The following is a 57343-nucleotide window of genomic DNA, read 5'->3' as shown; positions in this document are numbered from 1 at the left end:
TCGAGCGCGACCGACATCGCGTCAGGACGAAGAATCGTGTCCTGCTGATCCGGCTCCGTCAACGCCCGCTCCCCCGTTTCCGGGGCTGGCGCGCCCCGGCGCCAACGCTAGCGGGAGCCCGGCTACTCGCCGATGTACGACATGACGTGCTTGATGCGCGTGTAGTCGTCGAAGCCGTACGCGGAGAGATCCTTGCCGTAGCCGGAGTGCTTGAACCCGCCATGCGGCATCTCGGCGACCAGCGGGATGTGGGTGTTGATCCACACGCAGCCGAAATCGAGGTGCTTCGCGAAGCGCATCGCGCGGCCGTGGTCCCGGGTCCAGACGCTCGAGGACAGCCCGTAGACGACGCCGTTCGCCTGGGCGAGCGCGTCCGACTCCTCACGGAACGACTGCACCGTCACCACCGGGCCGAACACCTCGTTCTGGATGATGTCGTCCGTCTGCTCGAGGCGCGTCACGACGGTCGGCTCGTAGAAGTATCCCCGGTCGCCCTGCCGCTTGCCGCCGATCTCGATGTTGGCCCGGTCGGGCAGCGCGTCCACCATCCCGCTCACACGGGTCAGCTGAGTCTCGCTGTTCACCGGTCCGTAAAAGGTCTTCTCGTCGTGCGGGTCACCCGTGAGCACATTGGCGCGCACGTACTTCACCATCTCCGCGACGAACTCGTCGTGGACGCTCTCGTGCACCAGCACCCGGGTGGCGGCCGTGCAGTCCTGACCGGCGTTGAAGTAGCCGGCGATCGCGATGCCCTCGACGGCGCGCTGGATGTCGGCGTCGTCGAACACGATCACAGGGGCCTTGCCGCCGAGCTCCAGGTGCACCCGCTTGAGGTCGGATGCGGCAGCGCGGGCGACCTCCATGCCGGCGCGCACCGAACCGGTGATCGACACCATCTGCGGGATGCTGTGCTCGATCATCCGCGCGCCGGTCGTCTTGTCGCCGGTGATCACGTTGAGCACTCCCGGCGGCAGGAACCCCGCGGCGATCTCGGCGAGCAGCAAGGTGCTCGACGGGGTCGTGTCGCTCGGCTTCAGCACCGTCGTGTTGCCCGCGGCGACCGCGGGCGCGAACTTCCACACCGCCATGTTGAGCGGGTAGTTCCAGGGCGTCACCTGCCCGATGACCCCGATCGGCTCACGCCGGATGACCGAGGTGTGGTCCTTCATGTACTCGGCGGCCGCCTTGCCGTCGAGGTTGCGGGCGGCACCGGCGAAGAACCGGATCTGGTCGACCGAGACGAGGATCTCGTCGTCGATGAGGGAGGCGCGCGGCTTACCGGTGTCTCTGGACTCGAGGTCGGCGAACTCGTCGGCGCGCTTCTCCATCTCGTCGGCGATCCGGAAGAGGGCGAGCTGACGTTCCGACGGCGTGGAGTCGCCCCACACCTCGAACGCGGCCGCCGCTGCCGTGTAGGCGGCGTCGACATCCTCGGACCCGGAGACCGGCGAAGTGGCGTACACCTCCTCCGTCGCGGGGTCGACCACGTCGAAGTGGCGCTCGGCGCGCGCCGGCACGTACTCGCCGTTGATGAAGTTCTTCAGCTCCTGGGTGGACGTCGCAGTCATGCATCCAGACTACCTACGCCCAGACATCCCGCCACTATCGTTTTCCGCATCTCTGGGCGTGGATTGGTGCGGAATCGCTTGTCGGGAGCGCTCCGCGCTGACAGAATCGGAGGATGAACGCCGCCCCGACGAATTCGAGCCCACGCTCGCCGGGGTCCCGTCCGCAGCAGCTCGACGCCGTTTCGAAGGCGATCATCGAGCAGCTCCAGGAGGACGGCCGCCGCTCCTACGCGGAGATCGGCAAGGCGGTCGGACTGAGCGAGGCCGCCGTCCGCCAGCGGGTGCAGAAGCTCACCGAGGCCGGCGTCATGCAGGTCGTGGCGGTCACCGACCCCATGCAGCTCGGCTTCTACCGTCAGGCCATGATCGGCCTCAAGGTCACCGGCGACACCACCGCCGTGGCAGAGGAGCTCGGCCGGATCCCGAGCGTCGACTACGTCGTGCTCACGGCCGGGAGCTTCGACGTGCTCGCCGAGGTCGTCTGCGAGAACGACGACGACCTCATCGAGCTGCTCAACAAGCGCATTCGCGCCATCGAGGGCGTGCTCTCGACCGAGACGTTCGTCTACCTGCGGCTCCACAAGCAGTTCTACAACTGGGGAACACGATGACAACAACGGAACAGTCGGTGACCGATTTTTCGAGCGACGCGCGTGATGCGGCGTTGCAGCAGAAGGCGAGGGATCATCTCTGGATGCATTTCGCTCGTCAGTCGGTGATGGAGGATGGGCACGGTGTGCCGATCATCACGCGGGGTGAGGGTCACCACATTTGGGATTCGCATGGCCGCCGGTATATCGATGGGTTGAGCGGGTTGTTCGTGGTGAACGCGGGCCATGGCAGGAAGCGGCTTGCGGAGGTCGCGGCGAGGCAGGCGGAGGAGTTGGCGTTCTTTCCGCTCTGGTCGTATGCGCATCCGTCGGCGATCGAGCTCGCCGACCGGCTCGCCGATGGCGCGCCGGGGGATCTGAACCGGGTGTTCTTCTCCACCGGCGGTGGTGAGGCGGTGGAGACCGCGTGGAAGCTGGCGAAGTATTACTGGAAGCTGCAGGGCAAGCCCACCAAGCACAAGGTGATCTCGCGGGCGGTGGCGTATCACGGCACTCCGCAGGGGGCGCTGGCGATCACGGGGATCCCGGCGATGAAGGAGATGTTCGAGCCGCTGGTGCCGGGCGGGTTCCGGGTGCCGAACACGAACTTCTACCGCGCACCCGAGCATGGCGAGGACCTGGAGGCGTTCGGGCTGTGGGCGGCGAACCGGATCGAGGAGGCGATCCTGTTCGAGGGCCCGGACACGGTCGCTGCGGTGTTCCTCGAGCCGGTGCAGAACTCCGGGGGATGCTTTCCGCCGCCGCCGGGGTATTTCGCGCGGGTGCGGGAGATCTGCGACCAGTACGACGTGCTGCTGGTCAGCGACGAGGTGATCTGCGCGTTCGGCCGGATCGGGCACATGTTCGCCTGCGACGAGTACGGGTATGTGCCGGACATGATCACCTGCGCGAAGGGGATGACCAGCGGCTACTCCCCGATCGGGGCGACGATCGTCTCGGACCGCATCTATGAGCCGTTCAAGCACGGGCAGACCTCGTTCTACCACGGCTACACCTTCGGCGGGCACCCGGTCTCCGCAGCGGTGGCGCTGGCGAACCTGGACATCTTCGAGGAGGAGCAGCTCAACGAGCGGGTCCGGAAGAACTCGCCGCTGTTCCGCGCCACCCTCGAGCAGCTGCTCGACCTGCCCATCGTCGGCGACGTCCGCGGCGACGGCTACTTCTTCGGCATCGAGCTCGTGAAAGACAAGACCACCAAGGAGACCTTCAACGACGACGAGTCCGAGCGGCTGCTGCGCGGGTTCCTCTCCAAAGCCCTGTTCGACGCCGGCCTCTACTGTCGAGCCGACGACCGCGGCGACCCCGTCGTCCAACTCGCCCCACCACTGACCTGCGGACCAACCGAATTCACCGAGATCGAGCAGATCCTCCGCGGGGTGCTCACCGAAGCGTGGACACACCTCTGAGCAGCCCGCACGCCGCCACCCGGGATGCGGACCGCGCGCCGGCCGCCCCCTACCGGCAGCTGAGCCTCTGGCACGACACCGTGCCGGACGACTTGACCCCGCGCGCCCCGCTCGACGGGAAGACCGCGGTCGACGTCGCGATTCTCGGCGGCGGCCTCACCGGGTTGTGGACGGCCCACTATCTGCTCGAACGCTCCCCCGGCGCACGCATCCTCATCCTGGAGCGCGACATCGCCGGGTTCGGCGCCTCCGGACGCAACGGCGGCTGGTGCAGCGCGCTCTTCCCGAAGTCGACCGCGGCGCTCGCCCGCATGCACGGCCTGGAGCAGGCGCTGGCGATGCGTCGCGCGACGATCGCCACCGTCGACGAGGTCGGGCGGGTCAGCGGAGAGCTCGGCATCGACTGCGACTTCGTGAAGGGCGGCACCCTCGCCTTCGCGCGGTCGCAGGCGCAGCTCACGGCCGCGAGGGCCGACGTCGCAGAGGCCGAGCGGTACGGGGTCGACCCGCTGGAGCTGCATGACGCAGGCTCCGGCCGCCGGCGGCCTCGACGTGTCGAGGAGCTGCCGGAGCTGCACAGATTCGAGCGTCTGAGCGACCGTTCCCACGTCTTCGACCCGAACTGCGCCCGACTGCATCCGGCCAAGCTCGTGCGTGGACTCGCCCGCTCCCTCGAGGAGCGGGGCGTGCGGATCGCGGAGCAGACGGAGGTGCTCGACTGGCGGCCCGGCGCGGTGCGCACCACCCGCGGCATCGTGCGCGCGGAATCCGTCGTGGTGGCGACGGAGGGGTACGGCGCCGCGCTTCCGAAGACGCGTCGGACGGTGCTGCCGCTGTACTCGCTGATGATCGCCACCGAGCCGCTGCCTGCGGAGGTCTGGGACGAGATCGGCATCGAGCACGGGCAGACGTTCACCGACTACCGGCACCTCCTCATCTACGGTCAGCGGACCGCAGACGACCGGATCGCCTTCGGTGGCCGCGGGGCGAGGTACCACTGGGGCAGCGACATCCGTGCCGATTACGACCGCGTGGACCGTGTGTTCCGCCGGCTGTGGAACACACTGGTCGACCTCTTCCCCCCGGTCGCGGATGCGGCGATCACGCACCGGTGGGGCGGCCCGCTCGGCATCCCGCGGGACTGGCACGCGTCGGTCGCCTTCGACCCGGCCACACGCATCGGCCGGGCGGGCGGATACGTCGGCGACGGCCTCAGCACCACGAACCTCGCCGGCCGCACCCTCGCCGATCTGCTCAGCGGCACGGAGAGCGACCTCACGCGCCTCCCCTGGGTGAACCACGCGTCACCACGCTGGGAGCCCGAGCCGCTGCGCTTCATCGGAGCGAACGCCGGACTCGTCGGCATGGCCGCGGCGGATGTCGAGGAGCGGATCACCCGCCGGCCCTCCGTCGCGGCGCGGCTGATCGGGCCGCTCGTCGGCAAGTAGCCGCAGCGGAGCCCCGGGTGCAGCCCGGAGACTGGACGGCGCGACACCCGCGTCCTGTCTGGACGACACCGCCGCACAGGTAGTATCGGCACCGGGCTATTCCGCCCGCAGCGAGAAACAGGGATGCGGGTGAGCGTTCAGAACACGGCGGCGGGCGTCGAGCCCGCCGATGCAGACGACCCGGCAGAGCGCCGGCGCTCCGCGATCGTGCTCGCCGGGCTGCTCATCCTCTCGTTCGCCGTGGTGCTCTTCGGCAACATCATCACGCAGCCGGCCGTCGAGGGCTGGTACGCCACCGCCCGCAAGTCCCCGCTGGTGCTGCCGTTCTGGGCGGCCAGCTCATTCTGGACGATCGTGCACATCCTCACGTCGGTGGCGGCGTGGCTGGTCTGGCGCGAGCGCCACCGGCGCCGCGTCACCGGCGCCCTGTCGCTCTACTTCACCCAACTCGTCCTCAACGCGCTGTGGCGCCCGGTGCTGCTCTCGCTCACCGTGCGGCTCGGGGAGACGGCGATCTGGCTCGCCGCGGTCATCATGTCGCTGCTCATCGTCACGGTGATCACCATGATCCGCGAGTTCTGGCACATCAACCGGGGCGCGGCGCTGATGCTGCTGCCCTACTTGGCGTGGTGCGTATACGCCCTGTCGAACAACATCTTCCTCGGCGTCCTGAACGAGGTCGTTGCCGGCTAGAGCCCCGGAGCGTCCTCCGAGAACAGTTCGTCCAGCTCTGCCAGGTCGTCGGCGCCCGGGCTCCATGAGCCGCCCGCCTCGGCGTTGGTGCTCACCTGCTCCGGTGTCGTCGCCCCGGCGATCACGCTCGGCACCTGCGGGCGGCTGAGCAGCCAGCCGAACGTGGCGGCGAGCATCGGGATGCCGCGCTTCCGGCAGAACGACTCGTAGGCGTCGAGCACATCCCAAGGCGCGCTCTCGAGCAGCTGGCGCCGCTGCCGCATGATGCGGGAGTCGTCCGGGCCGCCCTCCCGGGTGAACTTCCCGGTGAGCAGGCCGTTGTAGAGCGGGAAGTACGGCAGCAGGCCGATCTGGTACCGCTCGATCGCCGGCAGGAGCTCTCGTTCGACGCCATGGCGCCGCAGCATGCTGTACTCGTTCTGCGCCGAGATGAACCGCTCGGTGCCGCGCGCACGCGCGGTGAACTCCGCCTCAGCCACCTGCCATGCGGTGAAGTTGGAGTTGCCGAGATAGCGGATCTTGCCCTCCTTCACCAGCTCGTCGAGCGCCTCGAGGGTCTCGTCGATCGGGGTGACCGCGTCCGGCGTGTGCAGCTGGTAGAGGTCGATCCAGTCGGTGCGCAGTCGCCGCAACGACCCTTCGACGGCGAGGCGGATGTGGCGTCGGGAGCCTCCGGCACCCCACGACGAGAGCGGCGAGGGGATGTCCGCGTGCCCGAACTTCGTCGCGACCACGACCTGGTCGCGCTTGCCCTCGAGTGCATGACCGAGCATCGTCTCGCTCAGCCCGTACTCCTTGCCGTAGACATCCGCCGTGTCGAAGAACGTGATGCCGGCGTCCAGAGCGGCCGAGACGACCGCTTGCGAGCCCTCTCTCGACTCGGTGGCGGTGCCGGAGCGGCCCAGGTTGTTGCAGCCGAGGCCGACGGCGGAGACTCTGAGGCCGGATCGGCCGACGGTGCGGAATTCCATGGTCCTATCCTCCACTGCCCGCCTGGGCGGGTTGGAATCCCCCGCGTCCGATACCCGCCAGTCGACGTCGGCGCCGCGGGCTACAGTCGAGGCATGCTCGCTCCGGCACCCACCGCCCAGTCCCTCCGTCGCATGGACAGCCCCATCGGACGGATCCTCGTCACCGGCGACGGCAGCGCCGTCACCTCCCTCGTCATCGAGCGCCAGGGGGTCCTCCCCCTGGACGACCAGACGGAGCGCGGCGACGACGTGCTCGACACTGCGGTGACGCAGCTCACGGAGTATTTCGAGGGCGGCCGCCGCTCGTTCGACGTGCCCGTCGTCGCCCGCGGCACCGAGTTCCAGCGAGCCGTCTGGCAGTATCTCGGCACGCTGCCGTTCGGTGCAGTGGCGTCCTACGGCGAGATCGGCCGGACCACCGGACGACCCACCGCAGGCCGGGCGGTCGGCGGCGCCGTCGGGGCGAATCCCGTTCCGATTCTGGTTCCGTGCCACCGGGTGCTCGCCTCCAACCGCCGGATCACCGGCTACAGCGGCGGCAACGGCATCCCGACCAAGGTGTGGCTGCTCGACCACGAGGGGATCGAGCACCGCGTATGACGGCGGTCCGGATTTGACCGCGGCACAGGGCCCCGACGGCCGCCTTCGCTGCGCCTGGGCCAACGCCGACGATGAGTACCGCCGGTACCACGACGAGGAGTGGGGCGTTCCGCTGCACGGCGACCGCCCGCTGTTCGAGAAGCTGAGCCTCGAGGGATTTCAGGCGGGGCTGTCGTGGATCACGATCCTCCGCAGGCGGCCGGCGTTCCGGGAGGTGTTCGAAGGCTTCGAGCTCGACCGGGTCGCCGCGTTCGCGGAAGACGACGTGGAGCGGCTGATGCAGGAGACCCGCATCATCCGCAACCGGGCCAAGATCGAGTCGACCATCGCCAACGCGCGCGTGGTCCGCGACCTGGTGGCCGAGCGGCCCGGTGCGCTCGACGAGCTGATCTGGTCGCACGCGCCCGCCCAGCACCGCCGGCCGGAGTCGATGGCCGACATCCCCGCGATCACACCGGAATCGGTGGCGCTGAGCAAGTCGCTCAAGAAGCTGGGCCTCCGCTTCGTCGGGCCCACAACGATGTACGCGCTGATGCAGTCCGCCGGCCTCGTGGACGATCACGTCAGGGGTTGCTGGCGATCGGCCGGTGCCTGAGGAACCCGCCCAGCGGGCGTCTCCGAACTCCTGATAGCGGCGAATCGCACCATCGCGCGGAGAAGTCCACGCACGCGCTCCAGCACTGGAATGATTCGCACATGACCCAGTGGCTCGTACGAGCGGCGGGCGCGATGGCCGTGCCCTTGATCGCGGGTGTTGCTCTGACTGGCTGCTCATCTGCGCCAAGCGTCCTCAGCACGTCGGATGGTGGACTCATCGTTGTCTCCGGACAGCAGGCGGACGCACATCCGGAGGCGCTCGCGAAAGGGCGGTTGGAGTGGGGAACCGGCGAATGCCTGAATGTCACGGTCCCCGACACCGGCGGGATCCTGGTCGTATTCCCTTACGGAACGGTCCTCAGCGCTGATGGTGTCGTCGGCCTTCCGAACGGCACGGTGCTTCGGGTTGGCGACGAGGTCGGCCTGGGCGGCGGCTTCTACTCACCGGAAAGAACGAGCGGCTGGGAGCGAGTCCCGGAAGCCTGCATCACCTCGGAGATCTTCGTTGCCAGCGGAGAGGTGAGCGACTGACGGACTGACGCAGACCGCGTCGCATCGCTACTGCGGCGAACGGCTCCACGCAGGTGGATTCGAGACGCGCCCCAGAGGGCGCTCGTCGACCACCGGCCCTTTCTCAGACGATCAGGTCGAGCGTGCGATCCCCCGAGCGCACGAAGCGGATGCCGGCGCTCGGCGCCCACTCGAGCAGCGATTCGACGCTCCCGTGGCGCACCCCCGCGCGGATCACCGCGCGGGTGAACTCGCCCTTCGCCTTCTTGTTGAAGTGGTTGAGCGCCTTCCGCTGCCCGCCTGCGTCCTCGGTGACGACGCGCACCGTGACGGCATCCGGGCGGTCCGGGAGGGGGCCGAGGGCCACGTAGCCTTCGGACCGGAGATCGATCAGCGGCCCCTCCACCTCCGCGAGCGCGGCGGACACCGGACCCTTCCAGTGGGTCTTGAGCGACAGGCCCGGCAGTCGCGAATCGTGTGACAGCCGGTACGCGGGGATCGGGTCGTCGGCTCTCAGCAGCCCGAACAGCGCCGACGCGATCGCGACGGACCCGGCGGCGAAGGACCGCTCGGCGGGGTCCAGACTCTGCGCGTCCAGGCCGTCGTAGAGCACCCCGGTGTACCGCTCGATCGCCGGCAGCACCGGCGACGAGCCGAGGACGCGATTGCGGTCGACCTCGAAGCGCTGCGACGCGCCGAGCTTCAGACCGAGCGTGGCGGCCTGGAGGTTGCGCGACAACCGCCGGAGCGCCGCCAGGGTCGCGCGGCGGGGCGGGGTCAGCGTCGGGAAGGACAGCGCACCGAGGTCGAGCGAGCGCGCGGGGTCTCCCCCGTCGCGCTTGGTCTCAGACGGGGGAAGGAGCAGCAGCACGGGTGCGGCGAACGAACGGGCGACGCAGAACTCAGACGAGTTCTGCGTTGCCCGCCACGATCGTCACGACGTCCTGCGACACCGAGAGGAAGCCGTCCTCGGCGTTCGCGGTGACGGACCCGCCGTCGGGGGTCGTCACCCGCACCTCGCCCTTGGCGAGGATCGCGAGGATCGGCTCGTGCCCGGGCAGGATGCCGATCTCGCCCTCGGTGGTGCGGGCGATGATCTGCCGTGCCGGCCCGGTCCACACCTCGGCGTCCGCCGAGACGACGCTGACGGAGAGCTCCGCCATGATCAGCCGTTCTCCTTCTGGATCTGCGCCCACTTCTCCTCGACGTCGGAGATCGATCCGACGTTGAAGAACGCCTGCTCGGCCACGTGGTCGAAGTCACCGCGCACGATGGCGTCGAACGACTCGACGGTGTCCTTCAGCGGCACCGTGGAGCCCTCGACACCGGTGAACTTCTTCGCCATGTAGGTGTTCTGCGAGAGGAACTGCTGGATCCGCCGCGCACGGGACACGGTGATCTTGTCCTCTTCGGAGAGCTCGTCGACACCGAGGATGGCGATGATCTCCTGCAGCTCCTTGTTCTTCTGCAGGATCGCCTTCACGCTGGTGGCCACGCGGTAGTGGTCGTCGCCCAGGTAGCGGGGGTCCATGATGCGGCTGGTCGACGACAGCGGGTCGACGGCCGGGTAGAGGCCGCGCGACGCGATCTCGCGGCTGAGCTCCGTCGTGGCGTCGAGGTGCGCGAAGGTCGTCGCCGGTGCCGGGTCGGTGTAGTCGTCGGCGGGCACGTAGATGGCCTGCAGCGAGGTGATCGAGTGGCCACGGGTCGAGGTGATGCGCTCCTGCAGGATGCCCATCTCGTCCGCCAGGTTCGGCTGGTAGCCCACGGCGGACGGCATGCGGCCGAGCAGGGTCGACACCTCGGAGCCCGCCTGCGTGAAGCGGAAGATGTTGTCGACGAAGAGCAGCACGTCCTGCTTCTGCACGTCGCGGAAGTACTCCGCCATGGTCAGCGCAGAGAGGGCGACGCGAAGGCGCGTTCCGGGCGGCTCGTCCATCTGGCCGAAGACGAGGGCCGTCTTGTCGAAGACGCCCGCCTCCTCCATCTCGTGGATGAGGTCGTTGCCCTCACGGGTGCGCTCACCGACACCGGCGAACACCGACACACCACCGTGGTCCTGCGCGACGCGCTGGATCATCTCCTGGATGAGGACCGTCTTGCCGACGCCCGCGCCTCCGAAGAGGCCGATCTTGCCGCCGAGCACGTAGGGGGTGAGCAGGTCGATGACCTTGATGCCGGTCTCGAAGAGCTGCGTCTTGGACTCGAGCTGGTCGAACGCCGGCGGCTTGCGGTGGATCGGCCAGCGCTCGGTGATCTCGATGGTCTCACCGGGCTCCGCGTTCAGCACCTCGCCGATCACGTTGAAGACGCGACCCTTGGTGACGTCGCCGACGGGCACGGAGATGGGGTTGCCGGTGTCGCGCACCTCCTGGCCGCGGACCAGGCCGTCCGTCGGCTTCAGGGCGATGGCGCGGACCAGGTCGTCACCGAGGTGCTGCGCCACCTCGAGCGTGATCTCGGTCGAGGTGTCGCCGATCGTGATGGTGGTCTTCAGCGCGTTGTAGATCTCCGGGATCGAGTCGTGCGGGAACTCGATGTCGACCACCGGACCGGTGACGCGGGCGATGCGACCGAGACCTGCGACGGTGTCGGAGATGCGCTCACTGGAGTGCTGCGCGCTGCGCGTGCGCGTGGCCGGCTTTTGGTCTGCGGGGACTGTGGTGCTCATGATGCCCTCTTTCTGTGGCTCGAGTTACTTGGCCGAGGAGAGGGCGTCTGCGCCGCCCACGATCTCGGAAATCTGCTGGGTGATCTCCGCCTGGCGCGCGTTGTTCGCCAGACGGGTGTAGTTGAGGATCAGCTTGTCGGCATTGTCGCTCGCCGACTTCATCGCCTTCTGTGTGGCCGCGTGCTTCGCCGCCGCCGACTGCAGCATCGCGTTGAAGACCCGGCTCTCGATGTAGACGGGAAGAAGCGCGTCGAGCACGGCGCCGACGTCGGGCTCGAACTCGTACAGCGGGAGCACCTGGGTGTCACCAGGCTCCTCGACGCCCTCGACGACCTCCAGCGGCAGCAGTCGCACGACCTCGGGAGTCTGGGTGAGCATGCTGACGAACCGGTTGTAGACGATGTGGATCTCATCCACGCCGCCCTCGGAGGCAGGCTGGATGAACTTCTGCACCAGGGTGTCGCCGATCTCCTTCGCCACGGCGAAGTCCGGGTTGTCGGTGCCGCCGACCCACTGCTGCTCGAAGGCGCGCTTGCGGAAGCCGAAGTAGCCGACGGACTTGCGCCCGACCAGGTAGAAGACGACTTCCTTCCCCTGGTTGTGCAGGAGGGTGGTGAGCTCCTCGGCCTCGCGGAGCACGTTCGAGTTGAAGGCGCCGGCAAGTCCACGGTCGGACGAGAAGATGACCACCGCGGCGCGCTCGATGCGCTCCGGCTCCGTGGTGAGGATGTGGTCGACGTTGGAGTACGTCGCGACGGCCGAGACCGCGCGCGTCACCGCGCGCGAGTACGGGCTCGATGCGGCGACCCGCTGCTGCGCCTTCTGGATGCGCGACGCGGCGATGAGCTCCATCGCGCGGGTGATCTTCTTGGTCGTCTGGGCAGAGCGGATGCGCTGCCGGTAGACCCGAAGTTGGGCGCCCATTTCTCGTTACCTTCCTTATGACGGTCGCTGAGCTTGTCGCTCGTTCTGAGCTTGTCGAAGTGAAGCGAGCCGGTCCCTGAGCCGGTCGACCCTTCGACAAAGCTCAGGGACCGACCGGCTCAGGGCCGGAAGCACTATCGACGGCTCTTGACGATCCGCTCCTGGTTGACGTCCTCGACGGCGGCCGCCTGGAACTCCTCGCGACCGACCGAGGCGAGCGGCTTGTTCTCGCCGGTGCGGAACTCGAGCTTGAACTTGTCGACCGCGCTGTCGAGGGCCGCGACGGTCTCGTCCGAGAGCACGTTCGTGTCGCGCAGCGTGGTGAGCACATCGGTGTTGCGGTGCAGGTAGTCGAGCAGCTCACGCTCGAAGCGCAGCACGTCCTCCACCGGCACCTCATCCAGCTTGCCGTTGGTGCCGGCCCAGATGGAGACGACCTGCTCCTCCACCGGGTACGGCGAGTACTGCGGCTGCTTCAGCAGCTCCGTGAGGCGCGCGCCTCGAGCCAGCTGGCGGCGGCTCGCGGCGTCGAGGTCCGACGCGAACATCGCGAACGCCTCGAGCGAGCGGTACTGGGCGAGTTCGAGCTTCAGCGTTCCGGAGACCTTCTTGATGCTCTTCACCTGTGCGTCACCGCCGACTCGCGACACCGAGATGCCCACGTCGACCGCGGGACGCTGGTTGGCGTTGAACAGGTCGGACTGGAGGAAGATCTGCCCGTCGGTGATCGAGATCACGTTGGTCGGGATGTACGCAGAGACGTCGTTGGCCTTGGTCTCGATCAGGGGCAGGCCCGTCATCGAACCGGCGCCCAGCTCGTCGGAGAGCTTCGCACAGCGCTCAAGCAGGCGGGAGTGCAGGTAGAACACGTCGCCGGGGTACGCCTCGCGGCCCGGCGGGCGGCGCAGCAGCAGCGACACTGCGCGATAGGCCTCGGCCTGCTTCGAGAGGTCGTCGAAGATGATCAGCACGTGCTTGCCCTGGTACATCCAGTGCTGACCGATGGCGGAGCCGGTGTACGGGGCGAGGAACTTGAAGCCGGCAGCGTCGGACGCGGGGGCAGCGACGATGGTGGTGTACTCCATCGCGCCGGCCTCCTCGAGGGCGCCCTTGATGCCGGCGATGGTCGAGCCCTTCTGGCCGATCGCGACGTAGATGCAGCGCACCTGCTTGGTGACGTCGCCGGACTCCCAGTTGGCCTTCTGGTTGATGACGGTGTCGATCGCGATGGCCGTCTTGCCGGTCTGCCGGTCGCCGATGATGAGCTGCCGCTGGCCACGGCCGATCGGGATCATCGCGTCGATGGCCTTGATGCCGGTCTGCATGGGCTCGTGCACGCTCTTGCGGTCCATGACACCGGCGGCCTGGAGCTCCAGCGCGCGGCGCGCCTCCGGCACGATCTCGCCGAGACCGTCGATCGGGTCGCCGAGCGGGTTGACCACGCGGCCGAGGTAGGCGTCGCCGACCGGCACGGAGAGGACCTCGCCGGTGCGGGTGACCTCCATGCCCTCCTCGATGCCGGTGAACTCACCGAGGATGATGACGCCGACCTCGTTCTCGTCGAGGTTCTGCGCGAGGCCCAGGGTGCCGTCCTCGAACCGGATGAGCTCGTTCGCCATCACGCCGGGGAGGCCCTGCACGTGCGCGATGCCGTCACCGGCGTCGAGAACGCGGCCGACCTCGGTGGTCTTGGCGCCGCCCGGCTCGTACGCACGCACGAACTCCTGGAGCGCGCCCCGGATCTCGTCCGGGCTGATGGTGATCTCTGCCATGTCTGTTCCTTCGTGTCGTTCTTGAGCGCCGCCGTCAGCCGGCGAGCTGAAGTCTGAGGTCGTGCAGTCGGGAGGCGATGCTCCCGTCGACGACATCGTCGCCGACCTGGATGCGAAGGCCCCCGACGAGCTCGGGGTCCAGCACCCAGTGGATGCCGACCGGCCGCCCGTACTGGGTGGTGAGCGTCGTCTGCAGGCGCGCGAGCTGATCGGCGGTGATGGGGGCGGCGGACGTGACGGTCGCGATCTGGAGGCCGGACTCGTCCGCGACGGTCTTGGCTGCGCTCCGCACGAGCTCGTTGATCCGGCGGCCCCGCGGCTGCCGCACGAGCTGGCGCGCGATCGCGAGGGTCTCCTCGCTCGCCTTGCCGCTCAGCAGGGTGTTCACCAGGGCCGCCTTGGCGTCTCCGCTCGCGAGCTTGTTGCTGAGCGCGAGCTCGACCTCGGCGTTCTTGCCGACGACCGACCCGAACGCGAACAGCTCGTTCTCGATGGTGCCTCCGGCGGGCGCCGACGCCGCGATGGCGCGGATACCGAGCTCCTCGATCGCAGCGAGCAGGTCATCAGGGCTCGACCAGTCGTTCGAGACCACGGCCGACAGCACGCTGCGCGCCGGGGCCCCGAGGGTGCCGAACACGCGGCCGACGATCGAGCGCTTGTCGTCCGGGTCCACGGCCGTCTCGGTGAGCGCGGTGCGCAGCGCCGGCGTCTCGCCGATCAGCCGACCCGCCGCGAAGAGCTCCTCGCCCACCCGGAGGTTCAGGGACGGCCGGACCGCTTCCAGAGCGGCGCGGGAGGCGGCAAGCGCCTGCCTGGTCGCGGCTCTCATGGACTAGGCCTTCGCCCTTTCTGACGCCTCGAGGTCCACGAGGAACCGGTCGACGACGGCGTTCGCACGCTTGTCGTCCGAGAGGGTCTCACCGATGATGTTCGACGCAAGGCTGAGCGCCAGCGTGCCGACCTCGGCGCGGAGCGACACGAGCGCCGCCTGACGCTCCGCCTCGATCTGCGTCTGAGCGTTCGCGGCGATCCGCGCCGCCTCGGCGTTCGCGGTCTCCTTCGCCTCGGCGAGAATCTTCGCACCGTCGGCACGGGCCTGCTCGCGGATCGCAGCAGCCTCGGAGCGCGCATCGTTGAGCTGGCGGTTGTACTCGTCGAGCGCCGCCTGGGCCTCGGCCTGGGCGTTCTGCGCCTTCGCGATGCCGCCCTCGATGAGCGCGCTGCGCTCGTCGAGGGTCTTCTGGATCCGCGGCAGCACGAACTTCCAGAAGAACACGGCGATGATCGCGAACGCGAGAGCCGACCAGACGATGTCGTAGAGCGGCGGGAAGAGCGGGTTGATCGGCTCTTCCTCCGCATGCTCTGCGGACACCAACAGGAATGCGTTCAGCATCCTGCCTCCTTAGCGAGTCGAGAGCGGATCAGCCGGGGAACGGAATGAACGCGACTGCGATGCCGATGAACGCCAGCGCCTCCGTGAACGCGATGCCGAGGAACATCAGACCGGTCAGACGGCCCTGCAGCTCCGGCTGGCGGGCGACGGACTCGACCGTCTTGCCGACGACGATGCCCACGCCGATGGCCGGGCCGATCGTGGCGATGCCGAAGGCGACAGGGGCGATGTGACCTGTGAGTTCAGCGAGGTTCACGTGTTTTTCCTTCCGTGATGAAGAACGCGGCGGTTGCCGCGTCCGTTTAGTGCTCTTCAGCCAGCGCGAGCTGGATGTAGACCGCGGTGAGCAGGGTGAAGACGTACGCCTGGAGAACGGCGACGAGGATCTCGAAGAGGGTGAAGGCGAAGCCGAACGCGAAGGTGCCGATGGAGAACAGGCCCCACAGGCCGCCTGCGGTGAAGAGGAAGAACTGCGTCGCCGAGAAGCAGAGCACCAGCAGCATGTGCCCGGCGACCATGTTCATCAGAAGTCGGAGGGCCAGCGTGACCGGACGCAGGATGAAGGTCGAGATGAACTCGATCGGGGTGACGACGAAGTAGAGGTACCAGGGCACACCTGAGGGGAACAGCGAGTTCTTGAGGAACGCGCCGGGGTGCTTGCGCAGTCCCGCGTAGATGAACGCGACATACGAGACGATCGCGAGCGTCAGCGGGAGGCCGATCACGCTCGAGGCCGCGATATTGAGGCCGGGGATGATGCCCGTGATGTTCAGGAAGACGATGAAGAAGAACATCGACGTCAGCAGCGGCAGGAACCGCATACCGTCCTTCTCGCCCAGCGTGTCGATCACGATGTTCTTGCGCACGAACCCGAGGCCCAGCTCCATGAGGCTCTGGCCGCGGCCCGGGACGACGCGCAGCTTCCGCGTGCCGAGCCAGAACAGCAGGATCAGCGCCAGCGTCGCCAGAACGCGGATGAGGATGATCCGATTGACCTCGAACGCGGTGCCCTCGAACAGGAACCCGGGCGGGAAGAAGTCGGTCAGCGACGGCCCGTGGAATCCCTCATCAGCGGAGGCGGACGGTGCCAACAGGGCGAGAGCGTTAGCTAGCAGCGCTTTCTCCAGAATCCGGGCGTGCGTGCACGCGGCGAGGAATTACGGGGGCTTCATCCCTAGCCTAGCAAGAGAACACAGGCGCCCCGCACCAGAGCCTCAGGGAGGCGCGGTCAGGCGACGCCGTCCTCCCCCGGCAGCTTCACATCCATCGGCGTGCGCGTTCGCACGAATGCCAGCACATCGACGGCGAGGCTCCCGAGCACGGCGACGACGATGGTGACGAACATCACGAGCGGATTCAGGAAGTCCTGGCCCGCGAGCAGGATCACGATCCCGAGGAACAGCAGCAGCTTCAGCAGCCAGCCGCCCATCACGATCCCGAAGAAGGCGGGGCTGAACAGCTCGCCTTTCGACACCCGGCTCGCGAGCAGGATGGTGGCGGCGGTGAGCCCGAGGAACAGCGCCGTCATCGCGGCGCCGACGAGGGCGCCCAGCAGGCCGGGCACTCCGTCCACCAGGTATCCCAGGACCGAGCCGACGACCGCGATCCCGGCGGCGAGGAGCCCACCGTAGACGAGCGCGCGCTTCAAGAGTGGGGCTGCGGTCATGCTTCCTTTTCCTTCTTCTTCCGGATCCGCTCCAGGGCGTCCAGGTCGGTGGGCATCGGGATCGCCCCCGTGGACGCCGCATCGAGCGGGTCGAACTTGGCGGCCTCGGAGGCCTCCGGGGGCGCGGACTGCGCTGCCGCTTCCGCCGCCTTCCTGCGGGTGAGCGGCAGCAGCGTGACGACGACGCAGATCGCGAGGCCGATGCCGATGAAGACCAGCGCCCACCCCCAATGGACGAAGAGCGGCAGCAGGCAGCCGACCGCCAGCACCGTGGTCCACGCGTAGAAGATCAGGACGGCGTGGAAGTGCGAGTGCCCCATGTCGAGCAGGCGGTGATGCAGGTGCAGGCGGTCCGCGGAGAACGGGCTCTTTCCAGCCCGAAGCCGCCGGAACACCGCGAGGCCGAAGTCCAAAAGCGGCACCACGAGGATCGCGAGCGGCAGGATCACCGGGATGAGCGACGGCAACAGCTCCGACCGGGTGATCTCCTCTGTCGAGATCTGGATCGGGTCGATGCCGCCGGTGACGGAGATCGACGAGGTCGCCATCAGCAGCCCGACGAGCAGCGCACCGGAGTCGCCCATGAACAGCTTCGCCGGGTGCCAGTTGAGCACGAGGAAGCCGACGCAGGCGCCCGCCAGGACCACGGTGAGCAGGCTCGCGATGTTGAAGTACTCGAACCGGTTGGTGAACTGCAGGAGATAGACGTAGATGAAGAACACGCCGTTCGCGATGAGGGCCACGCCCGCGACCAGCCCGTCGAGCCCGTCGATGAAGTTGACGGCGTTCATCACCAGCACCAGCGCGAAGACCGTGAGCACGAGCGACTGCGGCGACGACAGCAGGGTTCGGCCGCCGATGGGGAGGGTGAACAGCTGCACGCCGCCCCAGGCGATCAGCACCGCGGCGAGGATCTGCACCGCCAGCTTGATCGTCCAGTCCAGGTCCCACAGGTCATCCGCGACGCCGACGACCACGATCAGGAACGCCGCCCCGAGCACCGAGAGCACCTTCGTCGGTTCGGAGAACACCAGGGAGAACTCGGCGAACTGCGAGGCCACGGCGAGCGCAGCGGCCACCCCGAAGAACATGGCGATCCCGCCGAGCCGCGGTGTGGGCCTGGTGTGCACGTCGCGGGCGCGGATGGCCGGGTAGAGCCGGTACTTGGTGGACAGCCGCCAGATCAGGAACGAGAGCCCGAAGGTGACGGCCGCCGCGGTCCCGCCCACCAGGGCGTAGAAGACTATTCGCATGCGTCGGCCCCGACCACGTCGAGGATCTCCTCATCGGGGATGACGCCGTAGCGGACGATGCGCAGCTTGCCGCTCCCCCGGGTGAACCGGGTCGCATCGACGATCGTGGACGCCGGATCCCGATCGCCGGGCGTGTAGTCGGCGCCTGCCGGGCCGTCGTCGAGGTAGACCTCGACGGAGTCCCCGAGCATCCGCTGCGCGTCCTCCGCCGTGGTGGCGGGTGGCTGCCCGGTGAGGTTGGCACTCGACACGGCGAGCGGTCCGGTCTCGCTCAGCAGCTCCAGCGCGATCCGGTTCTTCGGCATCCGAAGCGCCACGGTCCCGTTGGTCTCGCCGAGATCCCAGTCGAGGAACGGCCGCGCCGGCACGATGATCGTGAGCCCGCCGGGCCAGAACCGGTCGACGAGCGCCCGCACCTCGTCAGGGACCCGCTCGGCGAGCGCGTCGAGGGTTGCGATGCCGGGGATGAGCACCGGCGGAGGCGCGGTCCTGCCCTTGGCCTCCAGCAGCCGCTTCACGCCGGCCGGGGAGAAGGCGTCCGCCGCGATCCCGTACACCGTGTCGGTCGGGATGACGACGAGCTCCCCGCGTCCGATCGCGGCGCGGGCCAACCGCATCCCGGTCAGGAGCTGTGCGCCGTCCGAGCAGTCGTGGAGGGAGGCCATGTCCTCTCCATCGTACCGGTGAGGCCGGCGCCCCTTCCCGATGCTACGGGCGCACGGCGGTCGTGGCGCGGTCGCGGCCCAGGAGGTCGCGCGACGTCGCCGCGGCACGCCAGCCGTCCGCGGTGAGCAGGTTGCGGATCTCGGCGCCCTGCAGTTCCCCGTGCTCCATCACGAGCGCGCCGCCCGGGTGGAGCAGCCGAAGTGCCGTCCGTGACACCTGCCGAACCACGTCGAGCCCGTCTTCCCCGCCGTAGAGCGCCGCCTCCGGGTCGAACAGGCGCACCTCCGGATCGCGCGGCACCGCGCCGGCCGGGATGTAGGGCGGGTTCGACACCACGACATCGACGCTGCCGTCGAGTTCGTGCAAGGCGTCGACGAGGTCGACGAACACGGCCCGCACGTTGTCGAGCCGGCTCTCCGCGACGTTCCGCTGTGTCCAGACGAATGCCTCCGGCGAGTTCTCCACCGCGAAGACCCGCGAGTTCGCCACCTCCGAGGCGAGCGCCAGTGCCAGCGCCCCGCTCCCCGTGCCGAGGTCGACGGCGATGGGCTCGGCCGCCGGCACCGCGGCGAGCGCGTCGATCGCGATCTGCGCGACGAACTCCGTCTCTGGCCGCGGCACGAACACGCCGGGCCCGACGGCGAGCTCCAGCGACCGGAACGCGGCGCGCCCCGTGATGTGCTGCAGCGGCTCGCGTGCCGCACGCCGCTCGACGAGCGCCCGGATCGCCGCCTCCTGTTCACCCGCCACTTCTGCGCCGGTCAGCGCCTTCGCCTGTACCTGGCCCCGCGACATGCCGAGCACATACCCGATCAGCAGCTCCGCGTCGACCTCTGCGGACGGAACCCCGGCGCGCGACAGCACCTCGATCGCCTCGGCCCGCAGCGCGGAGACGGCCCACTTCGGCGTTTCCGGCCCGCCGCGGCGGGCCGCGTCCGCCGATTCGGCCCGGTTTCGGGGTTCGGGATCGGTCATACCTCGGCGAGGGCCGCGAGCTGGGCTTCCTCGTCGGCGCGGATGCACGACTCGATGACCGGCTCGAGCGCCCCGTTCATCACTGCGTCGAGGTTGTACGACTTGTAACCGGTGCGGTGATCCGCGATCCGGTTCTCGGGGAAGTTGTAGGTGCGGATGCGCTCCGAGCGGTCCATGCCCCGGATCTGGCTCTTCCGCACATCCGAAGCGGCGGCGGCGATCTCCTCCTGCTGGCGGGCGAGCAGGCGCGCGCGGAGGACCCGCATCCCCGCCTCACGGTTCTGCAGCTGGCTCTTCTCGTTCTGCATCGACACGACGATCCCGGTGGGCACGTGGGTGATGCGCACGGCGGAGTCGGTGGTGTTGACCGACTGCCCACCGGGCCCAGACGAGCGGTAGACGTCGATCCGCAGGTCATTCGGGTTGATGTCGACCTCTTCGGGCTCGTCGACCTCGGGGAAGACCAGCACGCCGGTGGTGGATGTGTGAATGCGCCCCTGCGACTCGGTTGCGGGCACGCGCTGCACACGGTGCACGCCGCCCTCGTACTTGAGGTGCGCCCAGACGCCCTGCGCGGGATCGGTGGCGTTCGACTTGATCGCGACCTGCACGTTCTTGTATCCGCCGAGGTCCGACTCGTCGCGCTCGAGGATCTCCGTCTTCCAGCCCTTGGACTCGGCATAGTGCAGGTACATGCGGAGCAGGTCCGCGGCGAAGAGTGCGGATTCCTCACCGCCCTCGCCGCCCTTGATCTCCATGATCACGTCGCGGCCGTCATCCGGGTCGCGCGGGATGAGCAGGCGCCGCAGACGCTCCTGCGTCTCGGCGAGCTGCTCCTCGAGCGACGGCACCTCGGCGGCGAACGCCTCATCCTCACCGGCGAGCTCGCGGGCCGCTGTGAGGTCCTCCTGCGCGGCGTTCCAGGCCGAATGCGCGGCCACGATCTTGCTCAGCTCCGCGTAGCGGCGGTTGATCTTCTTCGCCCTGGCCGCGTCCGCGTGAACGGCGGGATCGGACAGCTGGTGCTGCAGAGCCTCGTGCTCGGCCAGCAGCGCTGCCACTGACTCGAACACGATCAGCCCTCGTGGTGGTGCGTGTCGCGGTGCCCGTTGGTGTTGCCGGCCTGCGGCAGCGACTTCTGGATCGAGACCAGGAACTCCACGTTCGAGGCGGTCTCCTTGAGCTTGCCGAGCACGATCTCGAGCGCCTGCTGCGGGTCGAGACCGGCGAGCGCACGGCGGAGCTTCCAGGTGACCTTGACCTCGTCGACGCCCATGAGCATCTCCTCGCGGCGGGTGCCGGACGCGTTCACGTCGACGGCCGGGAAGATCCGCTTGTCGGCGAGCTGCCGCGAGAGACGCAGCTCCATGTTGCCGGTGCCCTTGAACTCCTCGAAGATGACCTCGTCCATCTTGGAACCGGTCTCGACGAGCGCGGTCGCGAGGATGGTGAGCGAACCGCCGTCCTCGATGTTCCGGGCGGCGCCGAAGAAGCGCTTCGGCGGGTACAGCGCCGACGAGTCGACGCCGCCGGAGAGGATGCGGCCAGATGCCGGGGCGGCGAGGTTGTACGCGCGTCCAAGGCGGGTGATCGAGTCGAGCAGCACGACCACGTCGTGACCGAGCTCCACGAGCCGCTTGGCGCGCTCGATGGCGAGCTCGGCGACCGTGGTGTGATCCTCGGCGGGACGATCGAAGGTCGAGGCGATGACCTCACCCTTCACCGTGCGCTGCATGTCGGTGACCTCTTCGGGGCGCTCGTCGACGAGCACCACCATGAGGTGGACCTCCGGGTTGTTTTTCGCGATGGCGTTCGCGATGGCCTGGAGGACGAGCGTCTTGCCGGCCTTCGGCGGCGAGACGATGAGGCCGCGCTGGCCCTTGCCGATCGGGGACACCAGGTCGATGATCCGGGTGGAGAGCTTCGTCGGCTCCGTCTCGAGGCGCAGGCGGTCCTGCGGGTAGAGCGGCGTCAGCTTGCCGAACTCCACGCGGGTCGCGAGCTCGTCGACGGGCAGGCCGTTGACCGAGTCGATCTTGACGATCGCGTTGTACTTCTGCCGGCCCTGGCCGGACTCGCCGTCGCGGGGCTGGCGGATGGCGCCGACGACGGCGTCACCTTTGCGGAGGTTGTACTTCTTCACCTGGCCGAGCGACACGTACACGTCGTTGGCGCCGGGCAGGTAGCCGCTGGTGCGCACGAACGCGTAGTTGTCGAGCACGTCGAGGATGCCGGCGACGGGGATGAGCACGTCATCCTCGCTGATCTCCGGCTCGAGCTCGTCGTTCTGGCCGCCGCGGCCGCGCTTGCGGTCGCGGTAGCGGTTGCGGCCGCCGCGACCCTCGCCGTCCGCCTGCTGCTGCTGGGCCTGGCGGTCGCCCTGCTGGCGGTCACCCTCACCCTGCTGCCGGTCGCCCTGCAGGTTCTGCGGCTGCTGCCGGTCGCCCTGCTGGCGGTCGGCCTGCTGGCGGTCGCCCTGGTCGCGGCCGCCCTGCTGGCGGTCGCCCTGCTGGCGGTCGCCCTGGTCGCGGCCGCCCTGCTGGCGGTCGCCCTGCTGGCGGTCGCCCTGGTCGCGGCCACCGCGGTTGCGGTTCCGGCTGCGGCGACCCTGGCCGGGCTCCCGCTCCTGGCCGACCTCGGCGTCGGCGCCCTGCTCGTCGGTGCGGGACTCCTCGTCGCCGGTGGCCGGCGCCTCGCCGGACTGCTCGCCTGCGGGAGCCTCGTCGGTCTGCTCGGCGTCCGGCCGCTCAGCGTCCGTCTGCTCAGCATCCGTCTGCTCAGGCGCGACCGCGCCGGCGGAGATGTCGAACGCGCCCACCTCAGAGGGGGCCTCGGCGGCCTGCGGGGCGTCGACGCCCACCTGGCCGGCGTTCACGTGGGACGCGGCCGAGACGGGTGCCGAGGCCTCCCCGGCTGCGGCGACGGCGCGGCGCGGCGCACGGCGACGGGCCGGTGCCTTGGCGGGGGCGGGCTCGGCGACCGCCTCGCCGCTCGCCGGCGCTGCGTCCGCGGTCTGGGCAGCCTCGAGGACGTCGTCGGTCGTCGGCGCGGCCGCGGAGGTCACCTCGGCGGGTGCGCCGTCGGGTGCGTCGACGGTGGGGACGTCGGGGAGCGTCGTGCCCGCGCCACCGTCGGATGCCGCCGCCGTGCTGTCGGCGCCGCTCTGCTCGTGAGTGTCGGGCTCGGTGGTGTCGGGCTCGGCGGTCTCGGTGCTGTGTGTCTGGGTCTCGGAGATGAGGTCCACGAGGGCTCCTTTGCGAAGTTTCGACGTTCCGCCAATGCCGAGGCTCGCCGCGATCGCCTGAAGTTCAGGAAGGCGAAGCGAGGCGAGGTCTGTCCGGGCGTGCACGACTGCCGTGGTGACGGGAGCGTCGGTCAAGGGGATGTTTCCTTTCGGCTCCAGACTCAGATTCGTCCGGAACCAGCTCTTCGCCGGCTGCGGCTGACCCGAGACTCATGGCGTGGATCAGCGGAATGCGGTTGGCGAGTGCCGTAGTGAGATTAGCGGAAAACCGGGTTCGCGCTTAGACGAGCGCGTCTGCCGGGTGCGGAACCACTGTAGCACCTTTGAAGTCCACGGCCAGGAGAAGCGCCTGCCACGGCGTTTCCGCGTGCCTGGCGACCAGGTCCGCGGCGAGCAGCCGCTGCGCGGGATCGCTGCCGAGCACCAGCACCGAGGGACCCGCGCCGGACACCACGGCGGCGAGGCCACAATCCCGAAGCACGCGGATCAGGCGGTCGGTCTCGGGCATGGCGCTCGCCCGGTAGCTCTGGTGCAGCCGGTCCTCGGTCGCGGCGTGCAGCAGCTCGGGACTCTGGATCAGCGCCGCGATCAGCAGCGCGGACCGGGAGACGTTGAAGATGGCGTCCTCGTGCGGCACGGAGGTCGGCTGCAGGCTTCGCGCGAGCTGCGTCGACATCGTGTGCTCCGGCACGAACACGGCCGGCGAGACGCCGCGGTGCACATTCAGCTTCTTGTGCGCTGGTCCCTCCGGGGTGACCCAGGCGATGGTGAGCCCGCCGAAGATCGCGGGTGCGACGTTGTCGGGGTGCCCCTCGAGCTCGGTGGCCAGCCGGAGCAGCGCATCAGCGTCGAACTCGACGATGCCCTCCAGCAGACCCTTGGCCGCCATGATGCCCGCGACGATCGCGGCGCCGGAGCTCCCCATCCCTCTGCCGTGCGGGATGACGTTGTGCGCGACGAGGTCGAGCCCTGGCATCGGCTGACCGACGCGGGAGAACGCGTGCGCGATGGCGCGCACCACCAGGTTGGACTCATCGGTGGGCACATCCCCGGCGCCGATCCCGTGGACCTCCACACTGGCTCCGGGCTCTTGGCGCACTCGCACCTCGAGCTCGTCGTAGACGGACAGGGCGAGCCCGAGCGTGTCGAAGCCGGGGCCGAGGTTGGCCGAGGTCGCGGGGACCTTCACGTGCACCGCACGCCCATCGAGCGTGGCGGGGACTCCCGTCGCCGCGGTCACGAGCGGCTCAGCCCCAGCACGCCGGCCACCTCGTCCGTGTCCACGGGCACGACGGTCGGGGTGACGTCCGACCCGTCCGCCGTCCGAAGCGCCCACTGCGGGTCCTTGAGTCCGTGCCCGGTCACCGTGAGCACGACCGTGGCGCCGGCGGGCACCACTCCGGCGGCGCTGCGCTCGAGCAGGCCGGCGACGCTGATCGCGGAGGCGGGTTCCACGAAGATGCCGACCTCGCGGGAGAGGATGCGGTGGGCCTCGAGGATCGCGTCGTCCTCGATCGCGCCGAAGTACCCGTCACTGAAGTCCCGGGCCTCGAGGGCGAGCTTCCACGACGCGGGGTTGCCGATGCGGATTGCACTCGCCACGGTCTCCGGATGCGGAACCGGGTGCCCGAGCACGATCGGCGCGCTGCCGGCGGCCTGGAATCCGAACATCCGGGGCAGCTTCGTGCTGGTGCCCCGCTCCAGGTCCTCGCGGTAGCCGCGGGTGTAGGCCGTGTAGTTGCCGGCGTTGCCGACCGGGATGAAGTGGAAGTCGGGCGCGTCCCCGAGCACCTCGATCACCTCGAACGCCGCCGTCTTCTGCCCCTCGATGCGGTCCGGGTTCACCGAGTTCACCAGGTGCACCGGGTACTTGTCGGCGAGATCGCGGGCGATGTCGAGGCAGTCGTCGAAGTTGCCCTGCACCTGCAGCAGCTCGGCGTTGTGGGCGATCGCCTGGCTCAGCTTGCCGAGCGCGATCTTGCCCTCTGGCACCAGCACCGCGGCAGTGATCCCGGCGTGCGTGGCGTACGCGGCGGCGGACGCGGAGGTGTTGCCGGTCGAGGCGCAGATGACCGCCTTCGCACCGTGCTCGACGGCCTTCGAGATGGCCATCGTCATGCCGCGGTCCTTGAAGGAGCCGGTGGGATTCATGCCCTCGTACTTCACCCACACCTTGGCACCGGTTCGCGCGGACAGCGCGGGTGCGGGCAGGAGCGGCGTGCCACCCTCACCGAGGGTGACCACGGGGGTCGCGTCGCTCACATCGAGCCGGTCGGCGTATTCGCGGATCACGCCGCGCCACTGGGAAGCCATGCGTCAGAGTCCTTCTACTCGCAACACCGACTCGACGCTCGACACGACGTCGCTCGCTTTGAGCGCAGCCACCGTGGCGGCGAGGGACGACTCGGTCGCCTCGTGGGTGCCGATCACCAGGGTAGCGGTCGACGCGGCACCGGGCCGCACCTCGGCCGCGTGCTGCTCCACCGCCTCCACCGAGACACCGTGCTCGCTGAACTCGGTGGCGATGGTCGCGAGCACCCCGGGGCGGTCCAGCACGGCGAGGGTGATCTGGTACCTGGTGGTCACCGCATCGATCGGCAGCACCGGCAGGTTGGCGTGCGCCGACTCGGCGACACCCGGTCCGCCTGCGACATGCCTGCGGGCGGCGGAGACCACGTCGCCGAGCACCGCGGAAGCCGTCTCTATGCCGCCTGCACCCGCGCCGTAGAACATCAGGTTCCCGGCCGCCTCCGCCTCGAGGAACACCGCGTTGTTGGCCCCGTGCACCGCCGCGAGCGGGTGGGCGTCCGGGATCAGCGCGGGGTGCACCCGCACGCTGACGCCGTCCTGTCCCTCCGGCCCGGTCAGCCGCTCACAGATCGCCAGCAGCTTGATCACGAAGCCGGCGCGACGCGCCTTCACCACCTGCTCATGCGTGATCCCGGTGATCCCCTCGCGATAGACGCTCTCGAGCGGCACCGTGGAGTGGAAGGCGAGGCTTGCGAGGATGGCGGCCTTCTGCGCGGCGTCGTAGCCCTCGACGTCCGCGGTCGGGTCGGCCTCCGCGTACCCGAGGTCCTGCGCCGTCTTCAGCGCCTGCTCCAGGCTCTCGCCCTCGCGGTCCATCAGGTCGAGGATGAAGTTCGTGGTGCCGTTCACGATGCCGAGGATGCGCTGCACCCGGTCGCCGGCAAGGCTGTCGCGGAGCGGCCGGATGATCGGGATCGCGCCGCCGACCGCCGCCTCGTAGTAGAGCTGCGCGCCGACCTGCCCGGCGGCCTCGAAGAGCTCGGGGCCGTGCGTGGCGAGCAGCGCCTTGTTGGCGGTGATGACGTCGGCGCCGGAGTTGATGGCGTTCAGGATGTGCGTGCGGGCCGGCTCCAGCCCCCCGATCAGTTCCACGACGATATCGGAGCCGAGGATCAGCGACTCCGCGTCGGTGGTCAGCAGCTCCTTCGGGATGTCGGCGTCGCGGGCGGCATCCATGTCGCGGACGGCGACCCCGACCAGATCGAGCCCGGCGCCGACCCGATTGGCCAGCTCATCCCTGTGCTCGAGCAGCAGCGACGCCACCTGCGAGCCGACGGAGCCGGCGCCGAGGAGCGCCACGCGCAGGTTGCGGTACTCGATCACTCGGCCACTCCCCTGATTTCGATGCCCGCATCTCTTCGCAAGAGGTCCTCCTCCGTCTCGCCCCGCACGATCACCCGCGCGGCGCCGTCCCGCACGGCGACCACAGGCGGCCGCGCGAGGTAGTTGTAGTTGTTCGACAGCGACCAGCAGTACGCGCCGGTCGCCGGCACGGCGAGCAGGTCGCCGCTGCGCACATCGCTCGGCAGGTACACGTCATGCACCACGACATCGCCGCTCTCACAGTGCTTGCCGACCACACGCGCCAGAGCGGGGTCGGCGTCCGAGACACGGTTCGCCAGGCGCGCCGAGTAGTCCGCCCCGTAGAGCGCGGGACGGATGTTGTCGCTCATCCCGCCGTCGACCGAGACGTACAGGCGCGTGGCGGTGGCCCCGGTCCCTGAGCCTGTCGCGCGTCCTGAGCCCCGCCGAAGAGGGTCGTGGACCCCGGTGGCGGTCGCTTCGACGAGCTCAGCGACCGAAGTGTGCGACCCTTCCGCGTCGGCATCCTCCAGGGTCACCTCGACGGGCTTGATCGTGCCCACCTCATAGAGGGTCACGCCGGCGGGGCCGACGATCGCCCGCCCCGGCTCGATGGCGAGCCGCGGCACCGGGATCCCGAGCGTCCGGCACTCCCCCGCGACGATGTCCGCGAAGCGGGCCGCGATCACGTCGAACGTCAGCAGTCGATCGTTCTCGGTATAGGCGATGCCGAATCCGCCGCCCAGGTTGAGCTCCGCCACGTCGCCGCCGGCGAGCAGCTCGGCGTGGACCGCCAGCAGACGTCGCGCCGCCTCTCCGAAGCCGTCGGACTCGAAGATCTGCGAGCCGATGTGCGAGTGCAGTCCCACGAACGCCAACGCGGGCTGTTCGCGGATGAGCGCCACGATCCGCGCCGCTTCGGCGAGCGGGATCCCGAACTTCTGATCCTCCCGCGCGGTCGCCAGGTACTCGTGGGTGTGTGCGTGCACGCCGCTGTTGATCCGCAGCCGGACCCGCTGGGTCCGCCCGTGCCGCTCCGCTGCGGCCGCCACCCGCGCGATCTCCGGCTCGCTGTCGATCACCACCGTGCCGAGGCCCGCCTCGGCCGCCCGGTCGAGCTCACGGTCGCTCTTGTTGTTGCCGTGCAGGCCCAGCCGCTCGGCGGGAACGCCCGCGGCGAGGGCGACCGCGAGCTCACCGCCGCTCGCCACATCGATCGAGCATCCCTCGTCCGCGACCCAGCGGGCGACCTCGGTGGAGAGGAAGGCCTTGCCCGCGTAATAGACGGTCACGCCGGAGCCGATCCGGGCGAACTCCCGCTCGAAGGCGGTGCGGATGTCGCGGGCACGGCGACGCACATCGTCCTCGTCGAGCACGTACAGGGGGGTCCCGAAGCCCTCGCGCAGCTCCGCTGCCGTCACGCCGGCGATGGTGAGCTCACCCGACTCGCCGCGCCGGGCACTCGGTGGCCACACGGTCGCGGCGAGCGCGTTGGCGTCGGCCGGTCGGCGAAGCCACGACGGCGCGAGCGGGCTGGCGGACATGAACACCTCACGGAGAGCTGCGAGCAAGAGTGAGGCGAGCGAACCCGGATTGGTCCCTGAAGCCACGCCAATAGTACAAGCGCGCGAACACGCAGGCAGACGGTCGATGCCCACACCGCCGACCGCGAGGAGCGCGGCGGCCGGCAGGAGCTGCTGGGGTTCCGGACCCGCACGGCCAGCCGATCCGGCACTTCGGGCGTGCCGGCCGCTCAGGCGCCCATCGTGTCATCCATGCCGAGCAGCGGCCGGGCGGCCTCGCGCAGGGCATCCACGGCCGCCCCGAACGGCACAGGCTCACCGGCCGGCAGCGGCCCGAACCCGGTGAGCGGCAGCAGGTGGTCCCCATCGCCGCCCTCGTAGCTGAGCCAGAGTGCCTCGAAGTTCAACGCGGGAACGCGGTACAGCCGCAGCTCGCACTCCCGCTCGGAACGCTCGGCGAACTGCACCGCACCCTCCAGCGCCCGGCCGAACGGAAGCAGGAATGCGTCCGAGGCCGACATCTGCCGCACATGCGCTTCCCGGTCGTCGTCCACGTCGAAGAACGCGCGGGGCGTCCCGTCGACGGTCTCGTAGACGCGTAGGCCTGCCGGCCGCCCGGTCACCTCGCCGTCGCCCGCGATCGCGTCGAGGCCGACGACGAACACCCGCTGCGCGAGTCCCAGGTCGCCCCGCGTCTCGGCGGCGGAGGCACGGGCGGCGTCGGGGCTGATGTTCTGTTTCAGCGCGAGCAGCGGGCGCGCGTCCCAGATCCGCCTCAGCAGTGGATCCTCGACCAGGATCGGGATGATCGGCAATGTGAAGCCCCTCCTCGTGAAGTAGGTGTGAGTCCAGGTGCCACTGCCCTGATAGTTGCTCGCGAAATCTGTGAGCGCGAGGTGGGACTTGCCGTAGATGGGGTCGTCGATGTCGAAGAACTCCTCCCCGAGCACCCGGCTGTACCCGTAGATGCACATGAAATGCCCGCCGCCGCCGCTCCAGCCGACCCTCGCACCAACCGGCCGGCCGGCGTCGATCTCGTCGCGCACCGCGGCGAAGGTCGCGGGACCGGTGATGCTGACGAAGTTGCTGGTCCGGATCAACGCACGGTCCAGGTACCACGGCACGTTGCAGGCTCCAGGAACGGGGTCGGCGCAGCAGCCGGTCAGGCCGAGTTCGTCGTTTGCGACCCTGCACTGATTCCAGCGACTCCGGAATGAGTAGTAGCGCGAAACGCTGGTCGACGTTGCGGCCCAGCACCAGTTCGACTGGGTCTGCGCCTGCATGGTGAAGGCCAGCTGTTTCGACTGGAAGAGAAAGCCCGCGAGCTCCAGCTCCACGAGCCGCGAGGCGAATGGGCGCGACGTCGCGGCCACGAACTCCTGCACCGGCATGATCCGTCCCCTCTTTGCTGGTCGACCATCAGAGGCGGCGACCCATCCGCTCCGGGCTGCTCATCGGCCCCGGCCGGAGCGTCCGGCGCACTCCGCCATCTGAGGAACGCTCCGGAGGCTATCCGTCCGCTCTGCGGCGAGCCAGGGCCCTAGGTCCCGGTGAATCACCGCAGTCCAGAACCGGTGGCGGCAGCACTCCGCGCTCGTCGGCTACGAGCAGGTGCCGAAGTCCTGCAGCTCCGCGGCCGTCAGCCGCACATCGGCGCCGGTCAGCGTCGCGACCAGCTCGTCGCCGACGACCCGGACATCCAGGAGCGCGAACGCCTTCGGCAGGTACTCCTCCACGCAGACCTGCCGCTGCTCGAGCAGCGGGCCGGCGATGACGCCGAACTCGCTCTCACGCAGCTCGTCGGCGGTGAGCCGGCGGCCGGCGAGCTCGACGCTGGACGGTGTGAACGCGAGCCTGCCGCTCTCCGCGGATGGTTCGAGGCCCAGCCGGACCGGAACCGTGGCCGCGAGAATGGAGAACTCCGTCTCAGCCACGATCTCGGGCTCGTCCAGCGTGATGTCGGCGACCCGAACGGCCGTGATGTACTCCGCCAGCTGCTGCACGTCATCCTCCGACACCATGAGTCGCACATCGAGCCGGTCGACCGGCTGCGAGCTGTCGACCGGCACCCCGTGCGCCCGGATCTCAAGATCGCCGGTGAGCGGACCGAACGTGGCCTCGTCGACCGTGACATCGGCCTGGTCGAGCCGGCCCATCAGCGCCTGCAGCACGAGGGACCCGGTGAACTGCACACCGACGTCGTCCTCCGACTCGAGGGCGAGCCCCTCCGCGACCTCCGTCTTCACGCGTTCAGTGGCGTAGTCCCGGATCAGGATCTCCGCGACGACGTACGCCGCGACGAGCAGCAGCACCAGAAGAATGAGCCCGCCGAGAACCCACGGGGCCTTCCGCCTGCGGCGCCTGATGCGCGCGGGCGGGAGGACGGCAGTCACATGAGGATGCTCTCATGCGGCCCTGACCGGTCGCTGTCCCTCTCGTCGGCGAGGACGTCAGCACGGGAGGCTGGACGGCAAGTGCACGGGGCTCGTGCCCGGGTATGCGCGGCAGAGCTCGAGTCCGCGCGCCGCCAGCCCCTCCCGCATCTGGCCGATCGCCGACGGGCTGAACCCGTTCCATTGCAGGTGCATCAGCACGGTGCCGCCCGGCTGCGCCTGCCCCACGACCGAGGCGACCACGTCCGCCTGAGTCTTGCCCGTCCAGTCCTTGGTGTCGACGCTCCACAGCCACGGGCTCATGCCCACCTGCGCGTATCCGCAGTGCGCGGCTGAGTTCAGCGCTCCGTACGGCGGGCGGCCGAAGTTGGTCACGACGCCGGGTGCGCCGAGCTCTGCGGCGGCGTCGGCGCAGCTCAGCGTGGTGAGATCCCGGTGGCTGACGCTGTGGTTGATCACGTACTGGCCGTTGGCCCTGGCGAGCGCCGGCAGATCGACCCCGTGCCGGGCCTGGAAGCCGCCGATGCAGTCCCCGGTCGGTGCGATCACCAGGCCGATGTCGTTGCTCCCGGCCCACGACACGACGTCGGAGAAGGCCTCGAGGGAGCGCGGGCAGTCGTCGTAGGTCAGCACGACGCGGCTCGTGGCGTTCGGTCCGAGCGTGATGCTGTACCCGGTGCGCGCAGGTTCCTCCTGGCCGCCGGATCCGGCGGGTTCGCCGGGCGTGAGCCGGATGATGTCGCCCGGGTAGATGATCGAGCTCCGGCTGAGTCCGTTCAGCTCGAAGACGCTGTCGAGCGAGACCCCGTACTGCGCCGCGATCCGCCCCAGCGTGTCTCCGGAGCGGACGGTGTGGGTCCGGGCGGCCGAGGGCGCGTCCGCAGGCGGGGCGGAGACTTCAGCGGTGTCGCTCGTGAGCCGGATGACGTCACCGGGATGGATGACCGAGCTCGGCCCGAGCCCGTTCAGGGCGAACACGGTGCCCAGCGCAACGCCGTGCCACTGGGCGATCTCGCTCAGCGTGTCGCCGCTCTCGACGATGTGCGTGGCGCCAGGGTCAGGGGCGGCCGTCGCCGGTGCACTGGCGCCGAGGACGAGCGCAGCGGCTGAGACGGCCGTGGCGGCGATCAGCGACAGGCGCCTGCCGACCGTCGCTCCGCCGGGAACCCGCGGCGGGCTGAGACGACGCACGGCGACCGCGCTGCGTCCGAAGCTGAGATTCGTGAACACGACAGTGTGCCTCCCGACGGCCCGCTTCGGCTCCTCGCCCCGAGGAAAGCGGTACGCGTACGGTAGACCTCAAGTCTGAACTTCTACCTAAAGGTTATTTCGCACGCGCATCGACGCCCGCGGCCGGGCGTGAGCAGCGCCGTCGACATCCGGTCTGGCCTACATCCGGTCTGGGGCACCGACCCCGAGCAGCGTCAGCGCGTTCCGGATCACCTGGCCGGTGGCGTCGTTCAGCCACAGCCGGGTGCGGTGCAGGTCGGTGACCGGGTCGTCGCCGAGCGGCGTGACGCGGCAGTTGTCGTACCAGCGGTGGTACGAGCCCGCCAGCTCCTCGGCGTAGCGCGCGATGCGGTGCGGCTCCCGGAGGGCCGCCGCCTGGGCGACGATGCGCGGAAACTCGGCGAGCGCACCGAGCAGCTCGCCCTCCGTCTCATGGGCGAGGAGAGCGGCGTCGAACGCCGAACGGTGGACGCCGGAGTCCGCCGCGTTCCGGGCGACGGAACGGGTGCGGGCGTGTGCGTACTGCACGTAGAACACCGGGTTGTCGTTGGTGCGCTTCTGCAGCAGCTCGGGGTCGAGCGTCAAGGGGGAGTCCGCCGGAGAGCGCGCGAGCGAGTACCGCAGCGCATCGGTGCCGAGCCACGCCTGGAGGTCGTTCAGCTCGATGATGTTGCCCGCGCGCTTGGACAGCCTCGCCCCGTTGATGCTCACCAGCTGGCCGATGAGCACCTCGATGTCACGATCCGGGTCGTCGCCCGCGGCGCCGGCCAGGGCCTTCAGCCGGTGCACGTAGCCATGGTGGTCCGCACCCAGGAGATAGATCTTGTGCGCGAATCCGCGGTCGCTCTTCGACAGGTAGTAGGCGGCGTCCGCGGCGAAGTAGGTGTAGACGCCGTTGCCGCGGCGAATGACGCGGTCCTTGTCGTCCCCGAAGTCGGTGGTGCGCACCCAGACGGCGTCGTCCTCGTCATAGACGTGACCCTGCTCCCGGAGGCGCTCGACGGCCGAGTCGATGGGGCTCACGCCGGTGGCCGGGTCGGGAAGGTGCAGCTGACGCTCGGAGAACCACACGTCGAAGTGCACGTTGAAGCGGAGCAGCGACTGCCTGATCTCGTTCAGCTGCAGCTCGTAGCCGAGCTCACGGCAGATGGCGAGTGCCTCAGCGCGATCCAGCTCGAGCAGCTCCGGCCGGAGCTCCTTCACCTGCGCCGCGAGATCGGCGATGTACTGACCCGGATATCCGTTCTCGGGGGTGGGCTCGCCCTTGGCGGCGGCCAGGATGGAGGCGCCGAAGCTGTCCATCTGGTTTCCGGCGTCGTTGATGTAGAACTCGCTGGCGAGCTCCGACCCCGATGCCTTCAGCACCCGCGCGAGCGAGTCGCCGAGCGCTGCCCACCGCGTGTGGCCGATGTGCAGCGGTCCGACCGGGTTCGCCGAGACGAACTCCAGGTTGATGGTCTGACCGGCCAGGGTGTCGTTGGAGCCGTACGCGTCCGCCTGCTCGACGATGGTGCGTGCGATCTCGCCCGCGGCGGCGGCGTCGAGTGTGAGATTGATGAAGCCGGGACCGGCGACGTCGACGGACGCCACGCCGGGGAGTGCCCGGAAGGCGCTGGCGAGCTCCTCCGCCAGTTCGCGCGGCGGGATGCCGAGCGGCTTCGCCAGGCGCATTGCGACGTTCGTTGCCCAGTCGCCGTGAGCGCGGTTCCGCGGGCGCTCGATCGGCACGGTGTCGACTCCCATGGTGCCGCCGCGTCGCGCCACGACGTCGGAGACGGCGGGCAGGAGGGAAGCGGCGAGCGAGGCGGGATCCACGGGATCCGATCCTACTGCGGGCGCGCCCCGGCACCGGACGGGGCGGCGGACGCCGCGACCACTCCTCCGGCGTGGCGTCCCGGGGAGCGCACGGGAGCCTGCTGGGCGGCCACCGCGCGCCGCCTCCGGCATTCGTCGGCGATCGAAACGCATTCGTTGCCAGACCTGTCCGGAAGGGTCTCCCGCGTCTGCCAACATGGTTCGCATGCTCGCCTCCGCCGTCCGTATCACGTCCGTCGGAGCCGCCGCGGCGGCGCTCATCCTGCTCATCACCGGGTGCTCGCCGCAAGCCCCATCGGCGGAGCCGTCGGCCCCGCCCACGACCGCGGTCGCGGAGCCCACCCCGGAGCCGACGACCACTCCAACGCCGGCGGGCCCGACCGCTCCCCCGCCGATCCCCTTCGAGATCGCCTGCGACACGCTGGTCTCGCCGGAGACCATCTACGCCTTCAACCCCAACTTCGCGCTGCTTCCGGAACCCGTCGTCGAGCCCGGGTCGCTTGCCGAACGCGTCCAGACGGAGCAGGGCACAATCTGCTCCTGGCAGCACCTGTCGAGCGGGGAGATCCTCACGGTCGCCGCCGCCGAGCTCCCCGCCGAGACGCTCGTCCTGGTGCAGAACGACGCGTTCGAGGCGAGCAACATGGTGCCGACCTATGGGGGCGACGAGGGCTACTTCACGGTGCGCGCCGGCACGGGCGAGGCGCAGACCTTCTCCGGCAGCCACTGGGTCGTCTCCACCTCGCCGACGTATCTCGAGCCGGGTGACGCGGCAGACATCCTCGCGGCCGCCATCGCCGCGGTCGGCTAGTTCTTCGCCGAACCGCGGAGAACTGACGCGAAACGCCGTCGAGTCGCATCCGAGGTCCGCGACTCGAGGGTGGAACTCAGGTCAGCGCAGCTGCACCGGCTCGGCCGGATCTTCCGCCGGCAGCTCGTCCACGATCGCAAGCACGGACAGCGAACGGAAGTCGAGGTCCGCGAGCGTGTTGGTGAGGAAGGCGGTGTCCGCGGCGTCACGCCCGGTGGCGATGCGCAGCATGGAACGCCGCGGGGCCAGCCCGGTCGCGTCGAGCACGAACCACTCGTCGTCGACGAGCGCCTCGACCACCGCGTGGAAGTCCATCGGTGACAGACCCGGCGCGAACACCGACACCAGCCGCGCCGGGACATCGAGCGCGCGGAGCACCGCGATGAGCAGGTGCGCGTAGTCGCGGCAGACGCCCTGCCGCGCGAGGAACGTGTCGAGGGCGCCGTCCGTCGGGCTGCTCGATCCGGACACGTAGGCGGTGCGCCCGTTCACCCAGTTGCGGGCGGCGAGCAGCAGCTCGTGTCCGCGCAGCGAGGCGAACAGCTCCCGGGCCACCGGGGCGAGGGCGTCGGACTGGCAGTACCGGCTCGGTCGCGCGTACACGATGCGGTCGAGCGGCGACACCTCCGGGACCGGCGCCGCACCGTCCGCGACCGCCTCATACTCCGCCACCAGCACCCCGGGGCCCGTCGCGAACGCGTGCAGCCGGGATCCGGGAGCCTCGACGAGCTCCAGCGGCTCGATCGCGGCGCCGTCGAGCTCGAACCGGATCGACTCCTCCGCGAACGGCGTTCCGGCCGCCGCCGCGATCGCGAACGCGAGATCGGTGCTGTCGTGGAGGTCGACTTCGATCCGGGCGTTGACGGTTCTGCGCATCCGCTCATCATCACATCCCGACGTTGCGGCCGCGCGTCCCTCCGGTTGCGGCGACGGAAACTCCGGATCGGCGTGCGGTAGTCTGTTCGGGCCGGCCCTCGTAGCTCAGTGGATAGAGCGCTTCCCTCCGGAGGAAGAAGTCGCACGTTCGAATCGTGTCGAGGGCACAAATGAGAGGAGCCCCGCGGTCTTTGCGGGGCTTCTCTCATTTGCATTGCCCTCGTCACGCGGGGTCCCCGCCGCCGGTGACGGCGCGCCGCGCATCCCCGAAAGCGTGACCGTCTCCGGGAACGTCGCGGCGTGACGTCCGTGCGGTGGGGCGCGAGGGCACAAATGAGAGAAGCCCCGCGGTCTTTGCGGGGCTTCTCTCATTTGCATTGCCCTCGTCACGCGGGGTCCCCGCCGCCGGTGACGGCGCGCCGCGCGTCCCCGAAAGCGTGACCGTCTGCTGGAACGTCGCGGCGTGACGTCCGTGCGGTGAGGCGCGGGGGCACAACGAAATCCCTTCTTCACGCGTCGTAGTCAGTGAGGAGGCTCGCCGTGACCACATCGCTGACCGGCTCCCGACCGTCCACCAGAATGGGGGCGATCGCGAGGAGGCACACCATGGCGGACGCCGGCCACGACACCGGCCGCTGGGAGGATGTGCTCTCCCGGCTGGTCGAGGAGCGCGGCCCCGCGCTCACCCGATACGCGTACCTGCTCTGCGGCAATCGCGAGGACGCGGTCGATCTGGTGCAGGATGCGCTCGTCAAGACGTTCGGGCGTGTGCGCAACGGGTTCGGGCTGACCAGCGGTGAGGCGTACGTGCGGCGGAGCATCCTCACCACGTATCTCGACCGGGGCAGGCGCACGTCGCGCTGGCGCCGCATCGAGCATCTGGAGGCGACCCCGGAGTTCCTGGAGTCGAGCGCCGCGGAGACGGACAGCCGTCTCGACCTGGCCGCGCAGCTGAAGAAGCTGTCCCCGCGCGAGCGGGCCTGCGTCGTGCTGCGCTACTACGAGGACCTGAAGGTCGACGACATCGCGGAGTCCCTGGGCATCAGCTCCGGCGCGGTGAAGCGCTACCTCAGCGACGCCCTCGCGAAGCTCGCCATCTCGCTGCGCGACGAGCGCGGCAACCACACGCAAGGAGCACCCCATGGCCGATGAGTCGGAGCTGCGCCGAATGCTGGAGCGGGAGGCGTCGGGGGCGCCGGAGCCGGGACTCGACGCCGCCCGGCTGGTGCGGCGGAGCCGGTCGCGGCGGCTGCCACGCCAGCTGGCCGCCGGCGGTGCGCTCACGCTCGCAGTGGTCGGCCTCGGGGTCGGCACCGTGACGGGGGTGCGCCTGCTGAACCCGCCGGCGGAGCTGAGCTCCGCAGGCGGGGGCGCTGAGTCGACCGACGAGGGTGCGGGCACGCTGAGCGAGCCGAGCCCGGAGGAGGAGGATTCCGGGGGCCAGTCCGGCGACGGCGCGGCCGGCGGAGCCATCGACCTGGCGCCCGCCTACAAGATCAACCTCTGCGGCGGCATGCTGGGCGTCCCGGCGGAGGACGGACTGACCGGGGTGAGCGTCGAGGTGGACTTCCCGCCAGCCGCGGATGCCTCCGGCACGGTTCGCGGAACGGTGGAGATCACCAACGACACCGGCGAGGCGCTGCGTGGTGTGATGAGCGACATCGCCGCGACGACGCTGTCGCAGGATGACGTGGTCCTCTGGCACACCCCGCAGCTGGACCGGACCCTCCCGGTCGATCTCGAGCCGGGTGAGACCACGACGCTCGACGCATCGTTCGAGCCGCGCGTCTGCTCTCCGGAGGATGAGGGCCGGTCGGACTTCCCACCTGACCTTCCGCTGGTCGATCCCGGGCAGTACGACGTCTCCGTCGCGTTCGATATCGAGCGCGAGGATGGCGTCGTGCTCCAGGTGGTGAGCGGCACGGAGCCGATCACCCTGCGCTGAGCCGTCCACACCCCGTTGGCCGATCGGTAAGCCGCCGTGGCTAGAATCCAGCCACGCGCCTCCGCCCGGACGCGCCGGCGAGGAGAGTGCAGGGATGCGTGTGCGGTCGTCCGGTCGGACCTCCCGGCTCGCCGGTGTTGGGCTCGGCGCCCTGCTGATTCCGTCGCTGCTCTTCGCGGCGCCCGTCCCCGCGTCCGCGGAGGACCCGGTGTCGCTCGAAGGGGCGTATGTGCTCGACACCGTCGGCGCACTCGGCGACCGCACCGACGAGGTGCGGCAGGCGATCGACGACCTGTACGACGAGGCCGGCATCCAGCTCTTCGTGGTGTTCGTGGACTCGTTCACCGGCCCGGCCGACGCGGCAGGCTGGGCCGACGCGACCGCCGAGCGCAACAGCCTCGGTGAGAGCGACCTGCTGCTGGCCGTCGCCACCGAGGACCGCAACTACGCGGTGTCGGCCCCGCAGGACTTCGAGCTCTCCGACGATCAGCTGGCGGAGGTGGAAACCGAGGCGCTCATCCCCGCACTCCGCCAGAACGACTGGGCCGGCGCCGTGATCGCCGCAGCCGACCGCTACTCCGCCGAGGCCACCGGTGCGGGCGGTGTGCCGATCTTCCCGATCTTCCTGGTGCTGCTGCTCCTCGCGGCCGGGGCGCTGGTCGTCTTCCTCATCGTCCGCGCCCGCCGCCGCACCGCCGAGGCGCGGGGCAAGGCGGAGTCACTCGACCGCCGCGCGTCGATGCTCCTCGTCCAGCTCGACGACGCGGTCCGGACCAGCGAGCAGGAGCTCGGATTCGCGACGGCGCAGTTCGGTGAGTCCGCCACCACCGGCTTCGCCGGAGCCCTGACGAGCGCCAAGGGGAAGCTCCGCGAGGCGTTCGAGATCCGGCAGCGCCTCGACGACGCGTTCCCGGAGTCCGAGGAGGAGAAGACCTCCTGGACGAACCGGATCATCGAGCTGTGCACGGAGGCCGATTCGGAGCTCGACGCACAAGCGGACGCCTTCGACGAGCTGCGCGCGCTGGAGCAGAACGCGCCGGCCGTGCTCGAGCAGGTTGCCGCGGCCCATGCGGCCGCCCAGTTGCGGCTTCCGGAGGCCACAGCGCGGATGGAGAGCCTCCGCGGCCGCTACGCTCCGGAGGCGGTCGCCCCGATCTCCGACAACGCGACGCAGGCGGAGAAGCTGCTCGGTCTCGCGGCCACTGCGCTCGGCGAGGCGCGCGACAAGTTGTCGGCGGGCGCCGCCGGTGCGGCCGCCGTCGCGGTGCGGGCGGCGCAGGCGGAGACCTCGCAAGCGGTGCAGCTGCTGGACGCGATCGAGGCACATGCGACTGAGCTCGCCTCGGCGGAGCAGCGACTCGCGGCGGCCGTCGCTGACTTGCGGGAAGACCTCGCGGAGGCGCGGGCGATGCCATCGTCGCCGACGCTCGACGCCTCGCTCGCGAACGCAGAGTCGGCGCTCGCGGCGGAGGGCGGCGGACCCGCCGATCCGCTCGCCCGGCTGGTGGAGATCGAGCGCGTCCGGAGCGAGCTCGACGGCTCGGTCACCACCGCACGAACCGAGGTGCAGCGGGTGCAGCGGGCGGCTGCGTCCCTCGACCGCTCGATCGCGGCCGCCCGGGCGCAGATCGACGCGGCCTCCGCGTACGTGACGACCCGCCGCGGCGCGATCTCGGACACCGCCCGCACCCGCCTCGCCGAGGCGGAACGGCACCTCTTCAACGCCGTCTCCCAGGGACCCCTCGACCCGGTCGGCGCGCTCCGGGAAGCCGACTACGCCAATCAGCTCGCCGGGCAGGCGCTCGCCTACGCCCAATCCGACACCGCCGCGTTCTCCACCGGCTCGCCGTTCGGGTACCGGCAGAACTCCGGCGCAGGCATCGAGGGGGCGATCCTCGGCGGGCTCTTCGGCTACCTGGCCGGCGGGTCACGGTCATCGGGCGGCATTCTGGGCGGCGGCGGCACCTGGTCCTCGCCGCGGCGCCGCAGCCCCGGGGGGCTCGGCGGCGGCTTCGGCGGCGGCTTCGGCGGCGGCGGCGGGTTCGGCGGCATCTCCCGCGGAGGCGGAATGCGCAGCTCCCGGGGCGGCGGCTTCGGCGGCGGCGGGCGACGCAGCCGCGGCGGCAGGTTCTGACCGCGGCAGCATCCACTCCCAGACGCAACAACGATCATCCACAACAACGAAGGAAGGCAACCCACATGGTGAAGCAATCGATCCTCGGCCGCATCGCAACCCTGGCACGGGCGAACATCAACGCGCTCATCGACCAGGCGGAGGACCCGCGGCTCATGCTCGACCAGATGGTGCGCGACTACACCAACAGCATCGCCGAGGCCGAGAGCGCCGTCGCGCAGACCATCGGCAACCTGCGGATGCTGGAGCAGGACTACAAGGAGGACATCGACGCGGCAGCGGACTGGGGCCGCAAGGCACTCGCCGCGAGCGCGAAGGCGGACGAGCTGCGCGCCGGCGGCAACACCGGTGACGCGCAGAAGTTCGACAATCTCGCGAAGGTCGCGATCGGCCGTCAGCTGTCCGCCGAGCGGGAGGCAAGGGCGGCGGAGCCGATGATCGCGTCCCAGACCCAGGTGGTCGACAAGCTCAAGCAGGGCCTCGAGGGCATGCGCGGCAAGCTGACGCAGCTGACGAGCAAGCGGAACGAGCTGATCGCACGCGCGAAGACCGCGGAGGCGCAGTCCAAGGTGATCGAAGCCGTCAAGACGATCGACGTGCTCGACCCGACCAGCGAGATCGGCCGGTTCGAGGAGCGCATCCGTCGCCAGGAGGCCCAGGTGATGGGTCAGCAGGAGCTCGCCGCCTCCAGCCTCGACGCCCAGTTCGAGAGCCTCGAGGATCTCGGCGAGCAGGCGGAGATCGAGGCACGCCTCGCGGAGCTCAAGTCAGGCGGCCAGAAGGCCGTCACGAGCGGGGAGTGACCGGGTCGACCACCTCGGGGGCGGGTGCCACCGCGCCTGCCCCCGCCCTCCCCCGCTCCGGGCGGATCGCCGCGATCGACATCGCCAGAGGACTGGCCGTCCTCGGAATGTTCGCCGCGCACACGCTCACCCGCTCGCTGGACGAGGACACCATCGTCGATGGCCGGTCGTCCATCCTCTTCGCCACCCTCGCCGGCCTCTCGATCGGCCTGATGACGGGCGGCAGCAGGCCGCTGGAGGCGGGCCGTGGCGCCGCGTACGCAGGCATCGGCGTGCGGGGGCTGCTGCTCTTCTTCCTCGGCTCGCTGCTGTGGCTGCCGCGGACCGACATCGCCGTGATCCTGGACTACTACGGGATCGCGTTCCTGCTGCTGCTTCCGGCGCTCTTCGCTCCTCGGCTGGTGCTCGCGGCCATCGCCGCTGTGGCCGCCTTCGTCGGACCGCTGATCGACGCCGCATTCGACCAGGTGCCGGTCGACGGGGACCTCGCCGCGTACGCCGTCGACCGGCTGTTCGACGGCTACTACCCCGCCTTCACCTGGCTCGCCTACCTCGCCGTGGGCCTGATCTGTGCCCGCTCGGGCGTGCCCCGGCGGCGCACCCAGCTCGCGATGATCGGCGGAGGTGCCGTCGGCATGCTGGCCGGGTACGGCGCGGCGGCAGTGCTGCCGGGCGTCACCGCGGAGGCGCACAGTGATACGACGGCGGAGGTGCTCGGATCCGGGGGCTTCGCCGTGGCGCTGATCGGACTGCTGCTGCTGGTGACCGGACCCGCAACGCGTGCCGCGGGGAGCGCGCTTCGGACGCTCCTCTCCCCCATCGCCGCCGTCGGGTCGATGCCGCTCACCATCTACACCGTGCAGCTCCTCGTGCTCGCCTGGTACATCCAGGTCCAGCCGCAGCCGTCCAGCATCGACTACCCCGTGCCGCTGTTCCTGGCGATGGCCAGCGCCGCCATCCTGTTCGCAGTGGTCTGGCGGCGGTTCCTCGGCGCCGGGCCGCTGGAGCGGCTGATGCGCACCGCATCGGGCTGGCCGCCGTCGAAGCGACCCCCGGATCGAGCTGCCTCTTCCGAACAGCGCGTTCTTTGACAGACTGAGCCAATGGCGTGGACCTTCGTTGTGGCACCGCAGTGGCAGGGCTCAGGATCTTCGCGGGCGATGCGCTTGCTCGACGGGGCCGAAGCGATCCGTGGCGACCTGCCCTCCTCGGCCACCCGGCTGATCGACGTTCCGCTCGAGGCCGGCGACGAGCTCGACTCCGGGATCTCCCGGCTGAGCTCGCTGCAGCTGGTGCGGCAGCGGCTGTCGCAGGAGATCGCCGCGGCCGGCGGGCCGGTGCTCACTATCGGGGGCGACTGCGGCGTCGAATGGGCGCCGATCAGCGCGTTCGCGGGATCCGACGTCACGCTCGTCTGGTTCGACGCGCACCCGGACCTGAACTCTCCTGCGACGTCGCCGTCGGCCGCCTTCCACGGCATGGTGCTGCGCACCATCCTCGATGAGGGCTTCGACCCCGGACGGGTGGTGCTCGCCGGAGCGAGGGCATTCGACGACGCCGAGGCCGCGTACGTCGAGTCGGCCGGCATCGTGCACATCCCCTGCGACCGGCTCACCGAGCCGGCCGAGCTGGTCAAGGCCATCGAGGCGAGCGGCGGAGAGCGCGTCTACGTGCACATCGACGTGGACGTGCTCGACCCGGCCTTCTGCGCGGCGCTCGGCTACCCGGAGCCGTTCGGCCTCGACCCGGCCGCCCTCGTGTCGATGATCGGCGCCATCCGCGAGCGCTGGCCGATCGCGGGGGCCGGACTCACCGAGTTCGCGCCGGAGTCGGTCGAGCGGGCGGCGGACGACCTGCCGACGATCCTCCGCATCCTGTCGGCGCTCACCCGCGCGTCAGGGTGACGCGCACCTCCGGAACCGGCCCGAATCTCACCTACCCCGATCCGGGCGCCACGTCCCCGGAGTCGGCGCGTTGGGTGGCACCCTCGGGCGACGCGTACCGCGCGTTCGAGCGGACGGTTCCCCTCGGCAGCGGTGCGGCGGTGTGGGAATCGGCGTCGGCCGCGCTGCTGATGTGGGGCGTGAAGACCGGCAGCGGCTTCCGTGTGGAGCCGGCCGGCGAGGGGAACATCCCGGCCGGCCGGGTTCGCGCCGGCGCCGACTACCGGCTGATCGCCCTCCTCGGACCGTTCCGGGTGCCGGAGCCCGTGCGGGTGGTCGCCGTGGTGGACACCCCGGATCGCCGCGGATTCGCCTACGGCACCCTCGACGGCCATCCCGTCTCGGGCGAGGAGGCGTTCATACTCTCCCGCGGACCCGGCGGCGAAGTGCGGCTCACGCTGCGCTCCCTCACCCGCCCGGGGCGCGGCGTCTGGCGGATCGCCTTCCCGCTGGCCTTGATCGCCCAGCGCAGGTATCGGGCCCGGTACGTGCGCGCCCTCCGTCCCTGATCCGGGCCATACGATCGAGGGATGGCACAGGGAGATACGGCACCGCGGGTCACGGTCGAACGAGACGGCCATCTGCTCCTTCTCGGGCTGAACCGGCCGGACAAGCGCAATGCCGCGGACTTCCGGATGCTGCAGGAGCTGGCGGCCGCATACGGTGAGCTCGACCGGGATCCGGCACTGCGGGTCGGTGTGGTCTTCGCCCACGGCGACCACTTCACGGCGGGCCTCGATCTCGCGGACATCGGCGAGCACGTGGGGCCGGATGGGATCGCGTTCCTGCCCGACGGTGGTCTCGACCCGTGGCAGGTCGCCGGTACGCCGGTGCGGAAGCCGGTCGTGCTCGCGGTGCAGGGGATCTGCTTCACGCTCGGCATCGAGCTGGCGCTCGCCAGCGACGTCGTGGTCGCCGCGGACACCGCCCGATTCGCACAGCTCGAGGTCGCGCGGGGAATCCTGCCGTTCGGCGGCGCCACGCTCCGCTTCCCGCGCGTCGCCGGCTGGGGTGCGGCGATGCGCTGGATGCTCACCGGTGAGGAGTTCGACGCCGCCGAGGCGAAGCGCCTGCGCATCGTGACGGAGGTGGTGCCGCACGGCACGCAGCTTCGGCGCGCCACCGAGCTGGCGGAGAGGATCGCCGCGCAGGCGCCGCTCGCCGTGCAGGCGACGCTGGCGAATGCGCGGCTCGCGCGCGCAGCGGGAGATCCGGCGGCCGCCGCCGAGCTGCAGCCGGCGCTCATGCGGCTGCTCGGGAGCGAAGACGCGCGGATCGGCATGCAGGCCTTCCTCGAGCGCAAGCCCGCCGAGTTCCGGGGCCGCTGACCAGGGCGCGGGTCAGCCGAGGAGGGCGGAGTAGACCTCCGAGAGACGGTCGGCGGACTCACTCCAGGTGTGGCCTTCGGCGTGCCGGCGGGCGGATGCCCGCAGGCGCGCCAGCCGGTCCCGATCCGCGAGCAGGGCCGCGAGCACCTGCGCCCACCGGCCGGGGTCCCGGCCGTCGAGCAGGATGCCGGAGCGCCCGTCGGCGACCGAGTCCAGGAGACCCGTGGAGCGGGATGCGACCACGGGCGTGCCGCAGGCCGCCGACTCCAGTGCGACGAGCCCGAACGTCTCTGAGTGCGAGGGCACGAGGGTGAGCGTCGCAGCGGCGAGGAGGCGGGCGAGCTGCGGCTGCGGCAGCGCACCGACCACGTGCACGTCGGCGGCGACGCGGAGCTGCTCGGCCAGCCGCAGCAGCTCTCGCAGGTACTCGTCGTCACCGGGTGTCGGCTCGCCGGCCAGCACCAGCACCGGTCGTTCGCGCAGGCCGGCCAGCATCCCCAGCGCCCGCACGACGAGCTCGTGCCCCTTGAGCGACTGGATCCGCCCCGCCATGGCGAGAACCGGCCGCTCCTCCGGCAGTCGCAGTCCCGCTCGCACCTCCGCCTTGGCCTCGTCGCCGAGTGGCCGGAACACGTCCGTGTCCACTCCGGGCGGCACGACCCACGTGCGGTCGGCACGCGCGCCGAGGTCGTCGAGCACCGCGACGGCCTCTGCCCTCGATCCGGCTACCACGGCGCTCGCCTGATTGGCGAGGAATCGCTCGGAGCGGCCGCGCAGCTGCGGCTCCGGCTCGACGCCCGGACCGGCGAACCGGTTCTTCATCGCGGCGAGCGTGTGGAAGCTCTGCACGAACGGCAGCCCGAGCTCGAGCGCCACCGGGAGCGTGGCGATGCCGCTCAGCCAGTAGTGCGCGTGGATCAGGTCGTAGCCGACATTCCGGCGGCCGGCCAGCTCCGCGACCGCCTCCCCGAACGCGTCGGCCGCCTCGGGCAGCCGCGACTTCGGCAGCCCGGCGCCCGCCGGGAGTGCGCGGAGGGTGAGCCCGGGACGCAGCTCCACCGCCCGGTCGGGGCCTACGGCGGCCCCGGTCAGCAGCTCCACCTCGAACCCCCGCTCGACCAGCGCCTTCGCTGTCTCGAGCAGCACCACGTTCATGCCGCCGGCGTCGCCGGTGCCCGGCTGCGCGGCGGGCGACGTGTGCATCGACACCAGGGCGATGCGTGCGGGCCCTGCCATGGGCCAACTGTATTGGCCAGGAGTATCGTGCGGACATGGCGACGCCGCAGCGATACCGGCCGGTGCCCTTCCAGCGCACGGCCGCCCGGATCGTCGCGGCCGGGCGACGGGTCCCGGGGGTCCGTTCGGTGCTGCTCTCCCCCGCCGTCGCGAGACCCGGCCACATGATCGCGACGGCGGGCGGGCTGCTCTGGGGCGGGTTCCTGAGCCGCTTCCGCATCCGTCGCGCCGGCCGCCTCGTCGTCTGCACCGGCCTGCCTCGCTGGGCGTTCGGTCGGGGCGGCACCACCATCGGGGCCGTCTATCTCACCCGCGACCAGGTGCGGCGCGGGGTGTTGGAGCACGAGGACGTCCACCGCAGGCAGTGGAAGCGGTACGGGCTCGCATTCCCGCTGCTCTACCTCGCGGCGGGCGCCGACCCGCGAACGAATCGCTTCGAGATCGAGGCGGGCCTCGGCCGCGGCGGCTACCGCTGAATCACGGGACCACGAGGGCGTCGATCCGGAGGTCGAAGCAGGTGTCCGGAGTCCCGCGGTAGTTGAGGTGCGTGGACACCGCCACGACGTTCGTGCCGGCGCGAAGCAGCGCCGCCGGGACGTCGAAGGTGAGCGGCGACGCCGCAGTCGTCCGGGGCGCTGCGGTGGCGTAGCTGGTGCCGGTGAGCGTTCCGGCCGGCAGATTCGCTCTGCCCACCTCGACCCCGTTGACGTACGCCACCACACCGTCGTCGGCGCGGGTGGTGATCTTCACCTGCGACACGTCGGCCGGGTCGGCGATGCTGAAGGTGTGCCGGAACTGGGTGCTGAGCGCCCGGTTGGAGGTCGGTGCCGGGGCGTCGGTGTTCGTTGCGACGCCGGCGGATCCGAATCCGAACACGGCGGGTCCGCTCCGCCACGCCGAGTCGTCGAACGCGGTGCTGCTCCAGCCGCTCGCCCAGCCCGCGCGGTCGGCGCTCCAGCGCCATATCGAGCCCGGCTGGAGCAGCACCTGCGGCTGCGGCTGCTCGTCTCCCGGGTCCTCGCCGCCCGGGTCCTCGCCGCCCGGGTCCTCGCCGCCCGGCTCCTCGCCCGGTCCCGACGACGCCACGGCGTCGACCGTGAGCCCGAACGAGACGTCGGGGGTGCCGCGGTAGTTCAGGTGCGTCGATGCGGCGACGACGTTCACCCCGTCGACCAGCAGCCCTGCGGGCACGGCGAACGTCACCGCGGCACTCGCCGCGGCGCTGCTGCGCGGGGCTGCCGTCGCGTATGTGCCTGCGGTGAGCGTGCCGGCCGGGAGCCGCGAGCGTCCGATCTCCGTGCCGTTGACGTACACCACCACGCCGTCGTCAGCGCGCGTGGTGATCGACACGTCGGAGAGGGCGGACGCGTCCGCCACGTCGAACCGGGTGCGGAACTGCGCGCTCACGCCGCGGTTCGAGGTCGGCGCCGGCACGTCGATGTTCGTCGCGACCGGCCCGCCGAAGCCGAGCAGCGCCGCACCGGTGCGCCAGGCGGAGTCGTCGAACTGCCGCGACGTCCATCCGGCCGGCCAGGCGGTCCGGTCGAAGCGCCAATGCCACGTGTTCCCCGCGCCGACGAGCCGCACATCCCGGCTCTCCGCCGCGGGGGCGGTTCGCAGCACCACCTCGCCGGCGGGGGACTGCAGCCCCGTGGGTCCCACGGCGATCACCCCGTACCGGTATCCGGTGTCCGGGGCGAGCGCGGAATCATCGAACCGGGCCGTGGGCGCGGGCACGCGCCCACGCTCGACGCCGTTCCGCATCACCCGGTATTCGGTGACCTCGGCCGGGGCCGGGTGCGTCCAGGTGAGCGACGCGGAGGTCGCCGTCGTCGTGCCGGTGACGGTGGGCGCGACCGGCGGCTCCGGCTCCTGCGGCGGCTCCTCGGTCGCCTCCTCCGTGGCGGTGAGGGTGAGATCGAACGACACGTCCGGCGTTCCGCGGTAGTTCAGGTGAGTGGACGCCGTGACGACGTTCCGGCCGTCGACCAGCAGGGACGACGGGACGGCGAAGGTCGCCGCCGGCGCCGCCGTGGTGCGCGGCGCGGCCGTGGCATAGGTCGTTGCGGACAGGGCGCCGGTCGGCAGGTTGGTGCGGCCGACCTCGGTGCCGTTCACCCACACGACGACCCCGTCATCCGCCCGGGTCGAGACCGTCACGGCGGAGAGGGCTGACGCGTCGGCGACCTGGAACTCGTGTCGGAACTGGGCGCTCCTCGGCCGGTTGGAGGTGGGCGCGGGTACGTCGATGTTCGTGGCGACCGAGGTGGTGCCGAACCCGAGTGCCGCCGAGCCGGTGCGCCACGCGCTCGCGTCGTAGGCGGGCGACGTCCAGCCGGCCGGCCACCCGGTCGAGTCGAAGCGCCACCGCCAGTCCGCCCCGCCCCGCACCAGCACCCGCTCGACGGGGCCGCCCTCGGTCATGTCGTAGTCGAGGCTGAACGAGCTGTCCGCGTCGGTCTCGAACCGGCCGAGGGTCGGCGAGTAGGTGGATGCGTCGATGCGGTCCTCGTCCGGACGGAAGGTGTAGTACCGGAGCCAGCCGTCACCGCCGTTCACCCGCGCCTGGTAGTTGCTGAGCACCTGATGCACCGGCCGTCCGCACGAGTTGGGATCGGTGCGGTGCGCCTCACCCTCGTCGCCGTCATGCCAGTGGCCGTTCACCACGAGGAAGATGCTGCAGTTGGCCGACACGAAGCGCGTCCAGACCTGCTGGGCGGTGAGCCCCTGACCGTCGGTGCGCGTGATCGTGTTCGACCGCGCTCCGCCGGTGTGGAGGAAGCCATGCGTGGAGAGGATCACCCGACGGTCCGGGTGGGCGTCGATCACCTTCTGCGCCCAGTCGAGCGCGTACTGGGGTGACTCGTACTCGAGGCTGAGGATGAGCAGCTTCAATCCGCTGACGTCGAGCAGGGAGAAGCTGTCCTTGTTGCCGCGGTCGACCGGATCCTGCCCGAAGAGGTCCTGCCCCAGGTATCCCCCGTATCGGACGGAGTCGGAGTTCCAGGATGCGGTGGCGTAGCGGGATGGCGGAAAGTACTGATCGAACGTCGGTGTCTCCCCCGTCGCGACGTTCATGTCGTGGTTGCCGGGCAGCACGGCGTTCGGCACCCCGGCGGCGTCGAGCACGGCCATGGAGTCGCTCGCCCGCTGCCACTGGGCCGTGTTCGGCCAGGATTCCACCAGATCGCCGACGTGGCTCACGAACGACACGTTGAGGTCGTCCCGGTTGTCGACGATCCAGCGGGTCTGGGCGGTGAAGGTCGCGGCGAGGGCGTCGCTCACCGAGTAGGCCTGCGTGTCGGGTACCACCACGAAGGTGAAATCCTCGCGATCGGCCGCGGCCGCCGGAGGAACGGCGAGCACGCCGGCGACGAACGCCAGGGTCGCGCCGAGCGCAACGGCGACGCGGCGGCGGGCGGGTCGAACAGGAGCCGAGGGCTGCATGGGTGCACCTTTCGCGCGCAGTGCGGCGAATCGGGATAGGTGTCATAGGCATAGCGGCTGCGGATGCACCTCGTCAAGCGGTCCGCAGAATGCGGGACATCCGTGTCCCCCCAACAGGGGGGCGCATCCGCTTGCGCCCCGCCGGTAACGTGGGCATCCTCGCAGTGGCTTCTTACCCGAGCCGCTCGAGGCTTACCCGATTCCGCCTGTAACCCGAATGCAGGATTTATGACGACGTCTCTGTCGTTCCGGCTTTCCCCCGGAACAGCGTGCCCTCCGGCACCGATCCACCCATCCAGCGCGACCACGCGCCTGCACGAGCTGCGGGCCGTCCGATGAGCGCCCCCGACGGCACCCGGCGGCGCATCAGCCGGCAGGCCATCGCCGCGGTCTCGACCGGGGCACTCGCCCTCGCCTCCATCGCCACCGCCCTCGCACTCGGCGTGGCCACACCCGAGGCGCAGCAGAAGCCGACTCCTCCGCCGGCCGCGGCCACTCCAGAGCCGCTCGACATCGAGACGCCGAAGCCCGCCCCCGTCACCGACAAGGACGAGGCCGAGGACGCCGCAGAGGTCACCGTCGCGCAGCTGGTCGACGCCACCAATCAGATCCTGCAGCGTGCTGACGGCGAGATCGCCGGCATCGAGACGATCGCCGCCGGCTTCGTGCGCGGCGAGCTCGAGGCGCTCGCAGCCGAGCGGGCTGAGGAGGGTCTCAAGCAGGTCGGCGACGCGAAGGTCGCGAGCGTCGACATCGCGAAGGCCGACCTCGAGTCCGACCCGGCGACGATGACGATCGAGGTCTGCATCGACGTGTCCGACATCGACGTCGTCGACGCCGGCGGCAACTCGCTGAAGGACTCCCTGTACAACCCGGGCCACCCCGTGCTGCACCTCTATGGCGTCGAGCACATCGACGGGGTCTGGAAGCTGACCACTCACGAAATTCCCGAAGATGCGCGCTGCGCCTGAACACAAGGACACCCCGTTGAACAACATCGCTACCGCTCCGCGCGGCACGGCGCGGCACGCCCGGCGTGCTGCGGTCTGGCTGTCGGCGACCGCTGTGCTGGGCTCACTGCTCACGTCGGTCGCACCTGCCTCCGCCGCTGACTCGCTTCCGGACGGGCTCACGTCCGCCACGGCAGCCGGTTCCTGCTGGGAGATCAAGGAGAACGACCCGTCAGCGCAGAACGGCGTCTACTGGCTGCTCACCCCCGCCCTGAAGGCACCGGAGCAGTTCTACTGCGACCAGACCACCGACGGCGGCGGCTGGGTGATGATCGCCCGCGGCCGCAACGGCTGGAAGGAGAACTACAACGGGCTCCGCTCCCCGGCCCTGCTGCGCAACACCCCCGACGGCACCGGGGCGTTCGCTCCGGCCCAGCTGCCGGCGCAGACGGTCGACGCGCTCGTCAACAACTCGCGCATCGACGCGCTTGCCGACGGCGTGCGCATCCGCCGCGCCCAGAACGCAACCGGCACGCAGTGGCAGGAGGTCCGCTTCAAGCTCGCCGACCGCGACCGCTGGGCGTGGACCTTCGCCGGCGGCCAGTACGTCGCGTCCTTCAACATCGGCGGCGCGACCGGGACGAACGGCCGCTCGAACAGCTTCGGCACCAACAACGCGTACAACCGCGTCGACACCGTCGCCACGTCGGCGAAGGGCTGGGTCGCCGGCATGGGCTACGGCTCGCAGGTGACCGGAACGAACGCGGCCACCACCTACCTGTTCTCGAACACGAACGGAGCCGGCAGCGCGCTGCCGTTCGCGCAGATGTTCGTGCGTCCGAAGCTCACGATCGCCGGAATGGACTTCGCCACCATCCCGGACAGCGGCGCCCCCGCGCAGACGCTGACCGAGATGCCGGAGAGCGACGCGCTCCGCACCGTCTGGGGCGTCTCGGGCCTCTCGACCGGCACCGACAGCGAGCTCAACACCGAGGTGCAGGCCTTCGGCCAGGTCGGCAGCCGCGTCTACGTCGGCGGCAACTTCCGCTCCGTGCAGCGCAGCGAGAACGCCACCGGCGCCGACCGGGTCGACCAGCCGTTCCTCGCCGCGTTCGACGTGAACACCGGAGAGCTCGTCACCGGCTTCCGTCCGCGGCTCAACGGGCAGGTCAAGGCGATCGTCGCCCTGCCCGACGGGCGCGTCGCGGTCGGCGGGGAGTTCACGCAGGTGAACGGCGCCGAGAAAGCCGGCTTCGTCATCCTCGACGCCGCGACCGGTGCCACCAATGGCTGGCAGGTCGACGTCGAGAACCGGTCCACCGGTGTCCCGAACCGCGTGCGCGGTCTCACCGTCAGTGGCAACTGGCTCTACGCATCCGGCTCCTTCACGCACTGGGCCCGTCCCGGCGCGACCGCCGTCGCGGCCTGGAACGGTGCGCGGATCAACCTGTCCACCGGTGCTCCCGACGGCAACTGGAACCCCACGCTGAACGGAACCGCGGTCGGCGTGGACGCGCCTGCCTCCGGTGACCGTGCCTACTTCTCCGGATACTTCAACCAGAGCAAGAGCGTCTACACCCCGAGCGCCACAGCACTGTCCACCTCAGCCGGCGCGAACGCGCTCACTCCGGTGTGGCAGCCCCGCTTCAGCAAGGCGTTCCTCGGCGCAGACGGCCGCTACACCGGCAACTTCTGGCAGTGGGATGTCGAGGAGGCCGGCGGCCGGGTGTGGCTCGGCGGCTCCGAGCACAGCCTCTTCAACTACAACCGCAGCAACTTCGAGCTGCTGAACGGCAACATCACCAACAACGGCGGTGACTTCCAGACGATCGACTCGAAGGGCAACCTGATCTACGCCGGCTGCCACTGCGGCGACTGGGTCTACTACGACTCCTACACCTGGAACAACCCGTCGACGAACGTCAGCGTCAACCGCGCGGGCGCTGGCTGGAAGCAGGTCGACAAGATGAACATCATCGGCGCGTGGAACGCGTCCACCGGTGACTACCTGCAGGAGTTCAGCCCCGTCGTCCAGATGCGTCGCGGCTTCGGCGCCTGGGCGGTGTTCGAGGACTCCACCGGCACCCTGTGGGCCGGTGGCGACTTCCGCAGCTCCGTCCGCGCCGGTGAGGTGAACCAGTGGTCCGGCGGCTTCGTCCGCTTCGCCAAGCGCGACGGCACCGCTCCGACCACCCCGGGCAGCCTCGCCGGAATCCCGGCGACCGCGTCGACCGAGACCCTGCAGTGGGGCGCGTCGACGGATGCCCGCAGCAGCGTGAGCTACGAGGTGATCCGGGAGAACAAGGTCGTCGCGACCACGACAGCCCGCACCCTCGAGGTGCCGGTCGAGTCGTCCCCCGTACGGTACTTCGTGCGGGCCGTCGACGCCGCGGGCAACCGCTCCGCGACGACCGCCGTCTACCGGGTGACGCCCCCGTCCGCCGAGGACCTCAACCTCATCCAGGCGGGATCCGACTGGAAGTGGACGTTCACCTCCGCCGCGTGGGACGCCGACTGGCGCTCCGTCGGCTACGACGACTCGTCGTGGGCGACCGGCTCCGCGGTGCTCGGCCTCGGCTCCACCGGCCTCGGCACGAACATCGGCACCGGAGCGCCCAGCCCGCGTCCGCTCTCCGCGCAGTTCCGCAGGTCCTTCACGATCGCCGATTCGAGCACCGTGACGAGCCCCGTGATCAGCGTGGTGGCGAACGACGGTGTGGTGGTCTACGTCAACGGCACCGAGATCGGCCGCCGCAACATGCCGACCGGCAACCTGACGCAGAACTCCTACGCGACGGCCGCACCCCGCACCTCCAGCGCGGTGCTGACAACCTTCGAGGTGCCAAGGTCGCTGCTGCGGAACGGCGTCAACGTGGTGTCCGCGTCGACGCACGCCAACTACCGCTCGACGCCGGACCTGTCGTTCGATCTGAGCTTCGTCGCCAAGCGCGGCGCCGCTCAGCCGGCACCGGCAGCCCCGAGCGTCACGGCGAGCGCAACCGGCGCCACGACCGCGGAGCTGACGTGGACGCAGGCCGGAGCGGCGGACGTGGTGGAGTACCGCGTCTCCCGCGATGGCTCGCAGGTCGCTGTCGTCGACGCACCCGCCACCTCGTACTCCGACAGTGGGCTCTCACCCGAGACCGCGTACACGTACTCGGTGGTGGCGGTCGGCGCCTCCGGCAAGATCTCGGCGGCCGGCACGGCATCGGTCACCACCAAGGCGCAGCCCGTCGAGCCGGAAGACCCGACCGTCGAGCTGGTCGAGGCGGGATCCGACTGGCGCTGGCGGTACGAGTCGACGGCGTGGCCGGCCGGCTGGAACGCCGCGGACTTCGACGACTCGGCATGGAAAACGGGCGCCGCGGTGCTCGGCTTCAACACCGCCGGGCTCGGCACCGACATCCTCGTCGACGCGCCGACCACCCGTCCGCTGAGCGCACAGTTCCGCGCCGCCTTCGAGGTGGCCGACCCCGCCCAGCTCGACACGGTGTCGCTCACCGTGCTGGCGAACGACGGTGTCGTGGTCTACGTCAACGGAACCGAGGTCGGCCGGCGCAACCTGCCGACCGGCAACCTGACGCAGAACTCGTACGCCACGGCAGCGCCTCGCTCCACCAGTGCGGCAGTGCCCGTGACCTTCGAGGTCCCGGTGTCGCTGCTCACCGCTGGGACGAACGTGGTCGCGGCATCCACCCATCTCAACTACCGGTCGACGCCGGACGTCACGTTCGACCTGTCGATGACCGGCACGCGGTAGGCGAGGAACACCCGAATGGAAGGTCAGGCGATGGGCGGGCACGCTTCGCGGTCGTACCGGGACGCGGTGCGTCGGCTCTCGGCTTCACAGAAGCCGGGGGCCGGCGTGCCGGCCTACCTCCGGTGGGTCAACCGCGGGCTCGGCCGGCACGCGGCGGCGCTCGCCCACCGCCTGGGCCTCACCCCGAACGCGGTGACGGCGATCAGCTTCACCGCATCCCTCCTCGGCATGGCAGTCCTGATCGGCCTGCCGGCCTGGTCCCCGGCCCCGGCGGTCGCAGCGGCCCTGCTCCTCGCGGGCTACGCCCTCGACTCCGCCGACGGGCAGCTGGCCCGACTGACCCGGAGCGGCAGCCTGCAGGGCGAATGGCTCGATCACGTGATCGACGCCATCCGGCTGCCGCTCTTCCACGTCGCGGTCGCCGCCGCACTGTTCATGCGCGACGCACCGCTGTGGTCGGTGGCGGCGGCGCTCGGCTTCGCCGTTCTCTCCTCTGCCTGGTTCTTCGCCCAGACCCTCGCCGAGAAGCTCGGCTCCCCCGAGCCCACCCACGCGACGGCGCCCGCGTGGGTCTCGTTCGCGAAGCTGCCCTACGACGTGGGCGTGCAGTACCTGGCGGTGCTCGCCTTCGGCGTGCTGCCCCTCTTCCTCACGATCTACGTGGGCATCCTCGCCGTCACCGCGCTGATCGCGGCCGCCTCGCTGCGACGGAAGTACCGCGCGCTCTCCCGCGCACACGCCGCCCGCGTCGCGACCCTCGAGGACGCGCTCCGGTGACGGCGCTCGACACGACACCGCGGCTGCGGACCGGCGCGAACCGGCCCCGGCCGGAGGCGGCACCCCTGCCCGCCTGGCCGGTGCTCGTGCTGCTCTGGGGCCTGCCGGTGTGGTGGATGGCCGGGATGCTGGCCTTCGCCACCATCGTCATGGCCGTTCCGATGCTCGCCTTCCTGCTGCGGCGAGGCCGGACCCTCCTCACGCCGGGCGCACTCCCCTGGCTCGCATTCGTCGTGTGGATGCTGCCGTGCGCCCTGATGGTCGACACGGTCGGCCGGCTGGGCGGCTTCGGCCTTCGCTTCGCCCAGTTCGCCTCCGTCGCGGTGCTGCTGGTCTACGTGCTGAACGCATCCGAGACCCTGCGCCCCAAGCGGCTGCTCTCGGGCCTCACGTTCACCTGGGTCTTCGTGATCGTCGGCGGGTACCTGGGGATGCTGTTCCCGCACACGGTGCTCACGGCGACCGTCGGCCAGCTGCTGCCGGTCGGCCTGCAGCACAACGAGTACATCGCCGACATGCTCTTCCCCGGCTTCGCGGAGATCCAGACCCCGTACGGGGCGGAAGAGCCCTTCGTCCGCCCCTCGGCGCCGTTCTCGTACACGAACGGCTGGGGCGCTGCCATGGCCATCCTCACCCCCGTCGCGGTCGCGAGCGCCTCCGCCGCCGGGACGGCCCGTGCCACCCTGTGGCTCCTCGCCGGGCTGCTGGCCGCCGTGCCACCCGCGATCGCGACCACCAACCGCGGGCTGTTCATCGGCATCCTCGTCGCCGTCGGCTATGTGCTGGTGCGGCTGGTGTTCCGCGGACGTTGGCGGCCAGCCCTTTGGGTCGGCTCGCTCGGCGCCCTGCTCTTCGTGATCCTCTGGATGTCCGGTCTCATCGACGGCATCGTCGAGCGCCAGGAGACGGTGGACACCACGGAGGGACGCGGCGGTCTCTACGCGGAGACCTTCACCAGGACCCTCGAGTCGCCGCTGCTCGGCTTCGGTGCGCCGAGGCCGTCGTTCTCGAGCGAGATCACCGCGGGCACGCAGGGCATGGTCTGGAATGCGATGTTCTGCTTCGGCTTCGTCGGGCTCGCGCTGTTCATCCTCTTCATGGCAGGTGCGGTGCTGCGCACGTGGGCGGCGCCGAACGTGACGACGCTGTGGCTGCACTCCGCGCTTGTCGCCGCCTGCGCGCTGAGCATCTTCTACGGACTCGACCGTCACATGATGACGATCTGCATCGTCGCCGGTCTGCTGCTGCGGGAGCGCTACGCCGCGTCGTCACCGTTCTGGGTCGCCGACCCGGTGCCCGAGGTGGTGCGCCGTGGATGGTGAGCGGCTCGTCCGCAGCGGGACCATCAGCCTCGCCGGAAGCGCCGTCGCCGCGCTCAGCGCGCTGGTCCTCACGGCGCTGGTCGGCAACGGCCTCGGCGCGCACGGCACCGGCGTGTTCTTCCAGGCGCTGGGCATCTTCACCATCGCGACCCAGGTGCTGAAGCTCGGCACCAACAGCGGGATCATCCGCAGCGTGTCCGAGCAGCGTGCGTTCTCCCGCTCGGGTGAGACGTGGGTCACCGTGCTCGTCGCCATCGTGCCGGTCGTCGTTCTCTCCACGGCTGCCGCGGTGCTGCTGGCGGTGTTCGCGGACCCGGTGGCCGGCTGGCTCGCCGCGCCAGGTGAACGCGCCGACCTCGCGGCGCTGCTGCGGCTGATGGCCCCCTTCCTCGTCCTGGCGGCTCTGCTCAGCGTGCTGCAGACGGTGAGCCGGATGGTGCGCGGCGTGCTGACCTTCACGATGCTGCAGAGCATCCTGCTGCCGCTCAGCCGCCTCGCGCTGGTGGGGGTCGGCGTCCTGCTGGCCTGGGATGCGTTCGGCGCGTTCACGGCGTGGATGGCTGCGGCGCCGTTCTGGCTGGTGGTCACCGCTGGCCTGCTGGTGCAGCCGCTCGTCCGCGACTGGGGTGCGCGGGCCGGCGCTTCCGAGCCGGTCGCCGCGGCGGCTCGCAGATTCTGGTCGTTCAGTGCGGCGAGGGCGGTCGGCGGGTCACTCGAGACCGCCCTGGAGTGGGCCGATGTGCTCATCGTCGCCGCGCTCCGGTCCCCCGCTGAAGCGGGCATCTACGCCGTCGCGACCCGGACGGTGCGGGCCGGGCAGATCGTCGACCGGGCGATGCGCATCGCGGTGAGCCCGACGATCTCGCGCCTGTTGGCGCGGTCGGAGGTTGCAGCCGCGCGGGATCTGCACACCAGCGTCACGCGCGGGATGATCCTCGCCACCTGGCCGTACTACCTGCTGCTCGCGACGATGGGGCCGGCGGTGCTGTTCATCTTCGGTGGCGAGTTCACCGATGGCGCAGTCGTGCTGCTCATCCTGTCCGGCGCGATGATGCTGTCTGCGGCGGCGGGGATGCTGCAGAGCATCCTGCTGCAAGGCGGCCGCAGCACCTGGCAGATGTACAACAAGGCGATCGCCCTGGCGGTGAATGTCACGCTGAATCTGCTGCTGGTGCCGGTGCTCGGCATCGCCGGTGCGGCGATCACCTGGACCGTCGGGATCCTGCTCGACACCGCGATCGCCGCGTGGCAGGTGCATCGCAAGATGGGCGTCTCGCTGCAGCCCCGGCGGCTGTTGACCGCGATGGCGGTGCCGCTCGTCGTCTTCGGCGTCGGCGGTCTCGCGCTGCGGCTGACCTTCGGAACGTCGATCGTCGCATTCGGCGCTGGGCTGCTCGTGCTGGGGGCGGTCTACGTCGCCGGTCTGTGGCTGTTCCGCCGGCCGCTCGGGTTGGAGTCGCTCTGGTCGGCGATGCGGAAGGGTGGCCCGAAGTCGGCGAAGCGGGTGGAGCCGGAGCAGCCGGTGCAGCCGGAGCTGACCTCTGTCACCTGACGCCTCTGGCTTGCGTCGATAGTCGGTACGGCGGACGGGGCAGGGACGGGGACGAGGCGGCCGGCTCCCCCGGTCGGCTTCCGAGAGCAGACGGTCGATGATCGGTCGGCTCCCCGGTCGGCTCCCGAGGGCCGTTGTCGACGTGCGGGCGGGCGCGCTCAGCCGGCTCGTCGTCGGCGTTGCAGGTCGGCGAGGGCGAGGCTTTTGGGCGGCATCGGGATGGGGGTCTGGTTGGGGTCGCGTTCCCGTGGCGGTATGAGGAAGTAGGTCGCCCGGTCGCGTTTGATGCGCCAACGGTTGTTGTGGATGAGCAGGTGGTGGTGCCGGCAGAGCAGGATCCCGTCGGCGACATCGGTTCGGCCGCCGTCGCGGGCCCATTCGTCGATGTGGTGGGCTTCGCACCAGGACGGTGGCCGGTCACAGCCCGGGAACCGGCAGCCACCGTCCCTGGCGGCCAAGGCGATCCGCTGCACCGTGGTGAACAGCCGCTGCTCGCGGCCGACGTTGAGGACCTGCCCGTCGTGGTCGAACCGGATCGGCAGAATCCCGGCTTCGCAGACGTGCCGGTCCACCGTCTGGCCGGATACCGGATCGGGGTGCCCTTCGATCCGCCCGAACCCGGTGCCCGCGCCGGTGTGGTGGTGGTCAGCACCCGCACCGCCGGCTTTCGCACCCCGCAGAGATTCCGCGGGTCGGCGGCGACCCCGAGCCGGAGGAGTTCGACGAACCCGTCGGCCTGCTGCTGCTCCGGGGTGCGCTCGTCGTCCAGGATCCGCTGCGCCCGCTCCTGCTCCACCGGGTCCACGAACCTGGGACCACCGCGCCGGGGTGAGGTGATCGCCTGGAACGTCTCCAGCACCTCAGCACCACCGGACTCCGGTGCCAGCAGGAAGTCGCCCTTGATCATCCCGTCCGACC

Annotated in this window: 51 protein-coding genes, 1 tRNA gene and 1 pseudogene (1 of these 53 cut by a window edge); 23 read left to right on the top strand and 30 right to left on the bottom strand. The window is 70.3% G+C overall.

Annotated elements, in window-relative coordinates:
- Together ACFFGH_RS32065 and ACFFGH_RS32060 are read right to left on the bottom strand one after the other, a co-directional pair.
- A protein-coding gene (locus ACFFGH_RS32065) for an FHA domain-containing protein (RefSeq protein ID WP_386676562.1) crosses the window boundary here: on the bottom strand, positions 1 to 62 show its beginning. 487 nt of this gene lie to the left of the window's left edge; 62 of the gene's 549 nt are visible here — the first part of the coding sequence; its start codon is at positions 60 to 62; its stop codon lies beyond the left edge, outside the window.
- A 60-nt stretch (positions 63 to 122) separates the two neighbouring features.
- Positions 123 to 1568 carry a gamma-aminobutyraldehyde dehydrogenase gene (locus tag ACFFGH_RS32060; RefSeq protein ID WP_386676561.1) on the bottom strand — a complete coding sequence of 482 codons (1446 nt, stop codon included), beginning with the start codon at positions 1566 to 1568 and terminating at the stop codon, positions 123 to 125.
- A 113-nt stretch (positions 1569 to 1681) separates the two neighbouring features.
- Between ACFFGH_RS32060 and ACFFGH_RS32055 the strand changes: the two genes are divergently transcribed.
- From ACFFGH_RS32055 to ACFFGH_RS32040, 4 genes are all read left to right on the top strand, one after another.
- Positions 1682 to 2179, top strand: coding sequence for an Lrp/AsnC family transcriptional regulator (locus tag ACFFGH_RS32055; protein WP_386676559.1), 498 nt, complete (start codon positions 1682 to 1684; stop codon positions 2177 to 2179).
- A 17-nt stretch (positions 2180 to 2196) separates the two neighbouring features.
- Positions 2197 to 3585, top strand: coding sequence for an aspartate aminotransferase family protein (locus ACFFGH_RS32050; RefSeq protein WP_386676557.1), 1389 nt, complete (start codon positions 2197 to 2199; stop codon positions 3583 to 3585).
- Entirely contained in the window at positions 3570 to 5033 is a 1464-nt protein-coding gene (locus tag ACFFGH_RS32045) for an NAD(P)/FAD-dependent oxidoreductase (protein WP_386676555.1), read from the top strand. Before ACFFGH_RS32050 ends, ACFFGH_RS32045 begins: the two co-directional genes overlap by 16 nt.
- A gap of 129 nt (positions 5034 to 5162) precedes the next feature.
- The gene (locus ACFFGH_RS32040) at positions 5163 to 5726 is read left to right on the top strand and encodes a TspO/MBR family protein (RefSeq protein WP_386676553.1); all 564 of its coding nucleotides are present in this window, start codon (positions 5163 to 5165) and stop codon (positions 5724 to 5726) included.
- Here the strand turns inward: ACFFGH_RS32040 and ACFFGH_RS32035 are convergent.
- Positions 5723 to 6697, bottom strand: a complete 975-nt coding sequence (locus ACFFGH_RS32035) for an aldo/keto reductase (protein ID WP_386676551.1) — start codon at positions 6695 to 6697, stop codon at positions 5723 to 5725. The two genes, ACFFGH_RS32040 and ACFFGH_RS32035, sit on opposite strands and share 4 nt — an antisense overlap.
- 93 nt (positions 6698 to 6790) lie before the next feature.
- Between ACFFGH_RS32035 and ACFFGH_RS32030 the strand changes: the two genes are divergently transcribed.
- The 3 genes from ACFFGH_RS32030 to ACFFGH_RS32020 all read left to right on the top strand — a co-directional run bounded on the left by ACFFGH_RS32030 (position 6791) and on the right by ACFFGH_RS32020 (position 8425).
- Positions 6791 to 7297 (top strand): methylated-DNA--[protein]-cysteine S-methyltransferase, encoded by a 507-nt coding sequence (locus tag ACFFGH_RS32030; protein ID WP_386676549.1) that lies wholly within the window; start codon positions 6791 to 6793, stop codon positions 7295 to 7297.
- 13 nt (positions 7298 to 7310) lie between these two features.
- Positions 7311 to 7892: a DNA-3-methyladenine glycosylase I gene (locus tag ACFFGH_RS32025; RefSeq protein WP_386676547.1), complete on the top strand. Its 582-nt coding sequence runs from the start codon at positions 7311 to 7313 to the stop codon at positions 7890 to 7892.
- Between the two features lie 101 nt (positions 7893 to 7993).
- Positions 7994 to 8425 carry a YgdI/YgdR family lipoprotein gene (locus ACFFGH_RS32020; RefSeq protein ID WP_386676546.1) on the top strand — a complete coding sequence of 144 codons (432 nt, stop codon included), beginning with the start codon at positions 7994 to 7996 and terminating at the stop codon, positions 8423 to 8425.
- A gap of 103 nt (positions 8426 to 8528) precedes the next feature.
- Here the strand turns inward: ACFFGH_RS32020 and ACFFGH_RS32015 are convergent, their stop codons facing one another.
- The 23 genes and pseudogenes from ACFFGH_RS32015 to argS form a co-directional block, all read right to left on the bottom strand.
- Positions 8529 to 9275 (bottom strand): YaaA family protein, encoded by a 747-nt coding sequence (locus ACFFGH_RS32015; RefSeq protein WP_386676544.1) that lies wholly within the window; start codon positions 9273 to 9275, stop codon positions 8529 to 8531.
- A 31-nt stretch (positions 9276 to 9306) separates the two neighbouring features.
- Positions 9307 to 9567 (bottom strand): F0F1 ATP synthase subunit epsilon, encoded by a 261-nt coding sequence (locus ACFFGH_RS32010; protein ID WP_386676542.1) that lies wholly within the window; start codon positions 9565 to 9567, stop codon positions 9307 to 9309.
- A 2-nt stretch (positions 9568 to 9569) separates the two neighbouring features.
- Complete coding sequence (atpD, locus tag ACFFGH_RS32005; protein ID WP_446686186.1) at positions 9570 to 11075, bottom strand: F0F1 ATP synthase subunit beta; 1506 nt, start codon at positions 11073 to 11075, stop codon at positions 9570 to 9572.
- A gap of 24 nt (positions 11076 to 11099) precedes the next feature.
- Entirely contained in the window at positions 11100 to 11999 is a 900-nt protein-coding gene (locus ACFFGH_RS32000) for a F0F1 ATP synthase subunit gamma (RefSeq protein ID WP_386676540.1), read from the bottom strand.
- Between the two features lie 248 nt (positions 12000 to 12247).
- Positions 12248 to 13771, bottom strand: a pseudogene (gene atpA / locus ACFFGH_RS31995) (F0F1 ATP synthase subunit alpha); the annotation flags it as partial.
- Positions 13772 to 13805: 34 nt separating this feature from the next.
- A complete protein-coding gene (locus ACFFGH_RS31990; RefSeq protein WP_386676537.1) occupies positions 13806 to 14600 on the bottom strand; it encodes a F0F1 ATP synthase subunit delta in 795 nt (264 codons plus the stop codon).
- A 3-nt stretch (positions 14601 to 14603) separates the two neighbouring features.
- Complete coding sequence (locus ACFFGH_RS31985; protein ID WP_386676535.1) at positions 14604 to 15164, bottom strand: F0F1 ATP synthase subunit B; 561 nt, start codon at positions 15162 to 15164, stop codon at positions 14604 to 14606.
- A 28-nt stretch (positions 15165 to 15192) separates the two neighbouring features.
- Positions 15193 to 15420 carry an ATP synthase F0 subunit C gene (atpE, locus tag ACFFGH_RS31980; protein ID WP_386676533.1) on the bottom strand — a complete coding sequence of 76 codons (228 nt, stop codon included), beginning with the start codon at positions 15418 to 15420 and terminating at the stop codon, positions 15193 to 15195.
- Between the two features lie 46 nt (positions 15421 to 15466).
- Positions 15467 to 16255 carry a F0F1 ATP synthase subunit A gene (atpB, locus tag ACFFGH_RS31975; RefSeq protein ID WP_386676531.1) on the bottom strand — a complete coding sequence of 263 codons (789 nt, stop codon included), beginning with the start codon at positions 16253 to 16255 and terminating at the stop codon, positions 15467 to 15469.
- 137 nt (positions 16256 to 16392) lie between these two features.
- Positions 16393 to 16830: a Cg1360 family ATP-synthase-associated protein gene (locus tag ACFFGH_RS31970; RefSeq protein ID WP_386676529.1), complete on the bottom strand. Its 438-nt coding sequence runs from the start codon at positions 16828 to 16830 to the stop codon at positions 16393 to 16395.
- Complete coding sequence (locus tag ACFFGH_RS31965; RefSeq protein ID WP_386676527.1) at positions 16827 to 18083, bottom strand: MraY family glycosyltransferase; 1257 nt, start codon at positions 18081 to 18083, stop codon at positions 16827 to 16829. The genes ACFFGH_RS31970 and ACFFGH_RS31965 overlap by 4 nt, the downstream gene beginning before the upstream one ends.
- Complete coding sequence (locus ACFFGH_RS31960) at positions 18074 to 18748, bottom strand: L-threonylcarbamoyladenylate synthase (RefSeq protein ID WP_386676525.1); 675 nt, start codon at positions 18746 to 18748, stop codon at positions 18074 to 18076. Before ACFFGH_RS31960 ends, ACFFGH_RS31965 begins: the two co-directional genes overlap by 10 nt.
- A 43-nt stretch (positions 18749 to 18791) precedes the next feature.
- Positions 18792 to 19724, bottom strand: a complete 933-nt coding sequence (prmC, locus tag ACFFGH_RS31955; RefSeq protein ID WP_386676523.1) for a peptide chain release factor N(5)-glutamine methyltransferase — start codon at positions 19722 to 19724, stop codon at positions 18792 to 18794.
- Positions 19721 to 20797, bottom strand: a complete 1077-nt coding sequence (gene prfA / locus ACFFGH_RS31950; protein ID WP_386676521.1) for a peptide chain release factor 1 — start codon at positions 20795 to 20797, stop codon at positions 19721 to 19723. The genes prmC and prfA overlap by 4 nt, the downstream gene beginning before the upstream one ends.
- Positions 20798 to 20799: 2 nt before the next feature.
- Positions 20800 to 23103, bottom strand: coding sequence for a transcription termination factor Rho (gene rho / locus ACFFGH_RS31945; RefSeq protein ID WP_386676519.1), 2304 nt, complete (start codon positions 23101 to 23103; stop codon positions 20800 to 20802).
- A gap of 145 nt (positions 23104 to 23248) precedes the next feature.
- The gene (thrB, locus tag ACFFGH_RS31940; protein ID WP_386676517.1) at positions 23249 to 24208 is read right to left on the bottom strand and encodes a homoserine kinase; all 960 of its coding nucleotides are present in this window, start codon (positions 24206 to 24208) and stop codon (positions 23249 to 23251) included.
- Positions 24205 to 25281: a threonine synthase gene (gene thrC / locus ACFFGH_RS31935; protein ID WP_386676515.1), complete on the bottom strand. Its 1077-nt coding sequence runs from the start codon at positions 25279 to 25281 to the stop codon at positions 24205 to 24207. The genes thrB and thrC overlap by 4 nt, the downstream gene beginning before the upstream one ends.
- A 3-nt stretch (positions 25282 to 25284) precedes the next feature.
- Positions 25285 to 26601 (bottom strand): homoserine dehydrogenase, encoded by a 1317-nt coding sequence (locus tag ACFFGH_RS31930; RefSeq protein ID WP_386676513.1) that lies wholly within the window; start codon positions 26599 to 26601, stop codon positions 25285 to 25287.
- The gene (locus ACFFGH_RS31925; protein ID WP_386676511.1) at positions 26598 to 28124 is read right to left on the bottom strand and encodes a diaminopimelate decarboxylase family protein; all 1527 of its coding nucleotides are present in this window, start codon (positions 28122 to 28124) and stop codon (positions 26598 to 26600) included. Before ACFFGH_RS31925 ends, ACFFGH_RS31930 begins: the two co-directional genes overlap by 4 nt.
- A gap of 209 nt (positions 28125 to 28333) precedes the next feature.
- Entirely contained in the window at positions 28334 to 29494 is a 1161-nt protein-coding gene (locus ACFFGH_RS31920; protein WP_386676509.1) for a papain-like cysteine protease family protein, read from the bottom strand.
- A gap of 210 nt (positions 29495 to 29704) precedes the next feature.
- A complete protein-coding gene (locus ACFFGH_RS31915; RefSeq protein ID WP_386676507.1) occupies positions 29705 to 30496 on the bottom strand; it encodes an LmeA family phospholipid-binding protein in 792 nt (263 codons plus the stop codon).
- A 57-nt stretch (positions 30497 to 30553) separates the two neighbouring features.
- Complete coding sequence (locus tag ACFFGH_RS31910; RefSeq protein ID WP_386676505.1) at positions 30554 to 31726, bottom strand: LysM peptidoglycan-binding domain-containing protein; 1173 nt, start codon at positions 31724 to 31726, stop codon at positions 30554 to 30556.
- 159 nt (positions 31727 to 31885) lie between these two features.
- Positions 31886 to 33541 carry an arginine--tRNA ligase gene (argS, locus tag ACFFGH_RS31905; RefSeq protein WP_386676503.1) on the bottom strand — a complete coding sequence of 552 codons (1656 nt, stop codon included), beginning with the start codon at positions 33539 to 33541 and terminating at the stop codon, positions 31886 to 31888.
- 205 nt (positions 33542 to 33746) lie between these two features.
- Between argS and ACFFGH_RS31900 the strand changes: the two genes are divergently transcribed.
- On the top strand, positions 33747 to 34352 hold the full coding sequence (locus ACFFGH_RS31900) for a hypothetical protein (protein WP_386676502.1): 606 nt from the start codon (positions 33747 to 33749) through the stop codon (positions 34350 to 34352).
- An 81-nt stretch (positions 34353 to 34433) separates the two neighbouring features.
- Here the strand turns inward: ACFFGH_RS31900 and ACFFGH_RS31895 are convergent, their stop codons facing one another.
- On the bottom strand, positions 34434 to 35228 hold the full coding sequence (locus ACFFGH_RS31895) for a transglutaminase-like domain-containing protein (protein WP_386676500.1): 795 nt from the start codon (positions 35226 to 35228) through the stop codon (positions 34434 to 34436).
- Positions 35229 to 35322: 94 nt separating this feature from the next.
- On the opposite strand from ACFFGH_RS31895, the gene ACFFGH_RS31890 reads away from it, so the two are divergent.
- From ACFFGH_RS31890 to ACFFGH_RS31850, 9 genes are all read left to right on the top strand, one after another.
- Positions 35323 to 35395, top strand: a tRNA-Arg gene (locus ACFFGH_RS31890).
- A 373-nt stretch (positions 35396 to 35768) separates the two neighbouring features.
- A complete protein-coding gene (locus tag ACFFGH_RS31885) occupies positions 35769 to 36380 on the top strand; it encodes a sigma-70 family RNA polymerase sigma factor (RefSeq protein ID WP_386676498.1) in 612 nt (203 codons plus the stop codon).
- On the top strand, positions 36370 to 37173 hold the full coding sequence (locus ACFFGH_RS31880) for a hypothetical protein (protein WP_386676496.1): 804 nt from the start codon (positions 36370 to 36372) through the stop codon (positions 37171 to 37173). Before ACFFGH_RS31885 ends, ACFFGH_RS31880 begins: the two co-directional genes overlap by 11 nt.
- Positions 37174 to 37267: 94 nt before the next feature.
- Positions 37268 to 39307, top strand: a complete 2040-nt coding sequence (locus tag ACFFGH_RS31875; RefSeq protein ID WP_386676495.1) for a TPM domain-containing protein — start codon at positions 37268 to 37270, stop codon at positions 39305 to 39307.
- Between the two features lie 65 nt (positions 39308 to 39372).
- Positions 39373 to 40110, top strand: coding sequence for a PspA/IM30 family protein (locus ACFFGH_RS31870; RefSeq protein ID WP_386676493.1), 738 nt, complete (start codon positions 39373 to 39375; stop codon positions 40108 to 40110).
- The gene (locus ACFFGH_RS31865) at positions 40107 to 41201 is read left to right on the top strand and encodes a heparan-alpha-glucosaminide N-acetyltransferase domain-containing protein (RefSeq protein WP_386676491.1); all 1095 of its coding nucleotides are present in this window, start codon (positions 40107 to 40109) and stop codon (positions 41199 to 41201) included. The genes ACFFGH_RS31870 and ACFFGH_RS31865 overlap by 4 nt, the downstream gene beginning before the upstream one ends.
- Before the next feature lie 69 nt (positions 41202 to 41270).
- Positions 41271 to 42014 carry an arginase family protein gene (locus ACFFGH_RS31860; RefSeq protein ID WP_386676489.1) on the top strand — a complete coding sequence of 248 codons (744 nt, stop codon included), beginning with the start codon at positions 41271 to 41273 and terminating at the stop codon, positions 42012 to 42014.
- Positions 42011 to 42562, top strand: coding sequence for a DUF1990 domain-containing protein (locus ACFFGH_RS31855; RefSeq protein ID WP_386676487.1), 552 nt, complete (start codon positions 42011 to 42013; stop codon positions 42560 to 42562). The genes ACFFGH_RS31860 and ACFFGH_RS31855 overlap by 4 nt, the downstream gene beginning before the upstream one ends.
- A 21-nt stretch (positions 42563 to 42583) precedes the next feature.
- Positions 42584 to 43381: a crotonase/enoyl-CoA hydratase family protein gene (locus ACFFGH_RS31850; RefSeq protein ID WP_386676485.1), complete on the top strand. Its 798-nt coding sequence runs from the start codon at positions 42584 to 42586 to the stop codon at positions 43379 to 43381.
- A 12-nt stretch (positions 43382 to 43393) separates the two neighbouring features.
- On the opposite strand, the gene ACFFGH_RS31845 is transcribed toward ACFFGH_RS31850, so the two are convergent.
- Entirely contained in the window at positions 43394 to 44617 is a 1224-nt protein-coding gene (locus tag ACFFGH_RS31845) for a glycosyltransferase (protein WP_386676483.1), read from the bottom strand.
- Between the two features lie 35 nt (positions 44618 to 44652).
- Here ACFFGH_RS31845 and ACFFGH_RS31840 point away from each other — a divergent pair, with 35 nt between their 5' ends.
- A complete protein-coding gene (locus tag ACFFGH_RS31840; RefSeq protein ID WP_386676482.1) occupies positions 44653 to 45093 on the top strand; it encodes a hypothetical protein in 441 nt (146 codons plus the stop codon).
- 1 nt (position 45094) lies between these two features.
- Here the strand turns inward: ACFFGH_RS31840 and ACFFGH_RS31835 are convergent, their stop codons facing one another.
- On the bottom strand, positions 45095 to 48064 hold the full coding sequence (locus ACFFGH_RS31835) for a metallophosphoesterase (protein ID WP_386676480.1): 2970 nt from the start codon (positions 48062 to 48064) through the stop codon (positions 45095 to 45097).
- Positions 48065 to 48399: 335 nt separating this feature from the next.
- Between ACFFGH_RS31835 and ACFFGH_RS31830 the strand changes: the two genes are divergently transcribed.
- The 5 genes from ACFFGH_RS31830 to ACFFGH_RS31810 are packed head-to-tail and all read left to right on the top strand — an operon-like array spanning position 48400 to position 56425.
- On the top strand, positions 48400 to 49035 hold the full coding sequence (locus ACFFGH_RS31830) for a hypothetical protein (RefSeq protein WP_386676478.1): 636 nt from the start codon (positions 48400 to 48402) through the stop codon (positions 49033 to 49035).
- 16 nt (positions 49036 to 49051) lie between these two features.
- Positions 49052 to 52774 carry a fibrinogen-like YCDxxxxGGGW domain-containing protein gene (locus ACFFGH_RS31825; protein WP_386676476.1) on the top strand — a complete coding sequence of 1241 codons (3723 nt, stop codon included), beginning with the start codon at positions 49052 to 49054 and terminating at the stop codon, positions 52772 to 52774.
- Positions 52775 to 52789: 15 nt separating this feature from the next.
- Complete coding sequence (locus ACFFGH_RS31820; protein WP_386676475.1) at positions 52790 to 53551, top strand: CDP-alcohol phosphatidyltransferase family protein; 762 nt, start codon at positions 52790 to 52792, stop codon at positions 53549 to 53551.
- Positions 53548 to 54873, top strand: a complete 1326-nt coding sequence (locus ACFFGH_RS31815) for an O-antigen ligase family protein (protein ID WP_386676473.1) — start codon at positions 53548 to 53550, stop codon at positions 54871 to 54873. The genes ACFFGH_RS31820 and ACFFGH_RS31815 overlap by 4 nt, the downstream gene beginning before the upstream one ends.
- Positions 54863 to 56425 (top strand): oligosaccharide flippase family protein, encoded by a 1563-nt coding sequence (locus tag ACFFGH_RS31810; RefSeq protein ID WP_386676471.1) that lies wholly within the window; start codon positions 54863 to 54865, stop codon positions 56423 to 56425. Before ACFFGH_RS31815 ends, ACFFGH_RS31810 begins: the two co-directional genes overlap by 11 nt.
- Positions 56426 to 56583: 158 nt before the next feature.
- Here ACFFGH_RS31810 and ACFFGH_RS31805 read toward each other — a convergent pair whose 3' ends face one another.
- Complete coding sequence (locus tag ACFFGH_RS31805; RefSeq protein ID WP_386676470.1) at positions 56584 to 56997, bottom strand: HNH endonuclease signature motif containing protein; 414 nt, start codon at positions 56995 to 56997, stop codon at positions 56584 to 56586.
- Positions 56998 to 57343: the final 346 nt, after the last annotated feature.

Source organism: Lysobacter korlensis, from assembly GCF_042434515.1.
Note: the sequence above shows the minus strand (reverse complement) of the source record. Positions and strands in the feature narration are given on the sequence as shown.

Excerpts from the sequence above, each read along its gene's own strand:
- ACFFGH_RS32060 (WP_386676561.1), bottom strand. The coding sequence starts at position 1,568 with ATGACTGCGACGTCCACCCAGGAGCTGAAGAACTTCATCAACGGCGAG.
- ACFFGH_RS32055 (WP_386676559.1), top strand. The coding sequence starts at position 1,682 with ATGAACGCCGCCCCGACGAATTCGAGCCCACGCTCGCCGGGGTCCCGT.
- ACFFGH_RS32035 (WP_386676551.1), bottom strand. The coding sequence starts at position 6,697 with ATGGAATTCCGCACCGTCGGCCGATCCGGCCTCAGAGTCTCCGCCGTC.
- ACFFGH_RS32030 (WP_386676549.1), top strand. The coding sequence starts at position 6,791 with ATGCTCGCTCCGGCACCCACCGCCCAGTCCCTCCGTCGCATGGACAGC.
- ACFFGH_RS32020 (WP_386676546.1), top strand. The coding sequence starts at position 7,994 with ATGACCCAGTGGCTCGTACGAGCGGCGGGCGCGATGGCCGTGCCCTTG.
- ACFFGH_RS32010 (WP_386676542.1), bottom strand. The coding sequence starts at position 9,567 with ATGGCGGAGCTCTCCGTCAGCGTCGTCTCGGCGGACGCCGAGGTGTGG.
- atpD (WP_446686186.1), bottom strand. The coding sequence starts at position 11,075 with ATGAGCACCACAGTCCCCGCAGACCAAAAGCCGGCCACGCGCACGCGC.
- ACFFGH_RS32000 (WP_386676540.1), bottom strand. The coding sequence starts at position 11,999 with ATGGGCGCCCAACTTCGGGTCTACCGGCAGCGCATCCGCTCTGCCCAG.
- ACFFGH_RS31990 (WP_386676537.1), bottom strand. The coding sequence starts at position 14,600 with ATGAGAGCCGCGACCAGGCAGGCGCTTGCCGCCTCCCGCGCCGCTCTG.
- ACFFGH_RS31985 (WP_386676535.1), bottom strand. The coding sequence starts at position 15,164 with ATGCTGAACGCATTCCTGTTGGTGTCCGCAGAGCATGCGGAGGAAGAG.
- ACFFGH_RS31970 (WP_386676529.1), bottom strand. The coding sequence starts at position 16,830 with ATGACCGCAGCCCCACTCTTGAAGCGCGCGCTCGTCTACGGTGGGCTC.
- ACFFGH_RS31965 (WP_386676527.1), bottom strand. The coding sequence starts at position 18,083 with ATGCGAATAGTCTTCTACGCCCTGGTGGGCGGGACCGCGGCGGCCGTC.
- ACFFGH_RS31960 (WP_386676525.1), bottom strand. The coding sequence starts at position 18,748 with ATGGCCTCCCTCCACGACTGCTCGGACGGCGCACAGCTCCTGACCGGG.
- prmC (WP_386676523.1), bottom strand. The coding sequence starts at position 19,724 with ATGACCGATCCCGAACCCCGAAACCGGGCCGAATCGGCGGACGCGGCC.
- thrC (WP_386676515.1), bottom strand. The coding sequence starts at position 25,281 with ATGGCTTCCCAGTGGCGCGGCGTGATCCGCGAATACGCCGACCGGCTC.
- ACFFGH_RS31925 (WP_386676511.1), bottom strand. The coding sequence starts at position 28,124 with ATGTCCGCCAGCCCGCTCGCGCCGTCGTGGCTTCGCCGACCGGCCGAC.
- ACFFGH_RS31920 (WP_386676509.1), bottom strand. The coding sequence starts at position 29,494 with ATGCCGGTGCAGGAGTTCGTGGCCGCGACGTCGCGCCCATTCGCCTCG.
- ACFFGH_RS31900 (WP_386676502.1), top strand. The coding sequence starts at position 33,747 with ATGCTCGCCTCCGCCGTCCGTATCACGTCCGTCGGAGCCGCCGCGGCG.
- ACFFGH_RS31895 (WP_386676500.1), bottom strand. The coding sequence starts at position 35,228 with ATGCGCAGAACCGTCAACGCCCGGATCGAAGTCGACCTCCACGACAGC.
- ACFFGH_RS31880 (WP_386676496.1), top strand. The coding sequence starts at position 36,370 with ATGGCCGATGAGTCGGAGCTGCGCCGAATGCTGGAGCGGGAGGCGTCG.
- ACFFGH_RS31875 (WP_386676495.1), top strand. The coding sequence starts at position 37,268 with ATGCGTGTGCGGTCGTCCGGTCGGACCTCCCGGCTCGCCGGTGTTGGG.
- ACFFGH_RS31870 (WP_386676493.1), top strand. The coding sequence starts at position 39,373 with ATGGTGAAGCAATCGATCCTCGGCCGCATCGCAACCCTGGCACGGGCG.
- ACFFGH_RS31860 (WP_386676489.1), top strand. The coding sequence starts at position 41,271 with ATGCGCTTGCTCGACGGGGCCGAAGCGATCCGTGGCGACCTGCCCTCC.
- ACFFGH_RS31850 (WP_386676485.1), top strand. The coding sequence starts at position 42,584 with ATGGCACAGGGAGATACGGCACCGCGGGTCACGGTCGAACGAGACGGC.
- ACFFGH_RS31845 (WP_386676483.1), bottom strand. The coding sequence starts at position 44,617 with ATGGCAGGGCCCGCACGCATCGCCCTGGTGTCGATGCACACGTCGCCC.
- ACFFGH_RS31840 (WP_386676482.1), top strand. The coding sequence starts at position 44,653 with ATGGCGACGCCGCAGCGATACCGGCCGGTGCCCTTCCAGCGCACGGCC.
- ACFFGH_RS31835 (WP_386676480.1), bottom strand. The coding sequence starts at position 48,064 with ATGCAGCCCTCGGCTCCTGTTCGACCCGCCCGCCGCCGCGTCGCCGTT.
- ACFFGH_RS31830 (WP_386676478.1), top strand. The coding sequence starts at position 48,400 with ATGAGCGCCCCCGACGGCACCCGGCGGCGCATCAGCCGGCAGGCCATC.
- ACFFGH_RS31820 (WP_386676475.1), top strand. The coding sequence starts at position 52,790 with ATGGAAGGTCAGGCGATGGGCGGGCACGCTTCGCGGTCGTACCGGGAC.